This is a genomic window from Streptomyces sp. NPDC006510, from assembly GCF_040611955.1.
Lineage (GTDB): Bacteria > Actinomycetota > Actinomycetes > Streptomycetales > Streptomycetaceae > Streptomyces.
The window spans coordinates 18583-72777 of record NZ_JBEXPH010000014.1 but is presented as its reverse complement, the minus strand read 5'-3'; the positions used below and the strand labels follow the sequence as shown (position 1 = coordinate 72777).

The window sequence follows — 54195 nt, the reverse complement described above, 5'->3', positions numbered from 1 at the left end:
TCTTGTCGTAGCGGGTCGCAATGCCTCGCCATGCCTTCATCCTGTTGATCGCCCGCTCGACGGTGTTCCGTTCCTTGTAGAGCTCGGTGTCGTGACTGACGGGCCTGCCGCCCCCACTGCCCTTCTTCTTCCGGTTGGCGGCCTGGTCCTTCTTCTCCGGAATGACCGCCTTGATACGGCGTTTGCGCAAGTGGGCACGGTTGCCGCGAGACGAGTAGGCCTTGTCTCCGGCGACCGCGTCCGGCCGGGTACGGGGACGGCCGACAGGCCCGCGCACCCGCACCTTCTTCAGGACGGGGATGAACTGTGGGCTGTTGCCGGCCTCAGCAATGGGCTTCACCGACGCGGGGCGCGGGCCTGCCCGGTCGGGGGCAGGCTCTCCTGGCGGTTCTGGGAATGCCCGGCGGCTGAGTGCGCGCATCGCGGCGGTCTGCCGCTCCACCGCCCGGTCGATGGCCGTGTCTACCCGTGGTGCCGGTGTGGCGGCGCGGTGCGCCTTGATGGCACGGCGGTACCCGTCCGACGGGGTGCGGCGCTCCACCAGCGCGGCGAGTGCGGTCGGCTGTGGGGCCGGGGCGGCGGCCTCCGTGGCGGGGCCGGCCTTCATGAGCGCGGGCGCCAGGACGTGCAGGGCGCGGACGTTCGCGTTCGGCACTCGCTCGTTGGCCGCCGCGATCAGTTTCGGCGCGCTCCAGCGCAGCTTCGTGCCGCAGGCCGGGGCGTCGGGGACGACATCCAGGCGGCCGGTGTCCGCGTCGAACGCCACGGCCTGGGCGCGCCCGGCGAGTTCGGGCGCGGCTGCGGCGAGGATGGTGTCGAAGTGGGCGAGGACGCTTCCGCCGGCGGTCGGGGCAACCATGCCGCGCTCGGTCATCATCCGGCTGATCGCGCTGCCGAGTCCGAGCGGCTCGCGCCCGTCGCGCCGTACGGCGGCGCCGGTGCGCCGCTTCGGCTTCTTGCTGGTGGTGCCGTTCTTCTTGGCCGCTTCCCGGGCCGCGACCAGGGCCTGGCGCGCGAGGTCGACGCCGCTCAGCTCGGTACTCACGCGATCACCGCCCCGGCCGTGTCGTCGTCCAGCGGGCGCGCGGCGAGCTCGGGCAGCCGGTCCGTCCACGGCGCGGCCGTGGCCGTCTCGGGGCGGGCGGCCTGCTCGTGTAGCTGCTCCAGTCGCTTCGCGAGCAGGTGTTCGGCGGTGCGCTCCCGTGCAGCCTCCGCTTCCCTGGTCGCGGCGGCAACGGCGTCCGCACCGGTCGGGTTGTGCTGGAACCAGCGGCGGCCCTGCTCGGTCTTGTACGCCCGCCGGGCCTCCGCCTCGGCTTCCGAGGTCCGGCCGAGCCGTCCCAGCGCGCTGGTGCGGTACTCCGGCAGTGCCTGCTCGACAACTTGGAGCGCGGTGAAGGCGAGCGCGGACGCCGCGGCGACCGGCTCTGCCTCCAGGTCGCCTGGCTCCATCAGCCCCAGGAACTGGTGGGTGGCGGCCTCGACGGCGGTGGTCAGGTGTGCTCGTACGTCGGCGGCGACGGCGGTGACGGCGGCCGGGTCGGTCAGGTCGGCGACCCAGGTGGCCGCGATCATCCCGGCCTCCACGATCAGGGTCTCGGTTCGGCGCCGGTAGCCGCACGCCTCGCACAGCCCGGCCGACCACTGCTGCCCACAGTCCTCGCATGGGAGGACCTGGCGGGCCGTGTCGGCGGCGGCCGCCGCCTGGCGTTCGCGTTGTGCCTGTTTCTGGGCAGCGGCACGGGCCTCGTCCCGGCGGGCCCGCTCGGCCGCAGCCTGCTCGCGGCGCCACACGAAGTCCTCCGCATCGATCGCGGCGAGCTCGCGGAGCCGGTCCTCGATGACCCGGCTGCGCTCGGTGTCGGCGAGGCCAGGCTGGTCGCGGTCGACCTCCGCGGCAACCTGGGCACGACGGGCCCGCCGGGTGTGGATCACGTTGCCGCAGTTCTCACACCCGGTCCCGGTGTCCAGCCGGATCCCGTCATCGCACCGACGGTCCGAGCACGCCTGACGCTGCACCAGGCCCCGCCCAATCAGCCACCCGTACGGGCCGGTGACCATGGCCTCGCCGCCGGTCTCCGCCAGCCGGTCGGCCAGCCGGTCGGCCAGCAACCGCGGCGCGGCACCCGGCAGCGCCAGCAAGCCCTCCAGGCGGGCCAGCTCTGTCTTCGCGGCCGCCTCCACCTGGTCTTGCTGCCAGCCACTCAGCCGCTCCCAGAGCCAGGCCACCGGCCCCAGGGCCACCCGCAGACGAAGATCAGCCGGAAGGCCCACCCTCCGCTGCTGCTGCGCCTTTCCACCACCCACGGCCTTCGGCCGGCCACCGGCACCAGCCCCGGCAGCACGCTGCCCCACCTGTTCATCGACCCGGGACTCCTTGGGCTGTTCCCCGCGAAGCGGGCCGCCCTCAGCCACCGGCGACGCCGAACCGGCAGCGGCGTCCTCGCTGTCGACGGCCTGGTCCTCGCGCATGCACGCGCGCTCCGGCCGACGGCCTCCACCCCCGCGGCCTTCGCCGGAAAAGCCACCAGAGGGCTGCGGGGGAACTACGGGAGTAACCACGGGAGAGTGATCAGTGTGAAGGGTTGCCGTAACGCCGGGGCCTCCAGTTTCCGCTCCCACGCCCCCCTCCGCCTCGCTGACGTGCGATTCCTCTTCAACCCAAGGGGCCTCATCAGCCCCTGCCGTAACAACGGGGCCTGAAAACTCGGGCTTCGCGGTCTTCGCATGCCCCTTCCGGGCATCGCCGGTGACACCCTTGGGTGCGTGCGCGGCGGCCACCGCCGGCACCAACAGCCGCGACCGGTGCCCGAGACCAGACGCCGTCCGCACCCGCGGCCGCCGCACCAGACCCCGGACCTCCAGCCGCTCCAGCACCTGCTCCGCGGCCGAGGCTGAACAGCCCAGCAGTCGGGCCAGGGTCGCCGCCGGCCGACCGCGCCGCGTGTCCACCACGCCGCCGCACAGACCCACCCGGCCTGTCTCCCGCGCCTCCAGTACCAGCAGCAGCAGCGCCAGCCGGTCCGTCGCCGCACCACGGCCCGTACGGCCCGCGATCAGCCCGGCCGCAGTCACCCGACCGTCCCGATGCGTCCAGCCCGGTGCCATCACGGCCTCCAACAGCCGGAGCAGCGTTGCCAGCTCGCTCTTCTTCAGGTGCAGCGGGTGCCCGACCACCCCATGGGCTTCCCACATAGGCAGCAGTCGGCACCGCAGGGCATCGTCCTGCCCGAACTCGCCCGGCTCCGTTTCCACTTCGACCATCCCGGACCGGCGCAGGCCCGGCACGACCGAGCTGGCGGTGCGAGACTTCGACAGGCCGATCCACCGGCCCAGCTCACCCGTGCGGATCACCACCTCACCCGTCTCCGAAGGCGTCCTCGACGCCAGCACGATCACAGCCAGCCGGACCGAGTCCAGCTCGCCCTCCAGACCGCCCGCGCCCAGCAACGCACGCACCGCGCCACCCAGCCGGGCCTGGGCATCCGAGCCCAGCGCCAACGGATGACCCGGACCACGCACCGGCGCCGGAACAGGACCAAGAGACGTCCTGACAGAGCGAGGCCCCGGCAGAAATCCACCAGCGGCCTCCGCCGCCACGGCACTCACCGGACCCCCACGAAGACGGGGGCAACCATGCTCATCACTGCCATGCGCCCGGTATATGCGCTAAAGCGGACACCCCCGCCGAGAGCGCCAGCTGCTCCCGCCCAGTGGGCAGGAACCTTCAAACGGGCCCCGCCACACGGGAAACCGTCCTTGCGAGCCCTGACTCGCGCCGGTGCCAACCGCAGCCGACGCTGCGGACCGTCGTCGACGGAGATGTCGATGACCTCGGTCAGCGGGCGCATGAGCGGGACCGCCGGGGCGGCAGGAGCAGAAGTGGTTGTCACGCCTGCTACAGGTGCCGGCGAGGGCGTTGGTGTGACACTCCAACCGGAAGAATCTTCGTGATTAATGCCGCGAACAGGGCGAAGACGGTGCGCGAATCCCGTCACATGGGAAGCATCAGAGGCTCGAACCGGTGTGAATCGGACACAGTCAAGCTGACAAGGGACACCACTCTCAGGCACTATGAGAAACGACCTGCTCTCCATATAGCTGGATCGGCCAGAGCCCTCGGGCCCGGCCAAACCGGATGTGTGGATGTGTCGGGTAGCCCCCTCCGTGAGGAGCGGGCTCAGTACGAAGGCCCAGAAGCGATCTCCCTTCGTTTCGTTGGTGGACTTGGTGCTGGTGTTTCGAAGCTCTTGGCGGGGCCTCGAAACGGTGAAGCCACTTCGGTGGTGAAGCGGTACTTCGGTACTGCGACCGCGAAGCCCCTTGGCGGGGGCCCGCGGGTACTGCATTGGCCCTGATAAGGGGCCGGATACAGAGAGCGGCTTGATAAGCCGCGGCTCAGGACCGGCGGGAACCGGGATCTGAGCAGCCGACGCGGGTGGTTAATCCGGTCGGTAGACGGGCCGCGCGAGGCCAGCGGATTGGTAGTCCGCTTCTCGGCGCGCGCGGCCAGAGGCCGTTAGGTCATGCCCGACCCCCTTCGAGTGAGAGTGGAGTCGGCGCATGTCCAAAGCCAGCCCGACGGGGTGATCGCGAGAGGGAACATCGTCCGACGCGGGAACTCTGCATCCCGCGATCACCTCCCATCAGGTGTCGCCTGAACGGCGAGTTCCGTTGAAGGCCCCGGGATTCTGCACGATCCTGGGGCTTTCGCCGTTTTCGATTTCCCACAGCCTAGCCCCAGGACCGGACGGAACCGTCGGTAGAAGCTCCGTAGCTTGCGCGTTCAGACTGGTGCTCAAGCTTCGTGCCCTTCCGTGAGGTCGACGTCAGGCCAGCCGGATTCGGATCGCGCGGGCCGTTGGGCTACCCATCCCGAGCCGCCGACTTCTGGGTCGTTTACTGTGCGTACGTGCCGGAAGCCCTGGTCGAGGTAGTACGCCTGGAGCTGCGGGTTCGTGGTCCACGCGTCAAGGCGGAGCCAGCGCGCGCCCGCTAGCGCTGCACGATTCCCGGCCCAGTCCAGGATCCGGCCTCCCAGGCCAGTCCCCGCGTGCGCGCGATCGACTGTCAGCTTGTGCACGTACAAGGCTTCATCGAGCCGCTCCTCGTGAGTCCAGAGCAGGTCGTCGGCCTCGCGGTCCAGGGTCACGGTTGCTGCGGCGTCGGCGGCCACGTGCTCCTTGAAGAGGTAGACCTCGCCGCGGGCAATGCTCGCGGCTATCTGCTCGGGCGGGAAGGAAAGCGACCACTGGTCGATTCCCTTCGGCCGCAGCCAATCCGCCGTGTCCGTCCGGAACTTGATGAGTCTTGTCAGGTCGCCCGGCTCGGCGCGTACGACGATCATGCGCTCGACTCCTCGGACGGCTCCTGGGACACGGGGCGGGTCCGCTCGTAGACGATCACGTGCCTGTCGCTCGGGAGGATATTGATGGTGACCTGGATCGGCTGACCATCACGGTCGTGAGCCGTTGAAATCAGCTCGGCGACTGGCAGCGGGTTCTTGGCGTCGAGCCCGAGCCGCTCAACCTCGCGCGGTCCCGGCATCCGGGTGTAGATCTCGTCGAGCGCCTCGACCAGTTCGTGCCCCAGTTCCGCAAGGACCTGGTTGGTCCCGCGTGCGACGCTGCCTTCGGTCATCCACTCGCTGCCCTCGACCAGGGATGCCCGTACGTACGAGTCGTCGGTGTAGAACGGCTCCCCATCCACGTACGAGGTGCGACGGCGCAGCGCCACCAACTCGCCGTCGGTCAGCTGGAGGCGGCGACGCACGGGCTCATCCGGCAACAGTGTCTGCATCTCGATCGTCTGCGACCCGTCGCGGCCTTCGGCATCAAGGAGGCTCCGGAAGACATCGACGTGCGGCAGCTTCTTACGAAATTCTGCCTGCGGACGATAGACCAGTGGCTGCCAGGCGCGAACGTAGACGCCGGATCCCTGTCGGGACCGAACCAGGCCGGTGGACTTCAGCTTGATGATCGCCTGCCGGATGGTCTCGCCAGTTACGCCGTAGCGGGCCGTGAGCTCGCGAGTGGGAGGGAGCCGGTCTCCGGGCTTGAGCTGCCCGGAGTCAATTTGTGCGCGCAGGTCGTCAGCGATCTGCTGAGCGCCTACGCGACGTCGATCTTGAGCAGTCATGCTGAGAGAGTACACGATTTCACTAGTGAAATCTTCTCCCTCTGGTTGTCCTCATCGACTTCCCTGCGTCAGCCCGGTCAGTACTGATGCAAAACACCCGTCGTAGACCACGTGCGGCTCATCGGCCCCGGGGGCGGCGAAACGGTTCGCGTGGCGCTCCAGGTCGTCCCGACTGAAGTACATCGCGTTCGGGTCGTCGAAGGTTGACTCGTTGCGCTGCTTGATCCGATTCCATAGGGCGTCGACCTTCCCGGGAAGGTGCACCAGCGTCACGACGGCCCCTGCGTCCTGGCCGATACGGGTCCACTCTTGGCGCTCGTCGCCGGTCCAGAGCCCGTGGTCCAGGACCACGTCCCGGCCGGCGCCCAGCGCGGCACGCAGCTCGACGGCGATCTCGGCCAGGATGGGGCGTTCCCGAACCTTGTACTGCCCACGCGGGAAGTCCCGCCCGTAATGGCCGTGCTTCCGCCAGACCCTCTCATCGGGGCACAGGCGCAGGAAGCCTTGTTGCTCCAGCTTGTGGGCCAGCGTTGTCTTCCCCGCGCCGGGGAGGCCGGCCATCAGGACGAGCTTGGCCGAACCGGTTCGGCCCGCCAACGTCCGCGTGATTCTGATCATTTCGACCTTGTGATCCGGGGCCAAGGTGCCAAGGCGCTCTGTCTGCAGGAGAGCGCCGAGGCGATGCTCCAGCACATGGGTGAGGGTGTCGTCGAGGGGCAGGGGGATCATTCGCTGACCTCTTCCTTGGTCCACCGGCGGCCGGGGCCGCCGACGTCGACGCCGTACTCGATCGTCAAGCCGCTGGTGTCGATGATCCGGACCGTCAGGACGATGACTGCGGCCTGAGTGTCCTCGGGGATTTCAAGAAGCCCGGCATCGGTGGCTGTGGTGGTCCTGGCCCACATGGAGCTGTGCCGACGGGCAACCGGGCGGCCGGTGTGGCGCGTGATCAGATCGATCGACGTGCCGCCACTTAGCCGGCGCCCCATGGCGAGTTCGGGCAGTCCCTCGGCAAGTCCCGCTGGAATCCAGGATGTTGAGTGGCTAACGACGCTGCCGTCGTGCTCGTCGCGATAGGTCCGGCTGCGCCGTAGCACCAATCCGCCAGGCTCAATCTCCAGAGCCTCGGCCACGTCTTCGGGCGCAGCGATGAAGCCTGCCATATGCGAGTCGGAACGTTCCCCGGCCCTCCACGACGACCCGGTGATCTTGCTGCGCTGCTCGCGTTCGGCGGCGGTCGCCAAGGTGGTGCGTTCCCGCACGACTGTGCCGTGGCCCCGGGATGCGATCACGAGGCCATCAGCCTCCAACGCCTTATACGCGGCGTGGACTGTTGATTTCGAGCCCTTCCCCGCGCTGACCAAGTCTTCGATCTTAGGCAAACGATCCCCGGGCGTGTACGCGCCACTAGTGATCTTCGCAGCGATCTCGTCGGCAAGGGCTTTCCACTTGGGCGGCGGCATCCGGCGACCTCCTTCTCGGCATCCAGTGAATCACAATCCTGGGATTAGGGAACAGAACCCATCAATCCCGGGAATGTGACACCGGATGCGCTTGACCGAATGTCGCAATCCTGGGAATGTGGCGACGTTGTGTGAGCGGTACTCGCGAAGCGTGACGGCGTAATCGCGTGATGACGGTGTGATTTCGCTAGTGAAGTGGTTGACGGGGTGCGGGGACTGGCGTACGGTCTTGCTCGTCGCAGATTTCACTAGCGAAATCCGCTGCTGTGTCACCTGCTCACCGCACCACCGCAGGAGCCCTTGCCCCGATGGGGGAGGGCCGGGGTTGATAGCTCGACCAAATCCCCCGGATCGGTCCTCTGACCGAGCGCTCCCGTGCACATCGCATCGCATCGCTGATGCGTTGTCCGTCCTCCAGGACTGCCGGCCTCAGCCGTACGCCTGGTGGTCGGAGAGCCCACCGCGACGCACCTCTTCTCCCCCAATACGAGGAGCTCCTGATGACCACTCCCCTTGCACAGCCCGAGGCCCGCAAGCGCCGCCGTAAGACCCGCACACGGAACGTCAGCAGCCTTCAGCCGATCGTCGCCTCCGACCTCAAGGTCACCCACATCGACCTGACACCGGGTAAAGAAAGCCTCGTCTGCCCGTCCTGCGAGCGATGGACGCCGATCACCGGGATGCTCGGCACGCCGAAGCTCGTGCCGCACTCCACGAAGCGCTACCGCAACACCGAATCGCCCCGCTGCCAGCAGGGCACCAACCGCCGCGTCAACATCGACGTCGACGTCAACGACTGGCGCACCGACCTGGCCGAGGCGGCCCCGACCACCGCGTCCCGCCGCGCGACCAAGGTGCTCCCCAAGCCCAAGTCGACGATGGCACCGGCCCCTGTGCACCAACTCGCAGTCACCCGCGAGCAGCAGGTCGTCCCCGCCGGGGCCCTGCTGTTGCCGCTGCTGGACCGGGCCCGCCGTACGGTCATCGCGCACCGCGCCACGTGCGCGACGTGCGGGGCCGGCGGCCGATGCGGCACGGCCCGCGAGCTCGAGCTCTGGCTCCGTGAATTCGAGGCCACCGCCGTGCTCTCCCGCGAGCAGCAGGCGCTCCGCGACCGCCGCGCCGCCGAGCAGCAGCGTGCGGCGCAGCAGGATCATGTCCGCACCCATCGGCGATCGTTGCGGAAGGTGCTCCCGCGCGTGCACCGGGCCGACATGCAGCGTGTCCACGACGCCCTGGAGGCGCAGCTCAAGCAGCTGAGCCCGAAGCTGACCCCGTGGGAGCGCGCCGATCTGGAGAGTGCAATCACGCTGCTCGAGCACCAGCTGCAGCAGGTCAAGAAGCAGGTCAACCGGTAGCCCCGGCCGCCTGCTCAAACAGCCCGACGATCCGAACCCCCAAGCCTCCTGGCCTGGGGGTTCAACTCTGCCCGCACGCACTGATGGAAGGACCCACCGTGACGCTCACCCGGTTCTCCCCTACTGCCGCCCGCCTCGCCCGCCGCGCCGTGCTCCAGGCCGCCGTCGACACCAGCGCCCGCTGCGGCGACCAGCGGTACCGCGACCTGTTCGACCGCAACCCCCTTTCGTCGCCCGCGACTTGGTCGGTGCAGCAAGCGGCCGCCCGGCAGATCTGTACCGGGTGCCCGGTCCGGGCGGCGTGCGAGGAGCTCGCGCTGCGGGATGGCATCGGCGACCGGTCGAGCAGCAATCTGGTCCGCGGCGGCCGCACCGGCCAGGAGCTCGCCATCATCCGTGAGATCCGCCAGCCCGGCCGCCTTGCCGCCGCTGCCGCGGCCGACTGGCAGCACCTTCTGGCGCTCACCGCCGCGGCCCGAGCCGACCAGGCCCGCGACCGCACCATCGACACGACCTGGTCCACGGCGGCCTGACCCCGTCCTGTGCTGCACGTCGTCCCCAGCCCTTCGGGGCTGGTGTCGGCGTGGGGCCACAGGACCCCACCGCGCACCGCCCCCGAAAAAAGGGGCGAGCCCCCGACACGGCGCTCCACACGCCATATGTGCCAGGGGCCAGCACGGATCCCACAGGGCTCAAGGAGCTGATCCGCATGACCATTATGGCAACTCGCCCGCGCGCCGGGTGGTACGAGGACGAAGAACAGAAAGACAACGACCTCGGCCCCATGCCCGACGAGACCGAGCAGTACCACCGCCTCGTCCGCCAGCTGGTGGCCGACGGCGACCACCGCGCCCAGGCCGCCGGCCGCCGCGCCCGCTGCACGCTCGCCGAGATGGCCCCCGGGTACGACCGCCAGCCAGTACTGCTCCTCACTCCCCAGATCACCATGCGAGGAGCGGACGACGCATGCGTCTTGTGCGGCCGCTGGAACTGCAACGGCACGTGCTACGCCCCGCCTCCCACCTCCGCCGTCCAGCGCACCAGCGTGATGGGAGTGGCTCGATGACCGACACCCCCTGCATCCCGTGCAGCGGGACCGGTCAGAAGATGGTGACCGTCAACCACGTCGGCGCGGACGGCACTGTCTATCAGGGTGTCGAGATGCAGCCCTGTACCCCTTGCGGCGGGACCGGACAGAGGCAGGGCTGACCCCTGCACCTGCACATACGCGCGGCCCGGATCGCACAGCACCTCGCGGTCCGGGCCATCACCCTCTACGGCCTGGCCCACCCCGCCACCCTCGCCCTGCTCGCGGCCGCCACCACGGCGGCCGCCAGAGCGTGGGACGCCGGCCACCGCGTTGTCGACACCCACCCCGCACCGGCCCGAAAGGCTCCACCCCGCATGCCCCCCAACCACCAGGTCAACGGCCATGGCTGACGACCTGCACACCCGCTACCAGCGCGCACTCGACGCCTGGTGTACCCACAGCGAGACCTGCGAGCCCTGCCGGCCCGAGCAGCACTGTCCGGCCGGGGCCCCGCTGTACCGGCGGCTCGCCGATCTCCAGGATGCCTACCTCCAGCAGTTGCGCTCGCGGTGACCCGCACTTCTCTCCCCGGCTGGCCGCCCCACGGGCGGCCGGCTCTTCGTGGAGCCCTGCGCCCGGGCACAAGCCCGACCCGATCCGAAGGAGACAAATGACCGTCAGCTCTTCCGTAGCCAGGGTGGCCGCGCCGGTTACGTACCGGTGCGACGACTACGTCCTCTACCGCGACCCCGAGAAGTTCTGGCTCGGCAAGGCGGGCCACACGGTGGTCTGCCGGGTCGAAGGCGTCGTCCCCTACTCCAGCGGCGAGATCCGCTACACGCTGGCCCGCCTGGACAGCACCGGCGGGCTGATCAAGCAGGCCCGCGCCCCGTACATGCGGCTGCTGCCGCCGGCCGACGCGATGCACGACATCGACACCGCCCCGCTCGACACCGACGCGGGCGCGGCCGACATGGCCCCGGCCGCCGTCGCGTGGCTCACCGCACAGACCGCGACCGCCTCCCGGCGCCCGGAACTTCCCCGCAACAAGGAGCAGTGATGGATCACACGCAGATGCAGGTAGACCGGTCCCTGTCTTGGGGCCAGGGGTTGATCCTGGGGGCCGCGGCAGTCCCCATGCTCATCGTCGGCGGTGTCGGCGCCTTTGGTACCTACACCAACATCAAGACGCAGTTTCCTGAGGATGCGACCGCGCTCGGTGTCGTCGCCGCCGGGGAGGGCGCCACTCTCGTCCTGGCGCTCGTCATGGTGGGGCTGACGTTGCTGGGCCAGTCCTCGCCGGCCGTCGTACGCCTGGGGCTGTGGGCGTTGCCCGCGGTCGCCTCGGGTACCGGCGCGGTCGTCGCCGAGACCACGACGGAGGCGGTTGTCTACGCGATCACGCCGATGGCGATGTGCGCGGCCGCGGAGGGCGCCGGGCTCCTGGCCCGCCGGGTCGTGATCTACCGCACCCGCGTCGACATGGAGGCCCAGCGCCGCAACGCCCGGACGATGCAGAAACTCGCGGTGCAGAGGGCACTGGCCGCGAACCACCCGGAGGAGAAGGCCCGCAGGAAGGCGGACCTCAAGTCCTGGCGGCTGGCCCGCCGGGTCGGTGTCGGTGACGACGGTCTCGGGACCGGCCTGGTGACCGTCCAGCGGGACCGCATGACACAGGGCGCGGACACCGCGCTTGCCGCCATGTTCGCCCCGGCCGTCACACCGGCCCTTGCCGCGTCCGTCACGCCTGCCCTCGAACCGGGGGCACCGGCCGCCCTGTTCGTCACGCCGTCCGTGACGGACGGGCCTGTCCGTCACGCCACCGGCACGGTCCCGGCCGGTCCCGTCACGGACACAGTCGCGCAGGTCAACGCGGAAACGGGCAGTGATCCGTCACGCTCCGCCGAAACCGTCACGGGTCCGGTCCGTGACAGCGTCACGGCCACCGTCACGGACCGTGTGACGGAATCCGACACGGACGGGCCCGGCGAAACCGGCACGGACCAGAGCGGCACAGTCGCGAAGTGGACCGTGACGCTGGAGGACGTCGCTGCCGTCGCGGGTGTCCCGACTCCCGTCACGGGCGAGCGCCTGACCGACGCGCAGCTCGCGGTCGTGCTGCGCCACCTGCGCTACCGGGAGGACCCGCCTCTGTCCTACCGCCAGGCCGTGGGCGCGTTCCGGGCCGCCGGATATGTCGGCAGCGAGGAACGGATCCGCAGGATCTGGGGCGAGCTTATGTCGGGCGAGGAGACGGACACACCGGCCACAGAACCAGACTCCGACCCGGCATCGGACCACGAGAGCGCGGACGAGGAGGACGAGGAAGAGGCTGGCCCCCGGCCCTGACCCACATCTCCGGCACCACCAGTGATGGCCAGCCCGGCGCCCCGCCGGACTGGCCGTCGCTGCGACTGCCGGAATCAGTACCACGCAGTCGGCGGACGGCAGCAGACCCGGCGAGCGACCCCGGCGAGCGGAACCACCAATCCGCAGACCCGGACGAGCAGACCCGGCGAGTACCCCCGGCGGAGCCCCGCCCGAAGCCGCTCCCGGCCCGCTTTCCACGGCCCGGCCAGGAGCGGCCCCTTTTCACCCCCAACACCGTCAGGAGTGTCATCACCATGGCGTTTTTCGGTCTGATCGGCAACGACAAGGACCTCGCACAGCAGTACGGCGGCGAGTCCGCGAGCGAGAAGGCGGCCCGCAAGCGCCGCGAGACACACCACCGCAACGCCAGGGCGGCGGACCGGCAGGGCCAGGCATGGGAGGCGTCCGAGCGCTCCCGCCAGGACCGCGGCGGCTGGTGGCGCACCCGCTGACCAGCCCGCACCGCACCGCCTGACCCACTCGCACATCACCCCGGAGGGGCCGGACCGACAACTCGGTCTGGCCCCTCCACCCCTATCTTCTGGAGCCCGTCCGTGCTGCTCGCCTGCCTGCACATCCGCCGTCCCCGCCGCCTTCGTCACCTGCGGCGCCTAGCCGCCCCGGCAACCACTGTCACCCGTTTCCCCGGCCGCCTCGGGCCCGCCGCGAAGCCCGCCACCGTGCTGCCCCTGCCCGACGGGTTCCAGCCCGCCCCCGCCACGGCCCCCACCGCCCCGGCGGCGACCGTTCCGGACCTGGACGAACTGACGGTGCGTGCCTGGCTGCAGGACCGGGTGGCCTCGGGTCGGGCGGCGTCGTGACGGACACGACCGCCAGGCCCGCCGACGCGTGGCCGGGGGCCGCCAACGGCGGCTGCTGCGCGGCCTGCCCGATCCGGCAGGGCTGCGCTCTCGCGGCCGAGACGTACGTCGTGTGCCCGATCACCGGCACCACCACCCCGCCCCCCGCTCCGCCGGGCCGTGTCCCCGACCAGCACCTCGGCGCAGACCTCTTTGCCGAGAAGACCACCGACACGGCCTACACCGCCACAGCCACCGAGGTTGACGGGGCGGGTTTTGAGCAGGGCGGGCGTACGGGACCGGACTGGACGGACGTCGCCGGGCGCGCCGCTGAGGGTGTGGCCGCTGCTGCTCTGGGGGTCGGCTGGATCGACATCGCGACGGGCCTGATCGAGCGGTTCAACCGTGAGGACGCGGACGGTAATCCGGTCGACTGGGGGCGTCTGCAGCTCAAGCGCAACGGCCTCGCGATCCTCGCGGTCACCGTGCCCCCGTTGGGCGACCGCACGGCCGCCCAGTGGGTCGCCCACGTCCTTGACACCAACACGCTGACCGACGCGATGTTCGGGCCCGTGGGTGTCGCCTTCGGCGTCATCGCCCCGGTCCTCGTGGGCCAGGTCGTCCCCGGCCCCTTCGGTGCGATCTGCAGGGTCCTGGTGAAGACGGCCGCCTTCGTCGGCGGGACCGTCTGGCTGGCCGCCCGGAAATTTCTGTCCTCGGGCCTGAGCTGGATCATCACCCGCCCCGTCATCTGGGCCATCCCCTGCGGCCTGATCGTCCTCACCGGCCGCTACTTCCTCCGCCTCTTCACTGGAGCCTGATCATGAACATCTTCGACAACCCGGTCGCCAACGGGAGCTTCGGCACCATCGCTTTCGGCGCGATCGCCATCGTCCTGATCGTCGCCGGATTCAAGTTCAACGTCCTCAGGGACAAGAAGACCGTGTTCCTCGTGGCCCTCGCGGTCCTGGCCGTCACCGTGAACTCCGCCGGCCTGCTCGGCGGCGGCGCCGGAGCCATGCGGGTGGGCATGAACATCGCGGGCGAGCAGGCCATCGAGGGCCTCGCCGGAGCCCAGACCCCGGCCAACCCGCCCACCACCCACGTCACCCCCGTCAACGCGTTCGGGGCGCTGCTGGGCATCTGCATCCTGGTCTGGTTCCTCGTGAAGTCCTACGCCGCCAAATGGAAGCCGAAGGACTGGCGGGAAATGGCCGGCGGCACGCTGATCGGTATCTCCGCGGGCAGCGGCGTCGGCTTCCTCGGAATCGCCCTCAACTCCGCCGTTCTGATCAGCAACAACGTCGGTTTCTGGGTCTTCGGCGGATAGGCGCCGGGCCGTGACGGTCCCCCACACCCCCGCCACCGCGGGCGTGCGGCGGGCCACCCCAGCCCGAACCCGAACTCACCCCCCAGCGCCCCAGCCACTCCCGGACCGGCCCCACCAGAGGCCCGGTCCCTCTTCGCGCTGCTCCGAACGACCCCCGCATGGAGGAGAAATGAGCACCACCCACCCCAACCACAGCCAGATGGAGCCGTACGAAGGCGAATACGTCTGGGCCGAAATCGTCGACGACGAAGACCCCGGCCCCCGCCGGCACCACGACCACGACCGGGAGCAGGCCCAGCAGCACGGAAACGCCGCTGGAGGCGCTGCGAGCACCAGGCGCAGCATCGCCTGCTACGCCGCTGTCGCGGCCCGGTACGTGGCCGGGCAGACCGGTCCTGGCCTGCGTCACGGGTGGGCCGCCACCGTCCACTGGACGACCCTGGGTTCCATGTCGGACGAGGAGATCCGCCGGCGCCTGGTCAAGGTGCATCTCGACGTCTACACCGCCCAGCGCGAGGACACGACCGCCGACATAAAGCGGCTGAACAAGCGGGCCCAGAAACTGGCCCGTGAGGCCGTCGACTTCGGCCTCACCCCCCAGGAGGCGGCCCGGCTGAAGAACACGCACGCCGAGCTCAAGCTGAAGGCCCGCGCGGGTACCGCGCTGGGGCGGATCCCGTTCCAGACCAAGCTGCTGCAGCCCACACCCGAACAGATCCGCCGCTACCGCACCGTGCGCAGCCTGGGCCGGTTCGCCGGAGTCATCGTCCCCACGAGTGCCGCGACCCTCGCCCTGGTCCTTGCCGCACCCGCCGCCGGCCTTGTGGCCCTGCCGGTCCTGGCCGGGGCTGCCTGGTGGCTCGGCCACCACCCCCTCGCCCTCACCGAACGCGCCCTTCCCGCCGACCTCGTCGGACCACCCGAACTCGAACCCGTTGCCAGCAGCGCCCAGAACAGCTCCGACGCAACCACCGAACCCGGACCCGAGACCGAGGACCTGACGTCATTCCCGGTCCGCGACGTCACGACCGTGGACCAGGCCGAAGAAGCGCTGCGCCGCGCGATCCTTCACGAAGGCGGCGACATCGAGGCCGTCACCGACGGTACGAAGGAGCCGTGGGGCTGGTCCGCACGCGTCTCCTTCAAGACCGGAAGCCCTGACGACCTCAACGAGTCCCAGACCTACCGGAACCTGATCACCCTGCTGAAGCTCCGCCGCAACGGCTTGTTGATCGAGTCGGATCCGGAGCACGGTGACAGTTGCACGGTCCGGATGATCCTGACCGATCCGTTCACTCCCGAGCTGGTCGGTCCGGTCCCCTACCGGGCGCCGCTGTCCGCGTCGATCACCGACATGTTCGACTTCGGTGTCGCCATGGACGCGACCCCGCTCACGTTCTCGCTGGCCGGACTGATGCTGCTCATGGTCGCCGACTCCGGCGGCGGCAAGAGCGGCGTCATGCTCGCCGCCGCCGAGGCCGTCACCTCCACCCGCGACGCCGTCGTCCTCAACCTCGACCCCGTCGGCACCGGGGTCGGCGACCTCGGCCCGGCCATCACCCTGACCGCGTGCATGGACGACGACCTCATCATCGCCATCTTGGAATTCCTCCTGGCCTGGTGCTCCGCCCGGGCCCGGCAGCGCGCCGCCTACGGCTGGGGCAACAAATGGAAGGTCAGCCCCGAACACCCCGCGATCTGCGCGTTCGTCGACGAATGGCCCCAGCTCTCCCCCACCGCCAAGGCCCTGCTGATCAAGCTGCTGCTCCTGGGCCGCAAGGAAGCGATCTGGGTCTACGGCGGCAGCCAGTTCGGCACGAAGGACTACCTCGGAGAGGCCATCGGCCCCAAGCTCGCCGCCAAGCTCCTGGGCGCCTGCCGACGGGTCGACGTCACCGAACTCCTCGGTGCCGGAGCCGTCGCCGAGGGGTACCGGGCAGACCTGCTTCGCGCGGCCACCCACACCGCCCGCAATGACGCCGGCCAGATCTACGGCGTCGGCCTGCCCGGCATGCCCAACCGCCCGATCCGCTACCAGGTCCGCGAAATCGACGCCGAACAGGCCGCCCTGCTCGGCGCCGAACGTGCCGCCGCCGGACTGCCCGACCTCACCCACACCCTCACCGAAGCCGGACTCCTCGACGCCTGGAACGAACTCCGCGATGCCTGCAACGCACCCGCCGGAACGGGCACCGAGACCCGGCCCGAGGCACCCGGAATCCTCCGAACCCTGCGCGAAGTATTCGTTCGCGAGGGCGAATCGGAGTACTTGACCATCGGCCAGATCCACGACCACCTCCGCAAGGACGACCCCGAGCGGTGGGGGCAGTGGGACGACCGCGAGGACCGCATCCGTCTCGGAATGGTCGCCCGGACCCTGCAGAAGGAACTCGCCGACGCAGACGTCGAGCTGGAATCCACCCGGCTGTCCGACGTGAAGGGCAAGCCCACCGTCTACCTCCTGGAGGACATCGAGGCGGCCTTCACCGCATTCGACTGAGCCCGCTCAAGACGTTGTCCCGACCTTGTCCGCCGGTTGTCCGCTGGTTGTCCGCGGACAAGGTCGGGACAACCACCGGACAACCTCCAAGACAACTTCTGACCTGCGAAGACAAGTCAGACAACCAAATCTGCACCACCCCCCTCCCCAGGCCCTGCACCCCCTCCCAGCCCCTTTCAAGGGAGGGGGTGCAGGGCCTGCGTCAGCAGAAGGAAACATGTTGCGCCGCTTCCTCTACCGCTGCCCCGTCTGCCGCACCACCAGCCCCGTCCGCTTCAGCCCGCCGGAGATCGGCGCGGAGGGCGAGCACCACCGCCAGGCGCTCCACGGTGGCCACTATCCCGATGGGGAGACGACCGGCGAGGTCGACCGGCGCGGACGCTGGTACACCGACCTCGGCAGACTCGCCGCCCTCCACGCCCGCCTCGCTGACACGTTCGCGGACCTTCGCGATCCGAAAGGCTCCGGTGGTCGGCTCTGGGCCGACGCGCTGGCCTGGCTCACCCTCAGCACCACCGCGCTCGGCGCACTGTGGGCCACCACCGCAGCCCTCCACCCCTGACCCCGCACACACAGCAAAAGGGCGGCCAGGTGCTCCACGCACCCGGCCGCCCCGACATCCCCACTACGAGGTCGGCGGCCTCACGGGATCTCGACCTCAAGCTCCTTGATCTTCCCGGTGGTCGATACCTCGGCGGTGACGCACTCGTCGTCCCCCACCCCCGCGTCCCCGGCGGCCTTCACGAATTCCCTCAGCTCCTCAAACGTCAGGTTCTTCGACTCACCCGTAACTCTCAGCGTGCGCGGCATACCGACCATGCTCCCCGACCGGCCGACCCCACCGCACCGCTATGCAGAAACCGAGCCCTGCCCGCCCACCCTCGAACGAACGGAACCGACACCATGTCCGACCCGCTCTGGATCGGCACCTATCACGGACGCCACGACGGCACCCAGGCCACCGTTACCGCCACCCGAGACGACCTCCGCCCCGAGCCCTACGCCTGGACGTGCACCTGCGGAACCGCCCAGACCTTCCCCACCACCTACGGCCTGGACCGCAGCGCCTGGCGGCATACCCACCCCACATTGCTGGACCGGCTGAGGCACCGGACTGCCCACTACCGCCGCTGATCCGGTCGCTCCGCCTGGCCACCGGCACCGCCGCCCGCACCCGGGCGGCGGTGCCGGTGACCGGGCAGGCTGACCGGCCTGAGCTCCACCGGCGCCCGCCGCCCCACACTCGGGGGCGGCGGGCGCTTCCACGTCCACGCCACCGACACGGAAGGGTTCATCGTGCTCATCCCCCGTCCTCGCCGCAGGACCGGCCGCCCGTGCCCCACCATCCCCGGCCCCCGCTACCCGCTGCCCCAACGTCGTCTTCCCGGTCCCTGGAGCAGGTGATGGCACGGGCGCGCCGGAAGTGCCGCCGCGAGATCAAGCGCGTGCCCCGCACTGACGCGACCCTGCCGGAGCACGACCGCGGCAAGGCTTGTCCCCCCGGGCTGCTCACCCGGCGGCAACTGCGGGAGAAGGGGCTGAGCCCCGGCGGACACGGGCCGGTCGCGGTACTGCGCTGCGAGTACTGCGCCTACCGGCCCGACCAGTCGTGCAACCACCCGACCAGGGGCTGGCTCTACCGCGAGGACCTCGCCCGGCCGAAGCGAATCCCGACACTCGCTCAGGAGTGGGCCCTGGACCGCGCGATGGCCGCGCGGCAGACCTGCCCCGAGTGCAGACGCCGCTATGTCTTCTGCCTCCCCCTGCGCACCTTGGGCTGCTGCAACGCATGCAACACCGGGTGCGAGCCCACCCCCGGCACCTACTTCGAACCTCCGGCCAAGCACCTGCTGGCCGCCTAACCCGAGAGGACCCCAGCCCATGACCACCGACACCACCGACGAGACGATCCGCTACACCGCCGACGTCGTCCTGCTCGCTGCTGGCCACGTCCTGCTGATCGAGCGGGGCTGGGCTCCCTACAAGGGCTGCTGGGCCCTGCCAGGAGGTCATGTGGACGGCGGGGAGACCAGCCTGGCTGCCGCCGCGCGCGAGCTGGAGGAGGAGGCCGGCATCGCCGTCCCGGGCGCCGACCTCCGGCAGGTGGGCGCCTTCGATGCCCCCGGCCGTGACCCTCGCGGCCGGTACGTCAGCGTCGCCTACACGGCCACTTTGCCCACGCCCGTCCCGCCGACGGCCGGAGACGACGCCACCGCCGCCCGCTGGTGGCCCTTGAGCGCGCTCCCCGACCTCGCGTTCGACCACGCCGACATCCTCGCCGCCGCAGCCCGCTGACGTGACCGCCCGCCACCTGCGTGCTGCCCTGCTGCTCGCCGCCGCCGTCCCGCTCACCGCGGCGACGGCCGCCGCCGTGCTCAAGGCCGGCCACCTCACGCTGTACGCCGACCGGCACCGCATCGAGATCACCGCGGCCTGGGACGAGTCGCCGTTCTGAGCACCACCGCCCCCGGCCGGAGACCGACCGGGGGCGAAAGCGCATCACGGGGCGTCCGCAGCATCGGCAAGAGGCCGGCCGCCCCGCACCCCACCCCGAATCCGAGATGAGGAGCACACCCAGCATGACCGATCGCCTCCGCGCCATCGAGGGCCTCGCCCTGGCTGCCGCCCTGACCGCCGTCTTCGACGGCATCCACGCACTGGCCGACCAGTTCGTGCAGCGGGAGCACGACGCGATGACCAAGGGGATGCACGGCTCGCACCTGGTCTACAAGAACGACGGCTCCCCGGTGGAAGAGAACCCCTGGCGGCACGGCAAGGAAGGCCGCACCTGCACCGCCAGCGCCTACGGCCGCCGCTCGGTGAGCCGACACGTCGCGTCCTACTCGGCTGTGCAGCTCGCTTCCACCCTCGCCGTCACTCGCACCATCGGGTACCGCGTCCCCGCCAGCGCCCTGCTGACCGGCGCCGCGATCAACGCGATCACCCACGGAATCCTGGACAGGCGCGAACCGCTGCTCTGGCTCGCGGAGAAGGCCGGCAAGTCCGGCTACATCAAGCACGCCACCGTGGTCCGCAAGGCCGGCGGCGAGGGCACCGAGTACCCCAAGGCCGTCCAGGACGTCTCCGGTCCCGGGACCGCGCTGATGGAGTTGGACCAGGCGGCGCACCGCGCGATCGGCGTGGCCGCCGCCCTGGTCACCGCCTGGATCACGCTGCGCAAGGGCGACCGCCGGTGACCCCCGCCGCCCGTACCCGGCTGGAGCGCGTCCGCGCTTCGGCCGGGATCGTGAAGCTCGCCGTCCAGCAGATCGAGGACGAACTGGGCGGTCCGATCGACGCCGAGTTCCTCGCCGAGACGCTGCGCGAGCTGTTCGACGAGGCCGACCCCAAGGGCGGCGTCCTCGGCTCGCTCAACCAGCTGCTCACGATGGCATCGAGGGCCGCCGCGCTCACCCCGCTGGACAGCGAGGACTCCGAGTCCGCCGCCTGCGCGATCGACGAGGCCGCGGCCTTCACCCTCGACTCCGCCGGGATGCGCCTGCACCTGGCCACCTCCACCCTTCACCCGCAAGGAGAATGCCCGTGAAGACCACCTTCGACAGCACCATGCAGCCGCTCGACACGACCATCCCCGACCCGGCCCTGATCGTCCTCATCGGCGCGGCGGGGAGCGGCAAGAGCACCTGGGCGAGCACCTGGCCGTCCACGCAGGTCCTGGAGCTCGACCAGTTCAGGGCGATGGTCTCGGACGAGGCCGGGGACCAGTCGGCCACCTTGTCCGCGGTCAACGTGATGCACACCGTGCTGGAGGCCCGCCTCGCCCGGAAGCGCACGACGGTGATCGACGCCACTTCCCTGATGATTGGCCGTGTTCAAGCGTCAGGGGAGGCGTCAGTTGCATGAGTGGTGCGTGATGTGGGTGCCCGGTCCGGGGCAGTGGGGATCGCTACCGACTGAGGGTGTCCTGGGGGTACAGGACCTGCCGGCCGAGGTTGCCCGGATCGGTCTGCGGCCGGGCGATCCGGTGTTCGTGGCGCCGGACGGAACGGTGGACCAGGGGCTGCTGGATTTTGTCCGGTCCGTCGAATTCCGGGATCTGGAGCGGGAGACCAAGCGGAATTACGCGACGGATATCCGGCCGTTGTTGACTTTTCTGTCCTCGCGCGGAGTTCTATGGAGGCAGGCGAGGCGGCAGGACTTGGCGGACTACCGGCACTGGAGATGCAGGGCTCCGCAGAACCCGCGCCGGATCAGCGGGACGAAGTGGAACCGGGAGGCTGCCGCATTCACCAAGCTGTTCCGGTGGGCGAAGGTGTCCCCGCTGCCGGTGGACATCGTGCGGCGAGGGGACCGGGCGGCGGACTCGGTGAGCTCGCGGGTGCTGTGGCTGACGCCGCGGACCTGGGGCTTGTGGTCGGACATCGGGCTGCGCGGTCACAGTCGTACAGGAGTGCCGGCGCCGGGGTGGGAGTCGCGGACGGAGCTGCGCAACACCAGCTTCGTGCAACTGCTGCTCAGCTCCGGCCTGCGCCGGCAGGAGGGCGGTTCGCTGCTCACCTTCGAACTTCCCAGCCAGCGCTTGCGGTTCGGCCGCTACTGCCACGGCCGCGTCGCCGCGGCGGTCACCCGGTCGAAGCAGAGCCGGGTCTTCTATGTGTCGGCGGACGCGGTCGGCCAGGCCGAGGCGTACGTCGAGTCGGAGCGCGCGTGGGCGGTCCAGCGCGCCCAGGCGGAAGGCCGCTATGAGCGGCTGCCCATGATGTGGCTGGTCACGAAGGTGACGCGGGGCTTGAGACCCAAGGTCGAGTGGGTCGACTCGGACGGCGTCGTCGGCGAGCAAGAACTCAGCCGCCTGGGATGGCGCGAGCGGCAGTGGCTGTTCCTGGAGGGCCCGGAAGGGCCGGAGCCGGCATGGTTGTGGCTGAGCGAGCAGGGCCTGCCGATGGCTCCGGACCGGTGGAACGGCGTGTTCAGGGCAGCGAACCTGCGCTGCGAGGAGGTCCTACTCACCGCGGAAGAACGGGAGATCGAACGGGACTTCCGGCTGGCGGAGGTACACGGCAAGAGTCCGTACGCGACCCCGCACGCCGCCCGCCACTCGATGGCCCTCTACATGCTGGTCCTGCTGAATCAGCTGGTGGAGGCCCGCTATGGGCTCTCAGCCGCGGACCGGCGGGACTTCGCCATGCTGTTCGGCGATCCGTGGTGGCTGGTGAAGACCCTCCTCGGCCACGCGGACGTGGAGGTGACGAAACGGCACTACCTCGCGCCGGTCGCGCACCTGCAACTGGAGTCGATCCTGGCCGCGGCCGAACCCGCCGGCGAGGAGGAACAGCAGGTCGAGGACCTGGACGGTGTGTTCACCCGGCTCGCCCGGGAGTCGGACGGCATCCAGGACATCGACGCCGTCCTTGAGGTAGCCCGGTGACCGGGCGGGGACGGCGGGCCGTCCTGCCGCCAGCCGATCACCGCACCGAGCCGCCGCTGGCTCCCGACGGGCTCGTGGTGACAGTCGTCAACAAGGCCGGATACGAGATGACGTTCGACTTCACCGAACTACCCGTCGCCGAGTCGATGCAGCGGTCGCTGGCCACAGTCTTCGCGATCCGGTCTGCGGGCTGGAATAGTCACGAGACCGCGCGGGCTTCCTGGATCACGGTGAAGATGTTCGCGCGGTTCGTCGCCGAGCTGGAGCATCCCCCCCAGGACCTGGGGGACCTGACGTCCGCCATGCTCAAGCGCTGGCGCGCGAGGCATATCGGCACCAACAGTGGCAAGAACGTGCTGCGTCAGGTTCGGCCGCTGCTGCGGGCCGACCCGCGACTGACGGGCGGGCCGGTGGGGGAGGAACTGGCCCGGCGCATCCCGAAGACCGTGCCGATCAAGCAGTCGTATGGGAAGGAGGAGCGGGAGCGGGTCCTGCGGGTGGCCCAGCGGCAGTTTCGGACTGCTCTGCTGCGGATCCGCGAGAACACCCTCCTGTTGGAGAGGTGGCGGGCCGGTGACCTGGAGGAAGGCAGCCGCGACTGGCGCCTGGGCGAGGTGCTCGATCACCTCGCGCAGACCGGCTACGTCCCGCATGCGGTCATGCCGAGCGGGGAGTTCGTGAAGGACCGTGCGCTGCTGGGCGGCACCAGCCCGGAGAACACCTGGGGCAGGCTCTTCCTGTCTCGCTCAGAACTCACCGCGCTGGGTGTGCTGCTGACCGACCGGTTCGGCTGGAACCTGTCCGTCTACGACCGGCTGCCGGCCCCGACCACGGCCCCGTCCGCCGGGTCGACGGCCACGGTGACCTATCAGGTTCAGATCGAAAAGCGCAGGCAGGGCGGGGGCCGGTGGTTCTCCACCGAGAACATCACCGACTCCGGGGCCGACTCCTCCGGCAGGCTGATCACTCAGGCGTTGGAAGCCACCGCACATGGACGGGCGCTGGTTCATCGTCTCGCGCCCGACAACAACCTGTTGATGGTTGCGCGGATGCACTACCCCAAGCGCAGGCACCAGCGCACGGAACGACCGCGCCCGGTGGGCCCCTGCGCCTTCGGTATCGGCAACGGTGACGCCCAGCTTTGGTGGACCACGCATGACCTGGGCGGATCCCCGTTCCAGAGGGCGCGCAGGACGACGGTGACACGGGAAGGCCGTCCCCTTCAGCACAGCCAGGGCGCCCATCAGAGCATCTACGTGCTGCCTGATGAGCATGTTCAGCACGCTTCACGGAGCGTCTTCGAAGCCGGTGCCCGCGAGGCTCTCGAACAGGCCCAGGCCGTGGTGTTCGCCGGCGGTATCACCGGTGCCCCGGCTCCCGGCCACGAGCAGACCGTGACCGCGGACTGCGCGGATGAGACGGCAAGCCCCTGGTCCGACGCGAAGGGCGGCTGCGGCGCGGACTTCCTGCTCTGCCTGGCCTGCCCCAACGCCCGGGTCCACCCCGGCCATCACCCTCGGCTCGCCCACCTGCACCAGGAGCTGCACAGCCTTCGGTCCGTCCTGCCCGACCGTTCCTGGAGCGAGCGCTGGAGCCGGCACGCCCTCCGCCTTGAGGACCTGCGCGACAAGGTCGGGCCGGCGACCTGGACCGCGGCACTCGCCCGCGTGAACGACGAGGACCACACCCTGGTCCGCCTCCTGGTGAAGGGAGAACTCACCCCATGACCGCAGTCGGCACCGTTGCCGAGATAGACACCTACGTACTGGCCATGCCCGCCCCGGCCAGCCCCGTGGTCCTGCCCCATTGGATCAGCCCCAGCAACACGCACCCGAACTCCCGCTACCAGGATGCCATCTGGTCCATGGCCCCGCTGATCGACAATCCCGGCACCAACCTGGTCAACCTCCACTGGAAGAACTGCCCAGAACTCTTGCGCGACCAGGTGAAACTTGCGACCTGGACGATGCTCAACGGCCGGCTGAGGCCCACCTACCTCCAAACCCGAGGAGTCCAGGCCCGGTCCCGATCGGGGGCCCCAGACATGCTGGCGACCTGCCTGGAGTGGATGCGGCTCGCCCGCTGGCTGCACGAGCGTCAGATCACAAGCCTGGGTGCTTGCACCGAGACGGAATGGCGGGCCTACGCGCGCGAGCGCCTGCACCAGGTGTCCCGCGACACCGCGGCGATCATCTGCGTCCGGCTGGCGAACCTGTGGGCGTTCGACCAGCTCAGCGCACGACCATCGGGCATCACCCGGCCCCCGTGGGAAACCGAGGGAGTCGACGACTTCCTCCCCGCAACCGGGACAGCCGCCGGCGGGGAGAACGCGACGGAACCGCTGGACCCGCAGGTTCTCGGCCCCCTGCTGATCTGGGCCATCCGGTTTGTTGACGACTTCGCCGACGACATTCTTGCGGCCTGGGCCGAACGCCGCCGCCTGATCGCCGTCGCCACCGCCACGAAGGCCTCACCGGCCGGATGGGCCGCGCTGGAAGAGTGGCTACTGCCCATGGCGCGGGCTGGGCACCCGCTGCCGACCAGCGCAGAGAGGCGCGAGACTCAGGTGGCCACCACCTACATCGCCGCTCTCACCGGCTCCAACCGAGGCCAGGTGTCGAGGTTCGTCAAGCAGCACGGCCTCGCAGAGATCGCCGCAGCACGACCAGGGCCCTGCCCGTTGCAGGTGCCGGTCGCTGGGCAGATCAACGGCAAGCCCTGGCGCGAGCACGTGGACTTCAACGAGGCCGCCGAGCTCATGCGGCACCTGGGTACGGCCACGACGATCATCCTGCTCTACCTGACCGGGATGCGCCCACAGGAAGTACAGGGGCTGCGCTCCGGCTGCTGCCCCGACCCCGAACCCGCCGCCGACGGCACCAAGGGAAGGCACCTGATCCACAGCCACCACTACAAGAACGTCACCGACGACGACGGCAACCACATCTCCGCAGGTGCAGTCCGCCAAGTGCCCTGGGCCGCGATCACACCGGTGGTCCACGCCATCCGCGTGCTGGAACGCATCGTCCCCGAGGGCGAACTCCTCCTCAGCGCCGCCCACCACGCATTCCGCTCCAGCCACAGGTCCACGGGCGCGCTGAGACAGGACACCCTGACTTCGCGCATCGAGTCCTTCGTGAACTGGGCGAACCACGAGGCCGAAGCTCAGGGCCTCCCCGGCGAGACCATCCCCGACGATCCCCACGGCGCGATCGGACTGAGCCGGTTCAGAAGGTCCCTGGCCTGGCATATCGCCCGGCGCCCCGGAGGATTGATCGCGCTCGCCATTCAGTACGGCCACATGCGCACCGTCCTCGACGCCCGCACCTCCAGCGGCTACGGCTCCCGCGGCCGCCGCGGCATCCACACCATCCTCGACGTCGAAACGGCCCTCGCCGCCGCCGACACCGCAGCCCGACTACGCGACCGCGTCGCCGCCGGAGAGAACGTCTCCGGGCCCGCCGCCCGCCGGGCCCTGACCGCCGCCGCCCACACCCCCCGCTTCGAGGGCCGCATCGTTCCCCGCACCTTCGCCAGGAAAGCCAGCGCCTTCCTCGCCCGCGACGGCATCGTGCTCTACGACAACCCCGACGCGTTCCTGATCTGCGCCTTCAAGCACGACAACGCGCTCTGCGAACCAGAACCCGGCGCGACCGCCCCACGGCAGTACGACTGCCGACCCGGCTGCGGCAACACCGTCCGCACCGACACCCACGCCCGACAACTCCGCGAACGAGCCGACGAACTCGATCAGTTCGCCGCCCATGCCCCCGGACCGGTCAGCAAACGTCTGCGGGCTAACGCCAACCGTCTCCGCGAGACCGCCGACACCCACTGCGCCACCGCTCACTCCGCCGAGGCCCTCACATGAACCAACAGCACCACGACGAACGCACCCGCATCCGCGAGGCCATGGACCGACTCCTGGCCGGACAGGCCACCGCCTCCAACGGCAGCCTCACCGTCGTCGCCCTCGCCGCCGAAGCCGGCGTCCACCGCATGGCCCTCATGAAGAGGCACGCGGATCTGAAGAACGAGTTCTACGAGCGCGTCCGCACAGAAACCCGACAGATCCCGGAAACCGAAAGACGGCTCCGCGATACGGTCACCAAGCTCAAGAAGACCATCGCCAACCAGAAGGCCGAGATCGAAGAGTTGCGTCAGCAGGTGGCGAGGCTTGCCCTCGCCAGCGCCGTACTCACTCAAAGGAGCGAGAGTCGCGAAGACGGCGCACCCGCCGCAGACAACGTCGTTCCCTTCCGCTCACCAACAACCTGACAGGTCTCGCATCGCAGGGCCTGATCCGAGCTCAACCGGAACCTGCCCTGAGTCCTCATCCGGGGCGGGGCGGGAGAGAAAGCAGGCGGACCACCTGTTCACGGGCTGCCAGGCCAGTCGAGTTCAGACAGAGAACGAAGCCGCCTCGTTCAGGCGTTCCGCGACGCGCGCGATGGTCCCCGCGTTGTCCTCGAACAAGTGCGCCTGCATGCCCGCCTCCCGGGCCGCCTCGACGTAGACCGAGACGTCATCGATGAAGAGACAGCCTTGTGGGAGCACTCCCAGTTGGTTACAGGTCACCTCGAAGGCACGTGGGTCGGGCTTGCACACCCCGATCCCGTGAGAGTAGACGATCTGATCGACCACTTTGTCGGAGTGGTACGCAACACCTCCCGCGCAGCGGGGGAACCTCAGACTGAGAGGTCGTGGCGTTACATGGTCTGCCCCCAGGTACAGCCGGGACAACGCATGTGTGCGGTCGAACGGGCTTCAGATGGTAGCTGCGGCAGGTCCGCCACACCCAGCGAGTAGCTCTTCAATAGCGGAGCGGATCGACTCGTCCTCGACAAAACCCCGCCAACCGCCGCTGCTACGCAGCCGCTGATCACGAGACAGCACGTTGAGCAGGACTGAGACAGCGGGTTGGCCGGCACGGCCCATCTTGGTCAGATAGCGCACGGTGGGGAGCATGGCCGGGAGATAAGAGCCCTTGGCCAGACCCTGCAGGACAGCGGTCAGCACCGGGGCGGTGGTGTCGGCATCGCCCGTTATGGCCCAGAGGGCGTGCGCCGCTTCGATACGTGTCCAGGGGTCGTTGTCGGTGGTCAGCGTCCGGAGTTGCTTCGCGTAGCGGGCGGCATGCGGGCCGAGGTCGGCGAGAACGCGCACGACGGGCCGCGGAGTGAGCGCCCCGATAGCAACTCCCTTGAGTGCTTCCAAGGCTGGTCCGGGCTCGCCGCCTACCTGCCAGTAGGCCCAGGCTGCAAGCACCGCGTACGCTCCGCCGGTGTTCGATCGGGCCAGCAGGGCATCCTGTGCCCGGTTCGTCGCCATTCCGATCCCCGCCAGCGCCTGCGCTGCCGCGGCCCAGGTCCGGTCGTCCTCCATGAGGCCAAGCAGTTGCGGAACGACTGCCTTTGCAACTGGGCCCCAGTCCGCGAGGACCTGGCAGAGCCGGTTGAGCTCGCGGGCGTCCGTCACGGCTTCGAGCTGTGCACCGATGACGGGCACGAGCGGCTCAGCATGGTTGAGAAGCTGGCCCAGGACCTCATGGAGTCCCGGAAGGACGGCGACGTGCCAGCGAGCGGACACAGAATAGTAACCGGAACCCCAAGCGAAGCCCGACCGCGTACCGGCAATTGCCTCGATCAGGGCCGGTATGCAGCGTGGATCGTTCATCCGGGCTAGCGCCCACAACGCGGCCTCTGCGACGGTCTCCCCTGTTGCACGAGAGGCTGTGTCGCCGAGCAGGACGGCAACCTCGTCGGCGTGGGCCGCAGCGGCCGGACCGAGGCAGGCCAGTAGCTCGGCCGCTCGGAATCGGACCTCGGGAGCGGGATCGTCCAACCGTGCACAGACCGCGGGAAGGAGCGCAGCGCTGGCCGAGCGCCATTGCGCCAGCAGCCCGCCCGCCTGGCACAGTGCGCCGATTCGCTGGTCGACGTCGGGATGGTCCTTCAGAAGGCCGAGGATGAAGGTAGTGGACGGCTCGGCGAACAGTGCCGCAGTCCACTGGTGGACGCCCATGACGCCGGTTTCGACAGTTGTGGTGTGGCGCCACAACCCGACGCTCGGGTCACGGACTGCTTCCAGCAGCAAGTCGATCCGTCGTGTGGGAAGGCTCGGGTCGGCCGCGGCGAGCGCGTGCGCTGCAGCCAGACGGGTCTGTGTTTGCGGGGAGTCAAGGAGTCCGCGTAGCAAGTTCAGGACCTTGGCGGCCTGCGGGCCGGCGGGCTCGCGTCGGGCCGCCCGGCCGAGCGCGAGGACCAGATCGAGGCAGGTCGCCGGATCGGTCTCCACTTGCCAGCACTGCACAAGTGCCGGCAGTACCAGTTCAGCGCGGCTCTCGCACACACCGAGTACGTGAGCTGCGTCCCGCCGGATCTTGGGGGTGGGATCGGTGAGCAGGGCGAGAACGTCCGGCAGAATCTGCTCCCATGCCGGCCGCCAGCTGGGATCCAGAGACGTCTCGGATACCTGCCCGGCCTCGGCGGCCAGCCTCCACACCAATTCGAGCATCACGCGACGACACGAGAGCAAAGCATCCGGGCTTGCCGCCAGTCGTACCAGAAAGGGCAACGCGACCGGGGCCGCTGAACAGATCCAGCCGCCCTGGTGGAAAAGGCGGTTGAGAAGCTTGAAGGCCGCGTCATCGGCGTCCTCCTGGTCCGGTCCTGCGCATCGGCGCAATAGGGCAGGCACGTCCTCGGCGGATCCGTAGTTGTGTTCCAAAGCCCCCCAGTCAACCGCGTCCAATTCCTTGCACATGTTCGCGACTTTAGCGCTGGGCGCGCAGACGACGAGACCTTGGGTCGTCGGGCAGCCCTACGACACCACATCGCGTCAGCGGGCCCGGCGTCCCATGACTGAACACAAGAACTTGACAGGGAACGCGACGAATACCGAGGAACGGGTGAGGGCCGGCCTTGTGCAGATGGCCCGGAACTACGGCGTGCCCACCGTCGCGTTCCTGGTCTCCACCCCGGCCTCGGTCTGTGTGGAGCGCCAGGCCGACCGGAGCCCGGACCGCGCGGTGCCCGAGGGCGTCGTACGCCGCCAGCACGCCGAAGCCGTCGCCGCCTTCCCCCAGCTGCGCAACGAGGGCTTCGACCACGTCGTCTTCGCCGACGACATCCACCGCCTGGAGCCGCTGCTCAAGCGCGCTAGCGACACCCGCCGCCGCGAACTCGGCTGGGACGGCGGTGACGGCCTGGGCGGCCTGCTTCTGGTCCGCCGTACGTTCGGTTCCGAGGTACTGCCGCTGTGGCACTGGCGCGACGGTTCGACACTCGCTGGCGGCGACCGCGTCGGCGAGATCCGCCTCGGGCCCGACCGCCTGGTCCTCGCCCTGCGCACCGACGTCGACGGCGAGGGCGACGTGGGCTTCGACCTGCTGGTCGGCTGCCCGCACGACGACGAGTGCGACGCCCCGGCGTGGCAGCCGGTCTTCTCGGTCACCGACCTGTGGAAGGCGCACACCAGCGACACCGGACTGCACCCGGATGCCGTCTGCTCCGTCCACGGCGACCCCGACGACCCCGACGACGTCGACCAGGACGACGACCCCGAGGGCCGCGCGGACCTGGAAGAGCAGTTCGCGGCCGCGGTCCGCGAGTGAGCCGCGCTGCCGACGGTCCGCACCTGCACCCGCTCACCCCGGCCGATCTCCCGGCCGGGGACGAGTGGGCGCACGGGTGCCCGGACTGCCATCTCCCGATCCAGGGCGGAAGCGCCGGCCTCGCCGCGCACCGCCGCATCGTCCACACCAGCGCGGGCGACCCGCGCCGCCAGATCAACATCCAGTTATGAGCGGCCCCGGCCGCTCTCACCCCTTCACGGAGGCCCGCATGGCCCGCAAGCCCGTCACCTGGTACATCGCCACCCCCGCCGACGGCATCATCGGGATGTCCCGCGAGGCCGGAACCCCGGTGAACCTCTCCGTCAACGTCGGCAAGGTCATCGAGCACCCCAACCCCTGCCGCAACAAGTGGTACGACGAGAGCCGCTTCTCCTACTTCCGCATGGTCAAGCGGGTCGGCGAGGCGCTGGAGGACACCGGTATCTGGCCCGTCACCTGGCCGGTGCGGCTGTGGGTCGTGGAGCCGCTCGGTGAGACCGGCAACTGGAGCCAGCGCTACTACCCCTACCGGCTGCTCTCCCACCAGATCCGCGTCCTCGAGGAGACCGACGCCCACATCGCGCTCGGGCCCGCCGGCCGCGATGTCCTGAACGTCGTCCAGCAGGAGATCCCCGCGCGCGCCGTGCGCTGGGCCGCGGACTGGGACGCCGACCCCGAGGGCATGCGAGACCGGAAGTGGAACTGGGAGCAGTGCGGCGGCCCCACCTGCGGCAGCGGCCGATGGGCGGACTCCCTCGCCATGGCGGTCTCGCGCAACCGCCGCGAGTCGGCCGCCCAGACCTGGATCGAGCACCTCGCGCGCAACGCCGTCGACCAGGCGCTCGCCGACACCGACGCCAGCATGATGGCCCGCTGCTACGCCTACGGCCGCGCCACCGGCTGCGCGGTCGCCGCCCAGCACCAGGCCCGCTTCGAGCCGTACGTCCTGGACGCGCTGCGCGGCGTCGGCCTCGACACCCCCGCCCCGGCCGTAGCCGCCTGATCTGCACGAACAGAAAAGGCATCCTTGAAAGATGCCAAACAATTGAAACGCATCCTTAGAGGATGCATTATTGATGGTGCGGGGGCCGCCCGCCCCTGCACTCTCCGACCAAGGAGCCTGCCTTGACCACCTCCCAGACCTTCACCGCCACCGCCGCTGGCGCTGTGTGGACCGACGTCATCAGCCACGTCGGCACGGTCAACGTCACCATCGACCCGACCCTCAAGCACGCGGTCATCACGGTGAGCACGGGCGACGACGACGGCCCCCTCGCCGACGCGGTGCGCGGTGCCACGAAGCAGGAGAGCACCTACCAGAGCCTCAACTGCCTCACCGTCCGCGTCCCCAAGGTCAAGGGCAACACCATGACGATGGGCAACTCCACGTTCAGCTTCAACGGCGGCAACATGGTCGTCGGGCAGAACTTCGGCGTCGTCACTGGCTCCGTGACCGGCATGACCATCAGCGACGGCGACGTCATCATCGGCGGCCGCAAGGTCGTCTCGAACGGCCGCGTCGTCGCGGAGCAGGGCACCGTCGTCTCCGGCGGCGGGATGGGCACCATCACCGCCGACGTGAAGCTGCCCAGTGACCAGTCCTCGGTCCGGCTGGAGACCACCAGCGCCGACATCACCGTCCACGGCGACCTCCAGGTCCTGGACCTCCACTCGGTCTCCGGCGACATCCAGGCCCGCGGCGTGCACACCCTGCGTGGCAACACCACCAGCGGCGACTTCGAGGTGGACCGGGTCGACGCCCGCGTCGACGTCAACTCCGTCTCCGGCGACATCGAGATCGGCGCGTACAACGGCACCGAGTTCCGCGCCAACACCGTCTCCGGCGACGTCCGCGTCAGCGCGACCCCGGCCGCCACCGGCTCGATCGACGCCACCACGGTCTCCGGCGACGTCACCACGCGCGGCACGGGCCACCTGCGCGAGCGCGTGGGCACCGTCTCCGGCAACCACCGCCGCCGGTGACCTCGCCCCGGGGTGGCCGCCACAGTCGCCAAACTTCACCGGCCACCCCGGGCCTCCCAACCCGCTCCAACAGGAGCAGGGGGCAGACACATCGTCCCTCAACTCCCCAGGAGCCCGACATGACCCCGCGCCCCGACGACCAGGCCCGCACCGAGCTGCGCGACCTGGTCGCCAAGGCCAGCCAGCGCCGCGACGACGGCCACGAGCGCATCGAAACCGAGTTCTGGCAGGAGATCGACAGCCTGCAGAAGCGGTACCACGGCGCGCAGCAGGACATCGCCGACGCCCTGAACGTCAAGCGCAACCAAGTCTTGAGGCAGACCAAGCGCTACCGGTCCGCCGACCAACCCGCCACCAACGACTGAACCTCCGGGAGCCGTTCCGGCCCCGCACTGCCGGGCCGGGACGGCCTCACCGTCTGCGCCCCACGGCGACATGACGGGCTTCCCCGCCGCCCTGACCCCCAAGGCAGGACGGCGCGGTGGCCCCTCACACACCAGGCACGGAAGGAGATGGGCGTCATGCCGAACCACAGGTTCTTCGAGGTAGACGTCCCGATACACAACGCGGCCAACCCGGACCTGCGGGGGCTGCACGTCTTCACCGGCGAGGCGGACTCCCCCACCACGGCCCTGCGCCGTGCCCACGAGGTGTACGACGCAGCGCTCGCCGCGCACACGGCCGGACTCGAGATCCCCGGCAAACAGCCGGACAGCTGGGGAGCGCGCGGGCTCCGGCCCGGCTGGCAGATGGAGTGGCCCGCCGCGAAGGCCGGCCCCTGGCACAACCCCGTCAGCACGCAGTAGCTCCGCCCCGGGACAGCCGCCCTGCTTGACCGGCCGACGACTGCCCCGGGCCCATCCATCCCGTACGAGACCAGACGGAGAACCCAAGTATGTCCTCCCTCCTGCGCCTTCAGGCCCGGATCGGGCAGCGCACCCTCTTACTGACGACCGCCGCTCTCCCCTTGACCGGCTGGACCGTCCACGCCCTGACGCTCCACCGGCGCCTGGCCGACGCCCGCAAGGACCAGCTCTCGGGCCTGCCCAAGAGGCCCGAGCTCCTCGCGCACAGCGAGCGGCACCTGCGCACCCGGCACCGCGACGCCCTGCACGTCCTGATGCTGGACGGAGTCGGCTTCAAGGCCGTCAACGACACCTACGGGCACGCAGCCGGTGACGCTGTCATCCAGACCATCGGCCGACGCCTCGCCCGCTGGAGCGCGAGCCGCCAGGCGCTCGCGGCCCGGCTGGGCGGCGACGAATTCGCCGTCTCCGTCGTGCTCCCGCCGGCGACCGCGCTCACCGAGATCGCCGGACTGCGCGAGCAGCTGCAACAGCCCCTCCAGCACGAGCAGCACACGCTGCGCCTGGACGTCTCCATCGGCATCGCCCGCGCCGCCGACCTGCCCGGCGAGAGCAGCAGCCGGATCCTGCGCGGCGCGGACGCCGCCATGTACAAGGTCAAGGAAGGGCGGGAGGCGTTCCCGTACTTCGCGACGCGGGCCGACGCCCACGTGGAAACCGTCAACGGGCGGCGCGTCGGCCGCCGTGGGACGCACCTTCTGGCGCGTGCCGCGTGAGCGCCGCCGAACTCGAGGGCGGCGACTGGATCCGCGGCATCACCATCCGCCAGCCCTGGGCGACCTGCATCCTCGCCGGGAAGCGCACGGAGAACAGGCCGGCCAACTGGCCCTGGCGCGGCTGGGTCCTCCTGCACGCAGGGAAGGCGAAGCCGGAGCCCGCCGTGCTGCGCGACCCGCTGGTGGCCACCGCCATCCGCGGCCGCGAGCTCCACCGCGGCGCGGTCATCGGCATCGCCCGGCTTGCCGACTGCCACCTGGACCAGGGGCCCGAGCGCTGTCCCAGCCCCTGGGCGCAGCGCGACGTTCACCACCTGGTCCTCGCAGATGTCCACGAACTGCCGCTGCCCGTCCCCGCCACGGGCGCGCTCCCGGCTTGGAAGCCAACACAGGGCCTCGTGGACCAAGTCCTCCAGCAGCTGCCCCATCTGCGGCCATGACCCGCAAGAGCAGCAAGAAGCCGCTGTGGGGGCCGGGCCTCATCCCGGTCCCCGGCGGCTTGCTGGACTGGCGCGACAACCAGCACTTCGACCGCTGGCAGGACCGCCCCTGCGCGCTGTGTGAGCAGCCCACGCCGATGCGCTCCCACTACGGGGAGCCCGCCCACAAGGCGTGCGCCGAACGTTGGATCGCCGCGAACCCCACCGAGGCCCGCCTCGGCCGGTTCGCCTCCGATGTCCAGCCCAAGCGCCGGCGCGACGACGACCACGCCTGACTCCCTCCGCATGGAGGCTCCCGTGAACAGCACCCCGCACCACGACGTCGACCACGCCCTGGCCTACCCCGAACCGCCGGCCTCGCCGCTCTGGCACCGCCACATCGGCGCGACGGCCCGGCCCCTCACCCCCGCGCAGCAGAAACGCAACGCCGAGCTCCTGATGCTCGCGCAGCGCACCCCCCGCCCCCGCATCCCGGCCGGGCGGGCCCACCTCACCCCTGAGCAGGAGTCCACCCGATGAAGCGACCTTCCTTCCGCCGCTGCGGCAACGCCGATGCCCTCTCCCCCGAGGACCAGGCCGTTGTCGACCAGTTCCGCGCGATGCTCACCGCGCTGCGCAACCCGACGCCCTGGACACCCGGCCACTCCCAGGACATCGCCGTGCGCATCGGCCCGTTCATCGAACGCGCCCATACCCGGCCCGGCGACGACCACGGCCCCGACACGATCGCCGTCGCCCTGGTCCACCCCGACACCCCGCACGCCGCCGCCTACCTCCACGGCCGCCAGCTCGGCTACACCAACCGCGGCTGGCTGCGCTGCGAGACCACCGCGATCCTCGGCACCTGGCAGCCCGGATACGCGTTGCTCACCCACGCCGCAGCCGGCCTGCCCCTGCCCGACGACATCGGCATGGAGCTCGCCCACTACGCCCTCTACATCGAGGCACGCAAACGCGACGACAGCCTCGACGGCTACACCCTGCTGCGCCTCGGCCCGTACACCCAGACCCGCCACGCTCAGCAGGACCACGACCGGATCACTGCCGCGCTGGACGGGCGGGAGACCACCCTCGTGCCCGGCTACCGCGTCGGCGTGCGGTACGCGCCGTTCGACGTCGGCGACCACCAGCTGTTCGCCGACCCGTACGAGGCCGACGCCGTGGCGCACCTGGCCGCCGCCGTCGAAGGGGTGAGTGCGTGACCGCCCCGGCCCTGTACGAGATCGAGACCAGCGAGGGCGACGACGGCACCTTGCACCCCGTCGAACAGCTCTGGACCCCCTGCGCCGACGATGCCGCCGTCGGCACTCCTGCGACCTGGGCACCCTGACGCCCGTTCCACCCGAAGCCCTGCCTCCGGCCCGTGCCGGAGGCAGGGCTTTTTCCGTTTCTGGACTCGGAGCCGTCAACTCCGCACCGTCTGGCGTTCGATGGACCAAGCGCCCAGCCGCGCGAAGCCACGGCCTGGGTGGCTTGCACGGGTGATAACTCAGTAATCACGCCCTCCAGGCTCCGCAATCGACATGCCTGTGTGAGGTCGGTTCCAAGGACCGCCCCATGGAGTTAGTAAGCTCGCCTCATGGTCACTCAGAATCCCTCCGGAGACAGGGAGAAGGTTGTCTCCAAGCTGCCGCTGTGGCTGCGTCGTGATCTGAAGGTCCGCGCCGCTCAGGCCGGCGTGGACATTCAAGACGCGGTATCCCAAGGCATTGAGGCGTGGCGGGCTTCCCACGAGAAGCTGCCTTCCGTTGACACTGCCGGCGGGGTCGCCTGGTCCAGTTGGCTTCCGCTGGGCCAGTGGTCAGAGCTGAAGGCGGCGTGCGCGGACCGAAAGATCCCTCTCGTACAGGGACTTGCTCAGTCCATCGAGCTCTGGCTCCATGAGCACTCTGCGCCCGCCCCGACGCCCTACGTCCGGCGTCTCGTGCTGTGCAACCAGAAGGGCGGCGTCGGTAAGACTGCTGTCGCCGCAGGGATCGCTGGTGCCTGTGCTGAAGACTCAGCGCTCCAAGTTCCAGTCGCAGCGGAAGCAGTTGCCATGCAGGCCGACGACAAGGTCGCAGACAGCGATCTCCCCGGCGAAGCCGAGGAGCTTCTGCAGAAAGACGAGATTCATCCGGGCCTGGGACTGCGCGTTCTGCTCGTGGACTACGACCCCCAGGGGCACCTGACCAAGCAGCTCGGAGTGCCGGCCATCGGCATCGACGAACCGAGCTTGGCCAAGTACATGGCTGGCACCGTACGGACCGGATCGGTCCGGGACCTCATCGTCAAGGTGGAAGACGACCGCTTCGCCGGACGACTGGACATCCTCCCCGCCTGCGCCGATGCGTTCCTCCTCGACATAATGATTTCCACGGACCGCAACCGTCAGGCCACCCTTGAGCGCGCCCTGGAGCCTCTGGAAGCCGACTACGACGTCATCGTCATTGACTGCCCGCCCAGTCTTGGGGTCGGCATGGACGCAGCGATCTACTACGGACGCCGTCGCGACGACGAGGCTCCCGGCAATTCGGGAGTCCTCATCCCCGTACAGGCTGAGGACTCCTCCGCCGATGCCTTCAACCTGCTGATGGAACAGATCGAATCCGGGCAGGAGGACTGGCGAATCCAGGTCGACCACCTAGGCCTCGTCGTCAACCTCTACGACGCACGCGACGGATACGTCATCACGTCCTCACTCGAAGCGTGGAAAGGCCTCAAAGAGCCGCAGGTCGTCGGCGTCCTAGGGCGTCTCAAGGATCAGCGTGAGGCAGTCAGGAACAAGCGAGCTCTCGTGTCCTACGCGCCTACCTCGCAGCAGGCCAAGGTCATTCGTCGCATCGCCAGGGAGATCGTGTGAACAGCCGCTCAAGCGCAGCAGACCGGGTCGGCGCCCCCGCATTCGGCGCCCCACGCAGCAGCCGAGGGCGAATGATCGCCACTGTCGCTGGCGACCCGATGCCGCCACTGGAAGCCTCGATCGTCCCCACAGCGGATGTCAGTTTCAACCCCGACAACCCACGCGAAGCACTCGGTGACGTCAGCGACCTCGCAGAGAGCTTCAGCGAGGTTGGCCAGATCGTCGCCATCACTATCGCGACCGTGGACGCCTACCTGGCAAGCCGCCCCGACCGGCAGACCGACCTCGATGCCGGGGCGAAGTACGTCGTTATCGATGGCAACCGACGGCTGAAGGCCGCACGTGAAATCGACCTTCCCACCATAAAGGTCATGCTTGGCGACGAGTTCGCCAGCACGGACGAGAGTCTGCTCGAAGCCGCGTTCATCGCCAACGCCAAGCGCAAGGACCTGAGCGAACTCGAAGAAGCGCAGGCCCTCCAACGACTCGTGAAGTTCTACGGGTCCCAGCACCAGGCCGCGAAGCGTCTCAGTATGAGCCAGCCCCTGATCAGCCAGAAGCTGTCTCTACTCACCCTCACGCCGGAACTTCAGGCAGATCTGGAAGCTGGCCGACGTAACGTCTCCCATCTCCGGAACATGGCCAAGGTGCCCCCGGAGCAGCAGCAGCACGAAGCAGACCGTCGCGCGCAAGCTGACGCTGAGAAGAAGCGGCGGCGCTCCTCCAAGCTGCCAGCCCCGGCAACGGCAGGTGATAACTCAGTTATCACCCCGCAGCCCGGCCCGACGACTGATAACTCAGTTATCACCCCGGAAGCATCGACCCCTGCGCGAGCTGCTTCCTCGCCCCTTCCCTGGACGAACCCTCAGGCTCTAGACCGGATCTTGCGGGACCGAATGACAACAGAAGATCGACTCACCCTGGCCAACCTCCTGACTCAGTGATCACAACACCCAGGGGAGCGCTCGACTCACATGCTGAACTCCGATCTGACGGAAACCCGAAGGCGGAGTGATCTCCGGGGTTGATGACGAAGGCCGGCCCCAGACCCCCGGGGCCGGCCTTCCGCATTCCCGAAGCCGTCAGGGCCCGGTGAGGATGTCGTGGGTGCCGATGCGGCGCCAGATGACGTGCGGGGCGGCGGGTAGCGCAGACCCGCGTGGCACCGAGAGGGAGGATGGGCAGGACACTGGCGGCAGGGGAGGGGCGCGGATGGACGCGGAGCTGTATGAGGTGCGGGCTGCCGGCAGGGCGGTCTATGTCGACTTCAGTGCGGCGCATTCCTCGCGGATGCCGGTGGCCTGCAGTGTGTGTGATGCCCGTACCGGGCTGACTCTGGCTGCGCGTGGCGAGGACGCGTGGATCACCTGCCCGGCCGGGCACACGACGCGGGACTGGCGCCTGACAGGTGAGGCCGTCTCCGAAGTCGCCGCGACGGCCGCCGAAGCCGGTGTCGACGAGGTGCCGGCCGATGCCGAGATCTGGGTCCGGGTCCGGGCCACGACGGGAAGCCACGAGGACATCGCCTGATGGAGAGCTTCTTCGCACGGGTGGGGCGGGTCTGGCCGGCGGGCCGCCGGGATCTGCACTGGCACATCCTGCCGACCTCGGCCGAGGCCGGGGCGATTGCCGCGCCGTACAAAGGACTTGCTGCCCCGCGGGGGCTGGCGAGCGTGCCGGTGGACGGGATGCACTGCACGCTCATGCACGCCGTCGGACTGGGCGTCGACGACGTCGACATGGACGCGCTCCTCAAGGAGATCGGGGACTACGCGCGGACGGTGGAGCCGTTCGCGTTGACGTTCGACCGTCCGGCCGTGGGCGCGGTCGCCGTGGAGATCAGCGGATGGCCGGGGCGTGTGTTCACCGAGATCGTGGACGCCGTCACCCAGGCGACGGCCCGCAGCACCGACGCCGCGTTCAAGGCGTCACCGAGCCGCTACCCCCACATGTCTCTCGCCTACACCTCGGACGGTGCCGAGGACGTCGACGCGGTCACCCTCAAGGCGGGGCTGGCGGACATCGAGCAGCCGCTGTCCGGGGCGGTGCTCGCGGACCGGATCCATCTTGTCGAGCAGTGGCACGACGGCAGACACATCATGTGGGAGCCGGTCGCCACAGTGCCTCTCGCGGGGGTGACGGTATGACCGACGACGGTTTCCCCGGGTTCCGCCCGATGCACGGTGATGCGGTCCAGGTCACCACCGGCACCGCCGCGGTGACCGTCACCGGGAGCATTACGTCCCAGGGCGTCCTGCGCGACGGCCGCGGCTTCGTGGAGCTCACCCTGCCCGACGGCGACCCGCAGCAGCGGCGTGACCTGGAGCGGGCCCAGTCCTACCAGTACAAGCTGTACCGCGACGAGGTGCTGCTCTACTCGTCTCCGAGCCTGACGCTCAGTGAGACCCGCCGGACGAAGGATGGGACGCTGGTAGTGGCCGGATCACCCTGACCACCCGTCACCGGGGCGCCGGATGTCGGCGTACACGCGCGCCCGCACCCCCGGCAGGCCGGGTTTGCTGCGTACGGGAGTGATGCCGGAGGTGGCCCACCGCTGTTCCAGCGCGGCCATTACGGCGCGGGCGGTTTCCTCGTCGGCGGCAGTGATGTCGAGGACCACAAGGCCGGGCTCGGTGATGTGCTGGGCGTCGATCTTCATGCCGCCTGCGACGCGGCGATCGCCCGGCCGGGTTCGCTGGCGACGCGCACGTCATCCGTACGAGCGACGTGAGGCCCTGTCCGGCGCGGCGGCGGTTGACGGACACCACCTGCCCTGCGCCCGGTGGCGGGAGGGGCGCCGTCGCAGACATTGGCCGGGATCGCCCGGGGTCAGGGGACGTCGCCGGCCCAGTCCCACCGGCCGGGCTCGCCGAGGCGGGCTTCGTATTCGGCGCGGCCGCCGGCCCCGAACGTGCCGTCATTCGTGATCAGCATGGCCCCGGTGGCCCGTTCCGCAGGTGTCCAGGAGGTGACGTCGACGAGCTGGCCGTCCAGGGCGCCGCCGACGAGCTCGACGTTACTTGTGGCCGGGCTGCTCGTAGGGGTGGTCGGCCTGTCCAGCACCAGTTCCGTCGCCCACCAGCTCGGCCGCCTCGAAGACCGCGGACTGATCAGCCGCACCAGCCACCGCTGGCGCTCCTGCCGCCTGAGCACCTGACCCGTTCACGGGCTGGTGAGGATGTCGTGGGCGCCGATGCGGCGCCAGATGATGTGTGCGCCGCGTTTCCGTTCCGGCCCGTACGACCAGGTGGCACGCCCTGCAGGTCCGGTGCCCATGGACCACGTGAGCTCGTAGATGCCGGGTGCCCGCTGGACGCGCTTGACGCGGAGGCCGGCACGGAATCGTCCTCCGGTGCGCAGGTCCTCGACGAAGGCCGCCACAGTCTGGCGGAAGCGCCGTCGCTGTTCTGGGGTGAGGCGGTTCAAGTCGGTGGTGAAGCGGGGCAGGGCCTCATAAGTCGGCACGTCGGTCCTCCAGGCAGCACGAAGCCCCCGGGGTTGCCGGGGGCGGTGGGTGTCTCTCTCGGGTTGAAGGGAGTCGGTGACGTGGTGCTGGGTGGTGCGTCTTTGGCCGTTCGGTGGGGGAGAGATACGTAGGTATGCGCTTGTTTGGCGATGGAGTCGTCTGCTGCTGGCGGTTGTTGGGGTGTGTGAGACGCGTGTGACTGAGGGCCGCGCAGCATTTGCATGGCCCCAGACGCTGTTCGCCAGGCGGGCGCGATGCTGCCGCAGACGCCCGCCCGGCGGGATCGGCCATGAAGTTCTGGTGAACCCTCCCGTCGCACGGGATCGGGTCTTCTCTGCAGGTCAGAGCCGGTGTTCGCTGCCGGGATGATCAGTGTCGCGAAGGTTCAGAAGCGAAACGCCTGGCGTTACTACGTACGCGGAATCGCCTTCGGGGACGGGCGCCGTCCGGTCCGTCAGCCGATGAAGGACGCCCAGGAGAAGGCAGGGCTCCCGCCCGGGGTGTGGATGGGGCGCGGCCTGCCCGCGCTCGGGCTCACCGCTGGACAGACAGTGAGTGAGCGGCAGATGGAGCTGGTCTTCGGGATGCTCCGGCACCCGGACGCCGACCGCATGGAGCGCGAACTCCTGGACGACGGCGCCGACCCGGAGACGGCGCGGCCAGCCACTGTCCTCGGGCAGCCGATCGAAGAGATCGAGAAACGCAAGCAGACCCCGCTGCTCGCCCTCGACCTTGTCCTCCGGCCGCAGGCATCCCTGAACGTGCTGTGGGCGCTGGGAGACGACCACACGCGCCGGGTCATCGAGCGGGCACACGAGCGGGCCATCGCGACCGTGCTGCGCTATCTGGAGGATGAGGTAGCGGAGACCCGGTGGTCGTCCGGTCGCAAGCGCGCCAAGGCACCGGCCCTGGTGGTCGCGAAGTGGAGGCACTTCGACAACAGAGACGGATTTCCCCTACTGCATGACCACTGTCTGATCGCCAACCGGGTACAGCGCCCGGACGGCTCCTGGTACGCGCTCGACACTCGCCGTCTCCTTCAGCATGTCGTCGCGGCCGGGACGCTCTATACCCTCAGGATGACGACCGAGGTGTGCGAGGAGCTCGGGCTGGCGACCGTGCCGCGCGAGGTGACGCCGGGCCTGCGCCCTGTCATGGAGATAGCCGGCATGGACCAGGACCTCATCGACTGGTCGGCCACCCGCCGGAAGCAGATCGACGCGGTCCTGGAAGGCATCACCGACAAGTACGTCAAGAAGCACAAGCGCCTGCCCGACGAACGCGCCCGCCACGGACTCGGGTGGTGGGCGGCGCAGGACACCCGCCAGGAGAAGAAGACCCCCAAGCTGCTGGAGCAGCTGCGCGCGGGGTGGCGCACCTCCGCGGTCCTGCGCTTCGGCAAGGCGATGGTCGACGGACTGCTGGAGCGGTGCCGGGCGGCCGGTGCGGTGATCCAGGCCCGGGTGGGCCCGCTGGTGGACACCGCGCTCGCCGCCGTCGACGTCGCCGCGGTCGCCTTCACCGTGCGCCGTGTCTTCGCCCGCCGCCACGTCCTGGCCGAAGCTCGCCGGCACCTCATGGAGACCCTGCGCGGCCGCGCCTTCCCGCCCGGCCTGGACGACTACATCGCCGACGCGGCCCTGTCCCGGCACTCCCGTCAGCTCACCGTGCCCCAGAAGGGCCGCCGGGCCCCGGCCCCCGACCAGCTCACCTACACCGCCGACTTCGCCTGGCCGCACCGGTGGTGGATCGCCGGGACCGATGGCAAGCCGCCGCGGGAGTCGAGCAGGTACGAACGGGCCCGGGTCGCCAGCCTCGCCCTGCAGAACGCGATCCGTGACGCCCGCATCCTTCCCACCGCACGGAACGAAGCGCCGGCCGCGACCGCGTCGGCCACCGCGCACACCAGCGACCACGACCACAACCACGACCAGGCGGCGGCCGCGCCGCACGTCGTCGACCACCCGGACCGGGACACTGCGCTCACTCCGGCGCAGCGGGCTGCCGCTGTTCAAGTCCATCAGCAGGCCGCGATGCCCGAGGAGTACCTGGAGGGCCGCACGACCGATCCCGCGACGTGGCTGCACACACCGAAGAACCTCGCCCGGCTGGCCGCCTTCACCCAGGCCGCCGAAGCCCGCAGCCGCATCGTCGCGGACGGACCGCAGCCGAAGCAGCCGGCCAAGGATGCGGCCGATCCCGCCCGCCAGCAGCACCACACCGCACAGCCCGATCAGAGCAAGGGAGCGGGCCGGGACCACTGACGGATGCCAACCGGCCAGCGCGTGGCCGATCTGCGACTTCACCCACGAGCCGTTGCCGAAGCCGCCGCCCGTCCGGCGCCGCTCCCGCTCACGGCAGTACCCCGGTGGCCGGCCGAACCTGTGGCGCACCGCGCGGGGCCGCCGCCGGGGATGAGCCAGCACGGTGGACTTCACCGTGTTCCCGGTGGGGCCGGACGGGAGTGGAGTCCACTCGGAGAGTGGAGACCACGGAGGTGCGCATCGGGTGGACTCCACTCCGGTGCTCAACATCCGGTGGGGGAGTGCAGGACATCCCGGCATCCGGCGCGCGGCGCGGTTCATCGCGCACATCGGTGCTGTGACGGTGCGGTTCATCAGGCGCACCGGACGATGCGCACGGGAGTGGCCGCCACTCCCGCCCGCTCCACCCGGTGCGCGTACAGAGGGTGACCGCGCATCGGATGCGGTGCACTCGATGCACCCCCCTTGACCAGGTGTGCCGCCGGATTCCACCCAGCCCATTGAGTGGAAAGCAACCCTTGTCCAGCCATGAGTTTCCGCGAAATCTTCGACGTTTTCCCTTGACCGCGTCCGCTACCCCTTCGGAGGCGGCACGCACCGAGCCCCCGATGCACGGTGGCGGAGGGGAGATCTCTCCCTCACAGCGCACCGCGCACCGTCACTGTGTGTAGAGCCGGTGCGTGGCGCGGACGATGCTGTGCACCCCCGCATCGCGGTGCGTTCCACAGGGTGGAGTGCACGACACCGTCCGCACCGAGTGGGGAGTGGAGGCCATCGTGTTGCGCACCGGGTGCGGGTGGAGTCCACTCGGTGCGTTCCACCGGGTGGGGAAGTGCGTTACATCGTGCGTAACTCAACGCACCGGTCCGCCCCCGCGCGCCGCTGCCCCGGACATCCGGTGCGCGTGGCGCGCGTCGCCCGCCGGACGTCGGCCTCCCGCTCGGCTCGGGCCCGGCCGCCCCGTTCCGGGCGCTGGCTCGGTGCATCGATGCGGTGGGGGACAGGGCGCTACACGCGCGGGCGGCGGAGGTTCTCCTTGGCCGACAGCAGGCCGAGAGCGGCGTGCTCCTGGTGGTGGGCGTGCCAGCGCTCCGCCAGGGTCCGGTCGGTGAACAGGGCCAGTCCCCGCGCCGTCTCAGAGGTCAGGTCGACGGCGTCGAAGCCGCCGGCGGCCTGGACGAACTCCATCGCGATGTCGTGGAAGCGCGGGCCGCGGAAGTAGGAGACGTGCGTGTCGTCGGGAGCCAGAGGCTGGCCGCTCTCGTCGGACACGAGCGTGTGGGACGCCTTGCGGGACTCGTAGTAGGTGTTGACCTGCGGCTGGATCTCGGTGCGCATCGCGGCCAGCACGCGCTGGCGGTGCGTGGGTGCGTCCAGGCACTTCTGGTACGAGAAGGCGACCTTGCGGCCGTCAACCAGGACCGCCTCCGGGCCCTTGTGGTGACCGCGCGGGGTGGGGATGATCCGGAAACGGTCGACCCCCGGGCCGACCTTGTCCGCCGCGTCGGGGTGCATGTCCAGCAGGTCCCGCAGCAGCAGGTCGTCGTCCTCCTGGTCGACGACCTGCCCGAGGCCGTAGCGACCCAGGATCGCCTGTACCGCCTCCTGGCGGGCCTTCTTCGTCGTGTAGCGGCGCAAGCCGATCCAGACCTCGGGCACCTTCAGCTCCTCTGCCAGGCGGTGATGGGAGCGCTCACGCTAGAGCAGATCGCCTGGTCCGGGAGGGGCTTCGCCCTTGCTGTCAGCCCGCCGGGGGACAGGGAGCCGGTCGTGATGCCGCTCACGGACAAATCGGGAGGACAAGGGGCGGTCAAGGGGCGTAACGGGCATAGGTAGCGGGCGGCGGTCAGACCGCGGTCAAGGGGTGGCTTCGCACGGTGGCCCCGGCCCGCGTGCACATCGGCGTGCGGGCCGGACGCTCACCGTCCCGGCCGGCAGACCGGAGAAATGCGAGGACACCGTGCCCGCCGACTTCACGCCCGACCCCGCCCACGAGCGGCGCGAAAACCCTGAACCGACCTCCGTGGACGACGTCGACCAGGTCCCGCCGGCCCCCTCCACGGGCCCCTCCATTGCCCCCTCCACGGCCTCTTCGCCCGCCAGGCGCGTATCCGCAGGTCAGCCCCGCCAGAACAGGGCTCCCGGCACGTTCGACAACCCTTCTAAGTCTTCGAAGCAGACATGGAAGCCAACCCACACCAGGAAGAAGGAAGCGCTGAAGGCTCTCGGGATCTTCCAGAGAGCTACTGCTGAACACCTGTGGCGCATGCTGCGGCCCGGAGACCGGCACGACCGGTGCACGAGGGACACCCTCAACGCGCTCAAGGAGGACGGCAAAGTCCGAGTGGAGACGCGACTGGAGTCGAACCAACAACTGTGGGTGCTCACCGAGCGAGGACGCAAGGAAGCCAAGCAGCTGCTGCCGGGGAACGTACGGGTCTCCGCACTGCGCAAGCTCGAATACGACGACGACGGTGAGCCGGTCACCGGCGAGGGCTTCGACGAACACGCAGCCGCCGTCACGATGACCGCCGCAGTCCTCACCGGGGCCGGCTTCGGCACACCGCTGTCCTGGCAGACCGAGATCGGCCACAAGCTCCCCTACGGCTACACCCAGTACGCCGACCTCACGATGCGCGCCCCGGACGCCGGCGTGCCCGCAATGCTCCTGGAGGTCGACCGCGTGAACGAGCCCGTCGACGTCCTGGTGGACAAGGTGCGCCGCTACACCGAGTGGTTCGAGCTCCTGGCACCGAAGGCCGACAAGGTCAAGGCGCAGGCGGCCCACCACCACGGTGCGGCGGTGCACGACTTCCGGCTGTGGTCGCGGATCTACCAGGCGACCGGCCGGGAGGGCTACGTGCCGGTGGCGTTCGTGTTCACGGGCAAGACGAAGGCACAGCGGGCCAGCAGGATGAGGCGACTGGAGCAGGCCGCCCGTTCCTACTTCGCCGGCACCAAGTACGCGGGCGGTGGCATCACGGCCGTCGACTACCACCAGGCGGTGCCCGTGGTCGTCACCGAGCTGGAGCGGATCACCGCCGACCCGGCCGGGGCCGCCGGAAAGGTGTGGCGGCGGCTCGGCAGGGATGAGTGGCAGACACTGGGCGAGGCCCTGGACAACCCCGATGGCGACCGCCTGTACGCGGTGCAGTGGGAGCAGGCTCGGCGACGGAAGGCTGAGCGGGAGGCCGCCGAGCGGGAGGCGCGCCGTCCGGTGTGCACCAACTGTGGGGCGAAGTTCACCGACGAACGCTGGCAGTACCTGCTCGGCCGGGGAAGGTCCTGGGGCGACCGTACCGACGAGCTGTGCGGGCCGTGCCAGGACGAGCACTTCGCCTACCTCGAAGCCGAACAGGATGCCCGCCGCCGGAGGGAGGAGGCCGCTGCCCGCGCGGCGGCCGAGCCCCCGGAGACCAGGAGCCGCGGCGTGTTCGGGATCCGGCGGCGCCGGTAGCGGCGGGCGGCGGGCAAGCCCAAGGGGAGCCTGGGCAAGCCGCCCTCGGACGGCGGCTTGCCCACCGTCCCCAAGGCGCGCTGAGGTGGTGGCGATCCCGGCCGGATGCCCCTGTCGGGACCGGTGAGGGAGGGCGCGATGCAACGCTTCGAGACGGGCCAGACGGGCGTACGGCGCGACGTGCACCGCTCCGGCCGGGTGTGGGGCGAGCACGCGCTGCGCGTCGTCGCCGACACGAGCGAGGCCCTGGTGGCCGCCTGCGCGCCGGGAGCCGAGACCCGCTGGCCAGCCATGTACGTCAGGGCCCGCGCCGACGGCGACCGGTCGGTGCGCACGGAGGCGTTCGACGCGATGGCGACCGGCACGTGGGAGCTCACGGACGCGGTGTGGCAGGAGACCGAGCTGCTGCTGTGGGAGCCGCCGGCCGCGTGGTTCAGCGTCAACGCCTTCTACACGAGCGCCGGGCTGCGCGACTGGTACGTGAACTTCGAGCACCCCACGCGGCGTACGACGGCAGGGTTCGACACCTTCGACCTCGCCGTGGACCTGGTCGTCGCCCCCCCCGACCTGTCCCGCTGGAAGTGGAAGGACGAAGACGAGTACGCGCACGTGCGGCGGCTCGGCATCGTGACCGACACCGAGCACCAGGCCGTGGACGCCGCCCGAGACGAGGTGCTGGCGATGCTCACCGAGCGCACCGGGGTCTTCGCGAACGGGGAGCGGTGGGCGGCCTGGCGCTGGGAGCCGGTGTGGCCTACGCCGCGCCTGCCCCGGCCCCGAGCGGCTGCGAACAGGGTTGCACCGGAGGGAGGCTGAACCGTTGTCTGGACGGTTGCATGCGGCGGGGGACCGAAGGTGTTGCCGGAGGTGGGAGCCGGTCAAATCGGACACCGTCTGTTGTTCCTGGTCAGCGCGGGTGGGCAAGCCTCCCCGCGACGAGGACACCTCTTTCCCACGCGAGAGCCGTGGGAAAGAGGGCCTCTCCACCGCTGGGGCCGGCGCCGGACCCGCTGCTGCCTGCGGCCCGCGTCATGGGTGGCGGCCTGCCTGGATTGCTGAACGAGCCTGGCCGCACCGCTCAGCGCGCGTTATGCGGGCGGCACGCTCATCCGGTCGAGGAAGTCGCCGAAGGTCTCATCGAAATCCCTCTTCGACGCCAGAGCTTCGGCCACAGCATGCCAGCGGTCGGGGTCGGTCCCGCACAGGCGCATCAGAGCGTCGGCCACCACGGGATGCTCGTAGTAGCTGAGTACGGTGGGGGCAGTCAGTTGACGGACCAGGGTGTCGGTGCGGTGCCGAGATCTGAGGATCGCGTACTCGATCTGGTGGTTGTACACGCCGTGGTCGCCCTTGACGGCGTCGAGCCACGTCTGCATGACGGCTTCGGGGTCCGCACAGGAGTCGAGCTCTTCGTCGGTGAGGACGCGAGGCACTTCAGGCTGGGTGGGGCTGGCCTTGTGCCGAGCGGCCGCTTCCTTGAGCCAGGCCGGAACCTCATCGTCATAGGTCGTCAGCCATCGCACCTCGACCGGGTTGAGCTGGTCGAGCACATCGAGCACCAGGCGTCGGTCGAGATTCGGGTTGCCCGCCAGCGCAGCGAGCGCACCGACCCTGCGGTCGCTGCTCAGGACGAGCTTCGGCGATGGAGGCTCACCCCCGTCGTACTGGGAAGGCCGTTCAACCGCGCTCGGTTCGGGAAGCGCGGCGACCAGCTCCCACATCTTCACCAGGTCCTTCGCACTGCCGCTGGTCCACGCCAGATCACGGGCCAGGGACGTCACCTCATACTCGGCAAGGCGCCGCAGATTCGTGGCGTGCAGCAGCCGGCCCCGCTTCACGCAGGAGGCGGCGACCTCCTCCAGCTGCGCCGAGGCCAGCTTCCGTAGTCGGGGATGGCGGACCACACTTCGGGCGATGTGGCGAAGCCGCTCTCGCTGGCTCTTGGCGGGCTTCGTGAGTTCCGCCCACTCCGGCAGAACAAGCGCCGGCGCACATGCGGCCAGGACATCATCGGTGAGCTTCTCGGTATCGACGCAGTCCAGGAGCGCGTGCTGGACCGTGAGGCCGTGCGTCGCATCGTTCAGGAGCTCGGGCCACTTCTCCGGGCACCGCTCCAGCACCATGGCCAGCGTTCCGTGAGACGGCCACGACGCCGACCTCTCAAAGAGGTCCGGCTCCGGCTCACTGCCTGAGGTGAAAGCCTTCAGTTCTGCTGTGACCAGCACCAGATGGCGCTGCAGGACCGCATCGAACAGCCACGGCGGGATCTCCGCCAGGCGGCCCGGATTGTCGTGGGTGGGGCGCTCTGCGGACAGCAGGACACCGAGCAGCATGTCCGAGGCGGCGGACCCGATGACTTCCGTCACCACATCCCGGTGAGCGTCGTTCTGGGCCAGCGCGGCGAGAAGCTCGCTGTTGACCTGGTGGTAGCGAAGGACTGCGGGAACATCCCGCCCGCCCACGAGCCCCTGCCGGATCAGCTCAGAGGTCCGGAAGCCGGCCGCCTGGATCAGCCGATCCCGCAGCTCCTGCTCCCTGACCCGGACGAGCAGAGACGGCAGAGCCTCCATGAACACATCTGCCTGCCATCCCTCCGCGAAGCCGTCCTTGGCCAGCAGACCGTCGACGACGGCCGGGAACGCTGCCCCCGGTAAATCGTCCCGCTGCGCCAGCCGTGCCCACATCCGGTAGTCATTACGGTTCACCGCCATGCGTACCCTCCCTGCCCCGAGCGCTGCCGAGTCAGAACGCTATGACGACCGTCATCTGCTGCGGGCCGTATTGGAAAAGCTCACGCCCGTTGATGGCCGTACCCAAAGCCCTGGTCAGCCGTGATCACTCGTGGCAGGCTCGTGTCCTTCCAGGCGAGGGGAGCATCCTGATGAAGGGTTTCGCTGAGACGGGGGGCGAGCTGTGCCCGGACTGCAAGGCCGGTCCCGGTCCTGAGAATGCCTGCGTCGGGGTGGGCATGCCGATTCAGATGTGGCACACGCCGGACTGCCCGCAGTGGACCATCATGCAGATCAACTTCGAGGCTGGCTCCCGCCGCATCAAGGAACAAGACGCCTGGGCCAAGGGTGTCTTCCCGGCCGCCCATGAACGACTGAAGCAGGCGGCGGCCGCGATGCCGCCGGACACGCCTGCTCAGCCGTTCATCGACGCGCTGACCGAGCTCGTCCAGGCGCAGGCCGACACCACCGGCTTCGTCGTCCTCCACAAGTGGGCGGAAATCCTGGAGCGGCACTTCCCGCCCCGACTGCCCGACCCTGACGATGTGGGCGAGTAGCCCGGCCCTTGGTGGCTGCCCCTCACCGCAGGGCGGACTGCATGCCCAGATCCCGGTTCGAGTGCGGGGCGCAAGTGGAGCGGAGCCCTGGCACCGTGCGCAGCGACCGGCGGCCCATGGCCCGCTTCCTACTTCACCGGGGCCGGATCGGGGCTCCTGTCGATCAGGGCCGCGACCGCGGCGGGCAGGGCCGGCAGGAGCGCGCACAGCAGCGTGATCAGGGCGGTGTGCCAGATCCACCACGAGACGGTCTGCGGGTGCACGGCGGGGATCATGCCCCAGTGAACGCCGTAGAAGACGATGCCGTACGCGGTCAGGGCAGGGGTGTCGATCACGAGGTGCCGATCCGTTCGGAACGGCAGAAAGCCCGACCAGACGACGACCACGCCCAAGAGAAGGACAGTCACCGGTACGGAGGCGCCGCGCATCCCCTGATCCCGCTCCAGCCAGTCGTGCAGCTGGGTGCCCGTAACACCCAGTGTGGCCAACAGGCCGAAAATGCCTAACACCGCGAGCGCGAAAGCGGCGTGAGGGTCGATGCGCTCCAGCAGTTTCATCCAGCGTTCGTCCCAGTCCAGCTTCTGCCCGGGCTCGTCGGTCTCCCCCAGCTCGGTGGCGACGTCGGTCATGGTCTGCTCCCCTCCAGGCGGGCACGGGCGGCCGCGCCCGAGCGGACCGTACGGGCAGCGGGAGGCAGGCGTCCGAGAAACCGGAGCGCATGATCCTTACGGGTGAGTAGAGGGTCGGACGCAGTGTCAGGAGTCGGAGATCTGATCGAAGCCACGCAACAGCGGTGTCAGTTCCTGAGCACACCCGCACAGCGTGCACAGCCGCGTTCCCGGGTTCTCCGCGACGTTCAACGCGCGCTCCGCATCGAGCAGCGGCGCGCCCTGCGGTGCCTCATCGCAGTCCGGCGCGTGCAGGACACCCCAGGCCGGGCCCCGGCCCTCACGCACCTTCGCCAGCACCCAGCCCGAAGGGCGGCGCTCCCCGAGGACCTCACGGACCACCGAGGTGGGCGCCGGTTCCAGGTGCTCGGTGGCGACCTGGTCGTAGTCGACGCCGTCGACCGGCCGTACATGGTCGGGCGCCCTCACCCACACCCGGTACTCCGCCGCCTCCACCCCGCCGTTCTCAAGACCCCGGTACGACGGCAGCCCCACGAGGTACACCCAGCCCGTCTCGGTCTGGCGCCGCCTCCACAGCCGTGCCACGACCTCCTGCTCCGGGTGCCCGAGCAGCGGGTCGGCGGGCAGCACGACCCGCACCGGCACCGGCCTGGCTGCGTCGTCGGAGGGTGTGGTCACGACCCCACGGTAAGCAGCGCCGCTGCCAGCTGACGGACGTCACCGCTCGGGCAGCTTGAGGCGAAGACGGTCCATCGCCTTCTTCACGTTCCCGAGCTGGTCGCCCAGCACCCGCATTCGCCAGTCCAGGCGCTCCATCCGGGCGGCGGCTGCCAGCGACGCGAACGTCTGCGCCATCTGTGCCGCGCCCGCGTCGCCCGCGATCGCCTTCTTGACGTACCGGGCGGCCATCGCCTCGTACTGCTTCGCGCGCTCCACCGCGGCTTTGTACTCGGGCGCGTCGTCTTCGGTCGCTCGGGAACCAGCGCAGCAGGGCCGCGACGCTGTCCCCGGAGCGGGTGGAGCTGCTGTCCGCGATCGGGATGCGGTGGTCGTGATGGGCGTCGTCGTCACCGCGGTCGTCGCGCTCGCGGCCAGCTATCTGCTCGGTCGGCTGCGTCCGTGGCGGCGCCTGGGTGACTGGGCGGCCGATCAGGTTCGCTTCACCGGGGCATGGGTGCGGGGCGGCGCCGGGCGGCAGGCCGTCGTCGTCCTGGCCCACGTCGTCACCGCGCCGCGCACCAGCAGGCGCGTGATGCGCGCCCCGGTCACCGAGACGCGGGCGCCGGCGCCCGTACGCGATCCGGACTGGGTCGCCCACCGCACCCACCACGACAAGGGAGGCACCGCGTGAGCACCGAGCAGCCGGGCGCCGACGCGTACTCGGGGGCGTGGTCAGCGCCCACGCCTGGATCTCCGAAAGCATCGTCCCGGGTAGTGGGCGTTAGCGGTGGTCATGCCGACCCGCCGGGTTCGGTCCAGGTACTCCGCGCAGCGGACGTTCAGGCGGATGTGCGTTGCGACGCATCGCGTGGTGTGAGGAGACTTGCTGCGGCGATACCGCTGGTGAGGAGGAATAGGGAAGTGCCGGCTGCGATGGCGGAGGATGCTTCGTGTAGGGGCCAGGTCCATGGGTAGGGACGGCCGCCGGGGCCGAGTCCGATGAGTGCGCAGAGCACCGGCACAAGAGCGACGGCCAGTGGGCCGTACAGGTGGCCGACGAAATATTGAACGATGAGGCCGGTGCCGAGGTATCCGACGAAGTTTCTTGCTGCGGCGAGGGCCATGGATGAGTCCGCGGCGTAGGCGGCGCCGACCCCGATAGCTGCGGCCAGCAGCGCGGTTGATGCCAACATGCCCGCTTGGTAGCTGGCCACGGGGCGGACCGCGGTGGTGTCGTAGACGCGGGGGACTCTGTTGAGGGCGTGCAGGGTAAGCGCCGCCGTGACAGCGGGGAGCACAAGGGCTACGGGGATTCCTGCGCTCATTCCGGCGAGCAGCGAGGGGATCGGTACAACGGAGCCGCCGAGGAGCGGCACCAAGAGCATGGTGGCGGTGAGGACGGTTGCTGCGAGGGGTGTGCTGTGTGCGCGGTGCCACCAGTTCACGATGCGGCTGCCTTGGTGTAGGAGGCGGGATCGAGGTCAGGCAGCACGGCGCAGTCGTGTACGGACCGCATGTTCCGTTCGTACCAGGTCTTTTGAGCCTGCGTGGGCAGGGCTCGGATCTGCTCGGCGAGAGTGATGGCTTCGTGGGGCCAGCGCTGGGCGAGGTCGTCCTTGGGGACGCCACCGGTGAGGGAAAGCCAGGCGTATATGGCGACCACGGCCTCGTCGCCGGGGTACGCGGCGCCTTGACGGAGGGCGCACGGGGGCGATTGGTCGGGCAGAGGGCTGGTCGCGATGTTCGAGGCGACGTTGGCCCGGTCGGGGCGGGGGTTCCCGAACTCGACTTGCCGGTCAGGGGCTACGCCGACGGCTGCCAGTTCATTGGTGGTTTCCTCGGCCCAGCGGGTGATCTCTTCACGCTGGGTGTTCTGTTCCGGCCACAGGCAGATCTGCGGATTCTGACCGGAGCACGTTCGCAGCGCGGCGTCGCGGGTCTGCGTGCCGCTGAAGTCGAGGGGGACGGCCAGGATGAGCGCCACGGCGGTGGCGGCGGTGAACGCGGTGAAAGACAGCAGCGGGCGCCAGAGGCGATGGTGCAGCGCTGAGCTGAGCACGATGGCCGTCACGATAGCCAGGGAGAACATGACGGTGGCTGCCATGCTGCGGACAGAGGGCTCCTGATCGAGGCCGCAGCACTCGGTGACACCCTGCCCGTTGAGGTGGCGTAGCCAGGGCAGACCGCCGATGGCAGCCGGCCAGAATCCCCATAGGTACCCGAAGAGCAGCATGGTGGTGGCGCCGAGGAGTTTCGGCATGCGGGCGCCGACGAACCAGCCCAGGGCGATGTGAGACAGGATCACGCTGTAGGAGACGGTGAGAATCGCCGGGTTCGGGAAGCCGGACGGGAGCGCCACGGAGGTCATGACGACCGCAAAGGGGGCGACGATCGCGATCAGACCGAGTACGGCGACTGGGCCCAGGTGCAGTGTTGCGATGCTGAGCATTCCGCGGGCCGGGGCGAGTGCGCGGATTCCGCCTTGTTTGATCCGGGCCGCTTCCCAGGCTGCTCCCGCCCCGCACGCGGCGCTGATGAAGCCGATGACAATGGTGGTCTGGGAACTGATCGACGGCCAGTAGGCGAGCGTGGAGTCGGTGTTCTGGGCGCTGAACCACACGAGAACCGGAACCAGAACCACAGCGGCCCATACGGCTGGGCCGGAACGCAGGAGTGTCGCGGTGCGCATAGCTCAGACCTCCCCACGGACCAGGCCGCGGTAGGCGCTTTCCGCACGCCGCTCGTACGGGGTATCGGCGGGGGCTGCGGCGAAGAATTCGGGCACCGATCCTCGGAAGACCGGCTGGCCGCGGTCGAAGACGACAACGGTGTCGTAGATGTCAGCGAGATCTTCGGTCTGGTGCGTGGAGACGACGAAGTGCACCGACCCGCTCAGTTCCGCGAGCAGGTCACGAAAGACACCCCGCTGGACGGGGTCGAGGCCGGCCGTCGGTTCGTCCAGGAGGACAACCTCGGCCTGGTGCACGAGTGTCTGCGCGATGCCCAAGCGGCGCAGTTGCCCCCCGGAAAGTTCGTGGCTTTTGCGCCCGCCCAGTTCTGTCAGGCGGACCCTTTCAAGCGCGTTGGCTGACCGGTCCCAAGCGTCGCGTTTCGACAAGCCTTTCAGCCAGCCCACGTAGGCGGCCTGTTCACGGACCGTCAGAGCGGGGATCGCCTTGACCTCCTGCGGCAGCCACCCCACCCGCTGCCGGTAAGCCCGGCGGTCCCGTCGCCGAACGCTGTCCGCACGTCCCAGCGTGACGCGCCCCGAGATGGGCGCGAGCGCCGATGCACCGAGCGAAAGCAGCGTCGACTTCCCGGCCCCGTTCGGGCCGAGCAGGACCGTGCACCCTTCCGGGAAATCCATCGTGAGGCAGTCGAGCACGGGGGTGTCGGCCCGGTAGGCGAACGAACAGTCCGTGAAACGCAGTGGCACGCAAACTCCAGGTGAGTGGTTGCTATCGAACCAGACGGTGTCGTGGGGGGGGGGGGGGGGGGGGGGGGGGGGCCGCGCCAAGACACTACAGCAACTCATCAACAAACCGAGGCAAGCACGAGGACAGAGTGAAGAAGATCGCGGCGCAGACCAGAGG

64 protein-coding genes and 2 pseudogenes (1 of these 66 only partly in view) are annotated in these 54195 nt (G+C 69.7%); 46 read left to right on the top strand and 20 right to left on the bottom strand.

The window, feature by feature from the left end:
- The 6 genes and pseudogenes from ABZY11_RS07460 to ABZY11_RS07435 all read right to left on the bottom strand — a co-directional run.
- Positions 1-325, bottom strand: a pseudogene (locus ABZY11_RS07460) (transposase) (its annotated part extends 80 nt beyond the left edge of the window); the annotation flags it as partial.
- A gap of 716 nt (positions 326-1041) precedes the next feature.
- Entirely contained in the window at positions 1042-3501 is a 2460-nt protein-coding gene (locus ABZY11_RS07455) for a hypothetical protein (RefSeq protein ID WP_356478208.1), read from the bottom strand.
- 1297 nt (positions 3502-4798) lie between these two features.
- Positions 4799-5347 carry a GNAT family N-acetyltransferase gene (locus ABZY11_RS07450; protein ID WP_356478207.1) on the bottom strand — a complete coding sequence of 183 codons (549 nt, stop codon included), beginning with the start codon at positions 5345-5347 and terminating at the stop codon, positions 4799-4801.
- Positions 5344-6138, bottom strand: coding sequence for a GntR family transcriptional regulator (locus ABZY11_RS07445; RefSeq protein WP_356478206.1), 795 nt, complete (start codon positions 6136-6138; stop codon positions 5344-5346). The genes ABZY11_RS07450 and ABZY11_RS07445 overlap by 4 nt, the downstream gene beginning before the upstream one ends.
- 51 nt (positions 6139-6189) lie before the next feature.
- Entirely contained in the window at positions 6190-6867 is a 678-nt protein-coding gene (locus tag ABZY11_RS07440) for an AAA family ATPase (RefSeq protein WP_356478205.1), read from the bottom strand.
- Positions 6864-7601, bottom strand: coding sequence for a GntR family transcriptional regulator (locus tag ABZY11_RS07435; RefSeq protein WP_356478204.1), 738 nt, complete (start codon positions 7599-7601; stop codon positions 6864-6866). Before ABZY11_RS07435 ends, ABZY11_RS07440 begins: the two co-directional genes overlap by 4 nt.
- 500 nt (positions 7602-8101) lie before the next feature.
- Here ABZY11_RS07435 and ABZY11_RS07430 point away from each other — a divergent pair, with 500 nt between their 5' ends.
- From ABZY11_RS07430 to ABZY11_RS07375, 12 genes are all read left to right on the top strand, one after another.
- Positions 8102-8959 carry a hypothetical protein gene (locus ABZY11_RS07430; RefSeq protein WP_356478203.1) on the top strand — a complete coding sequence of 286 codons (858 nt, stop codon included), beginning with the start codon at positions 8102-8104 and terminating at the stop codon, positions 8957-8959.
- A 98-nt stretch (positions 8960-9057) separates the two neighbouring features.
- The gene (locus tag ABZY11_RS07425) at positions 9058-9492 is read left to right on the top strand and encodes a WhiB family transcriptional regulator (RefSeq protein WP_356478202.1); all 435 of its coding nucleotides are present in this window, start codon (positions 9058-9060) and stop codon (positions 9490-9492) included.
- A 176-nt stretch (positions 9493-9668) separates the two neighbouring features.
- On the top strand, positions 9669-10025 hold the full coding sequence (locus ABZY11_RS07420; protein ID WP_356478201.1) for a hypothetical protein: 357 nt from the start codon (positions 9669-9671) through the stop codon (positions 10023-10025).
- A 366-nt stretch (positions 10026-10391) separates the two neighbouring features.
- Positions 10392-10562, top strand: coding sequence for a hypothetical protein (locus ABZY11_RS07415; protein ID WP_356478200.1), 171 nt, complete (start codon positions 10392-10394; stop codon positions 10560-10562).
- A 97-nt stretch (positions 10563-10659) separates the two neighbouring features.
- The gene (locus ABZY11_RS07410; protein ID WP_356478199.1) at positions 10660-11049 is read left to right on the top strand and encodes a hypothetical protein; all 390 of its coding nucleotides are present in this window, start codon (positions 10660-10662) and stop codon (positions 11047-11049) included.
- On the top strand, positions 11049-12338 hold the full coding sequence (locus tag ABZY11_RS07405) for a hypothetical protein (RefSeq protein ID WP_356478198.1): 1290 nt from the start codon (positions 11049-11051) through the stop codon (positions 12336-12338). Before ABZY11_RS07410 ends, ABZY11_RS07405 begins: the two co-directional genes overlap by 1 nt.
- 275 nt (positions 12339-12613) lie before the next feature.
- Complete coding sequence (locus tag ABZY11_RS07400; protein ID WP_356478197.1) at positions 12614-12811, top strand: hypothetical protein; 198 nt, start codon at positions 12614-12616, stop codon at positions 12809-12811.
- Positions 12812-12913: 102 nt separating this feature from the next.
- Positions 12914-13180 (top strand): hypothetical protein, encoded by a 267-nt coding sequence (locus ABZY11_RS07395; RefSeq protein WP_356478196.1) that lies wholly within the window; start codon positions 12914-12916, stop codon positions 13178-13180.
- Positions 13177-13980: a hypothetical protein gene (locus ABZY11_RS07390; RefSeq protein ID WP_356478195.1), complete on the top strand. Its 804-nt coding sequence runs from the start codon at positions 13177-13179 to the stop codon at positions 13978-13980. Before ABZY11_RS07395 ends, ABZY11_RS07390 begins: the two co-directional genes overlap by 4 nt.
- 2 nt (positions 13981-13982) lie before the next feature.
- Positions 13983-14489, top strand: a complete 507-nt coding sequence (locus ABZY11_RS07385; protein ID WP_356478194.1) for a hypothetical protein — start codon at positions 13983-13985, stop codon at positions 14487-14489.
- A gap of 169 nt (positions 14490-14658) precedes the next feature.
- Positions 14659-16989 carry a hypothetical protein gene (locus tag ABZY11_RS07380; protein ID WP_356478193.1) on the top strand — a complete coding sequence of 777 codons (2331 nt, stop codon included), beginning with the start codon at positions 14659-14661 and terminating at the stop codon, positions 16987-16989.
- Between the two features lie 217 nt (positions 16990-17206).
- On the top strand, positions 17207-17551 hold the full coding sequence (locus ABZY11_RS07375) for a hypothetical protein (protein WP_356478192.1): 345 nt from the start codon (positions 17207-17209) through the stop codon (positions 17549-17551).
- An 80-nt stretch (positions 17552-17631) separates the two neighbouring features.
- Here the strand turns inward: ABZY11_RS07375 and ABZY11_RS07370 are convergent, their stop codons facing one another.
- Entirely contained in the window at positions 17632-17799 is a 168-nt protein-coding gene (locus tag ABZY11_RS07370) for a hypothetical protein (RefSeq protein WP_356478191.1), read from the bottom strand.
- A 93-nt stretch (positions 17800-17892) separates the two neighbouring features.
- Here ABZY11_RS07370 and ABZY11_RS07365 point away from each other — a divergent pair, with 93 nt between their 5' ends.
- The 11 genes from ABZY11_RS07365 (at position 17893) to ABZY11_RS07315 (ending at position 26656) form a co-directional block, all read left to right on the top strand.
- Positions 17893-18123 (top strand): hypothetical protein, encoded by a 231-nt coding sequence (locus ABZY11_RS07365; protein ID WP_356478190.1) that lies wholly within the window; start codon positions 17893-17895, stop codon positions 18121-18123.
- 269 nt (positions 18124-18392) lie between these two features.
- On the top strand, positions 18393-18851 hold the full coding sequence (locus ABZY11_RS07360) for an RRQRL motif-containing zinc-binding protein (protein ID WP_356478189.1): 459 nt from the start codon (positions 18393-18395) through the stop codon (positions 18849-18851).
- Between the two features lie 19 nt (positions 18852-18870).
- On the top strand, positions 18871-19284 hold the full coding sequence (locus ABZY11_RS07355) for an NUDIX hydrolase (protein ID WP_356478188.1): 414 nt from the start codon (positions 18871-18873) through the stop codon (positions 19282-19284).
- Position 19285: 1 nt separating this feature from the next.
- Positions 19286-19444 carry a hypothetical protein gene (locus ABZY11_RS07350; RefSeq protein ID WP_356478187.1) on the top strand — a complete coding sequence of 53 codons (159 nt, stop codon included), beginning with the start codon at positions 19286-19288 and terminating at the stop codon, positions 19442-19444.
- 124 nt (positions 19445-19568) lie between these two features.
- Entirely contained in the window at positions 19569-20186 is a 618-nt protein-coding gene (locus ABZY11_RS07345) for a hypothetical protein (protein WP_356478186.1), read from the top strand.
- Positions 20183-20536 carry a hypothetical protein gene (locus ABZY11_RS07340; RefSeq protein ID WP_356478185.1) on the top strand — a complete coding sequence of 118 codons (354 nt, stop codon included), beginning with the start codon at positions 20183-20185 and terminating at the stop codon, positions 20534-20536. The genes ABZY11_RS07345 and ABZY11_RS07340 overlap by 4 nt, the downstream gene beginning before the upstream one ends.
- Entirely contained in the window at positions 20533-20853 is a 321-nt protein-coding gene (locus ABZY11_RS07335; protein ID WP_356478184.1) for an ATP-binding protein, read from the top strand. Before ABZY11_RS07340 ends, ABZY11_RS07335 begins: the two co-directional genes overlap by 4 nt.
- A 10-nt stretch (positions 20854-20863) precedes the next feature.
- Positions 20864-22378, top strand: coding sequence for a site-specific integrase (locus ABZY11_RS07330; protein ID WP_356478218.1), 1515 nt, complete (start codon positions 20864-20866; stop codon positions 22376-22378).
- Positions 22375-24105 (top strand): hypothetical protein, encoded by a 1731-nt coding sequence (locus ABZY11_RS07325; RefSeq protein ID WP_356478183.1) that lies wholly within the window; start codon positions 22375-22377, stop codon positions 24103-24105. Before ABZY11_RS07330 ends, ABZY11_RS07325 begins: the two co-directional genes overlap by 4 nt.
- Positions 24102-26249 carry an integrase gene (locus ABZY11_RS07320; protein WP_356478182.1) on the top strand — a complete coding sequence of 716 codons (2148 nt, stop codon included), beginning with the start codon at positions 24102-24104 and terminating at the stop codon, positions 26247-26249. The genes ABZY11_RS07325 and ABZY11_RS07320 overlap by 4 nt, the downstream gene beginning before the upstream one ends.
- Positions 26246-26656, top strand: a complete 411-nt coding sequence (locus ABZY11_RS07315) for a hypothetical protein (protein WP_356478181.1) — start codon at positions 26246-26248, stop codon at positions 26654-26656. The genes ABZY11_RS07320 and ABZY11_RS07315 overlap by 4 nt, the downstream gene beginning before the upstream one ends.
- A 123-nt stretch (positions 26657-26779) precedes the next feature.
- On the opposite strand, the gene ABZY11_RS07310 is transcribed toward ABZY11_RS07315, so the two are convergent.
- Together ABZY11_RS07310 and ABZY11_RS07305 are read right to left on the bottom strand one after the other, a co-directional pair.
- Positions 26780-27022, bottom strand: a complete 243-nt coding sequence (locus ABZY11_RS07310; protein ID WP_356478180.1) for an HAD-IA family hydrolase — start codon at positions 27020-27022, stop codon at positions 26780-26782.
- Positions 27023-27145: 123 nt separating this feature from the next.
- Entirely contained in the window at positions 27146-29143 is a 1998-nt protein-coding gene (locus ABZY11_RS07305) for a hypothetical protein (protein WP_356478179.1), read from the bottom strand.
- Between ABZY11_RS07305 and ABZY11_RS07300 the strand changes: the two genes are divergently transcribed.
- From ABZY11_RS07300 to ABZY11_RS07220, 17 genes are all read left to right on the top strand, one after another.
- Positions 29142-29993 carry an AAA family ATPase gene (locus tag ABZY11_RS07300; RefSeq protein WP_356478178.1) on the top strand — a complete coding sequence of 284 codons (852 nt, stop codon included), beginning with the start codon at positions 29142-29144 and terminating at the stop codon, positions 29991-29993. The two genes, ABZY11_RS07305 and ABZY11_RS07300, sit on opposite strands and share 2 nt — an antisense overlap.
- The gene (locus ABZY11_RS07295) at positions 29990-30184 is read left to right on the top strand and encodes a hypothetical protein (RefSeq protein WP_356478177.1); all 195 of its coding nucleotides are present in this window, start codon (positions 29990-29992) and stop codon (positions 30182-30184) included. Before ABZY11_RS07300 ends, ABZY11_RS07295 begins: the two co-directional genes overlap by 4 nt.
- Before the next feature lie 38 nt (positions 30185-30222).
- Entirely contained in the window at positions 30223-30996 is a 774-nt protein-coding gene (locus ABZY11_RS07290) for a hypothetical protein (RefSeq protein WP_356478176.1), read from the top strand.
- Between the two features lie 122 nt (positions 30997-31118).
- The gene (locus ABZY11_RS07285) at positions 31119-31976 is read left to right on the top strand and encodes a DUF4097 family beta strand repeat-containing protein (RefSeq protein WP_356478175.1); all 858 of its coding nucleotides are present in this window, start codon (positions 31119-31121) and stop codon (positions 31974-31976) included.
- 119 nt (positions 31977-32095) lie between these two features.
- Entirely contained in the window at positions 32096-32341 is a 246-nt protein-coding gene (locus tag ABZY11_RS07280; RefSeq protein ID WP_356478174.1) for a hypothetical protein, read from the top strand.
- Positions 32342-32497: 156 nt separating this feature from the next.
- The gene (locus tag ABZY11_RS07275) at positions 32498-32782 is read left to right on the top strand and encodes a hypothetical protein (protein WP_356478173.1); all 285 of its coding nucleotides are present in this window, start codon (positions 32498-32500) and stop codon (positions 32780-32782) included.
- 89 nt (positions 32783-32871) lie between these two features.
- On the top strand, positions 32872-33558 hold the full coding sequence (locus ABZY11_RS07270) for a GGDEF domain-containing protein (protein WP_356478172.1): 687 nt from the start codon (positions 32872-32874) through the stop codon (positions 33556-33558).
- Positions 33555-33998 carry a hypothetical protein gene (locus ABZY11_RS07265; protein ID WP_356478171.1) on the top strand — a complete coding sequence of 148 codons (444 nt, stop codon included), beginning with the start codon at positions 33555-33557 and terminating at the stop codon, positions 33996-33998. Before ABZY11_RS07270 ends, ABZY11_RS07265 begins: the two co-directional genes overlap by 4 nt.
- Positions 33995-34273 carry a hypothetical protein gene (locus tag ABZY11_RS07260; RefSeq protein WP_356478170.1) on the top strand — a complete coding sequence of 93 codons (279 nt, stop codon included), beginning with the start codon at positions 33995-33997 and terminating at the stop codon, positions 34271-34273. The genes ABZY11_RS07265 and ABZY11_RS07260 overlap by 4 nt, the downstream gene beginning before the upstream one ends.
- Before the next feature lie 22 nt (positions 34274-34295).
- The gene (locus tag ABZY11_RS07255) at positions 34296-34517 is read left to right on the top strand and encodes a hypothetical protein (RefSeq protein ID WP_356478169.1); all 222 of its coding nucleotides are present in this window, start codon (positions 34296-34298) and stop codon (positions 34515-34517) included.
- A complete protein-coding gene (locus ABZY11_RS07250) occupies positions 34514-35200 on the top strand; it encodes a hypothetical protein (RefSeq protein ID WP_356478168.1) in 687 nt (228 codons plus the stop codon). The genes ABZY11_RS07255 and ABZY11_RS07250 overlap by 4 nt, the downstream gene beginning before the upstream one ends.
- Positions 35197-35328, top strand: a complete 132-nt coding sequence (locus ABZY11_RS07245; RefSeq protein WP_356478167.1) for a hypothetical protein — start codon at positions 35197-35199, stop codon at positions 35326-35328. The genes ABZY11_RS07250 and ABZY11_RS07245 overlap by 4 nt, the downstream gene beginning before the upstream one ends.
- Before the next feature lie 249 nt (positions 35329-35577).
- The gene (locus ABZY11_RS07240; RefSeq protein WP_356478166.1) at positions 35578-36840 is read left to right on the top strand and encodes a ParA family protein; all 1263 of its coding nucleotides are present in this window, start codon (positions 35578-35580) and stop codon (positions 36838-36840) included.
- Positions 36841-36911: 71 nt separating this feature from the next.
- Complete coding sequence (locus tag ABZY11_RS07235; RefSeq protein WP_356478165.1) at positions 36912-37784, top strand: ParB/RepB/Spo0J family partition protein; 873 nt, start codon at positions 36912-36914, stop codon at positions 37782-37784.
- Between the two features lie 268 nt (positions 37785-38052).
- Complete coding sequence (locus ABZY11_RS07230; protein ID WP_356478164.1) at positions 38053-38370, top strand: hypothetical protein; 318 nt, start codon at positions 38053-38055, stop codon at positions 38368-38370.
- Complete coding sequence (locus tag ABZY11_RS07225; protein ID WP_356478163.1) at positions 38370-38987, top strand: hypothetical protein; 618 nt, start codon at positions 38370-38372, stop codon at positions 38985-38987. The genes ABZY11_RS07230 and ABZY11_RS07225 overlap by 1 nt, the downstream gene beginning before the upstream one ends.
- Positions 38984-39292 (top strand): hypothetical protein, encoded by a 309-nt coding sequence (locus ABZY11_RS07220; RefSeq protein ID WP_356478162.1) that lies wholly within the window; start codon positions 38984-38986, stop codon positions 39290-39292. Before ABZY11_RS07225 ends, ABZY11_RS07220 begins: the two co-directional genes overlap by 4 nt.
- Here ABZY11_RS07220 and ABZY11_RS07215 read toward each other — a convergent pair.
- Both ABZY11_RS07215 and ABZY11_RS07210 read right to left on the bottom strand, forming a co-directional pair.
- The gene (locus tag ABZY11_RS07215) at positions 39284-39499 is read right to left on the bottom strand and encodes a DUF6207 family protein (RefSeq protein WP_356478161.1); all 216 of its coding nucleotides are present in this window, start codon (positions 39497-39499) and stop codon (positions 39284-39286) included. The genes ABZY11_RS07220 and ABZY11_RS07215 overlap by 9 nt on opposite strands.
- Before the next feature lie 170 nt (positions 39500-39669).
- A complete protein-coding gene (locus ABZY11_RS07210; protein ID WP_356478160.1) occupies positions 39670-39903 on the bottom strand; it encodes a hypothetical protein in 234 nt (77 codons plus the stop codon).
- On the opposite strand from ABZY11_RS07210, the pseudogene ABZY11_RS07205 reads away from it, so the two are divergent.
- Positions 39887-39979 (top strand): annotated as a pseudogene (locus ABZY11_RS07205) (hypothetical protein); the annotation flags it as partial. The gene ABZY11_RS07210 and the pseudogene ABZY11_RS07205 sit on opposite strands and share 17 nt — an antisense overlap.
- A gap of 23 nt (positions 39980-40002) precedes the next feature.
- On the opposite strand, the gene ABZY11_RS07200 reads toward ABZY11_RS07205, so the two are convergent.
- Complete coding sequence (locus tag ABZY11_RS07200) at positions 40003-40305, bottom strand: hypothetical protein (protein ID WP_356478159.1); 303 nt, start codon at positions 40303-40305, stop codon at positions 40003-40005.
- 366 nt (positions 40306-40671) lie between these two features.
- Here ABZY11_RS07200 and mobF point away from each other — a divergent pair, with 366 nt between their 5' ends.
- A complete protein-coding gene (gene mobF, locus ABZY11_RS07195) occupies positions 40672-42570 on the top strand; it encodes a MobF family relaxase (protein WP_356478158.1) in 1899 nt (632 codons plus the stop codon).
- Between the two features lie 1008 nt (positions 42571-43578).
- Here the strand turns inward: mobF and ABZY11_RS07190 are convergent.
- Entirely contained in the window at positions 43579-44229 is a 651-nt protein-coding gene (locus ABZY11_RS07190; RefSeq protein ID WP_356478157.1) for a DUF3223 domain-containing protein, read from the bottom strand.
- A 205-nt stretch (positions 44230-44434) separates the two neighbouring features.
- Here ABZY11_RS07190 and ABZY11_RS07185 point away from each other — a divergent pair, with 205 nt between their 5' ends.
- Together ABZY11_RS07185 and ABZY11_RS07180 are read left to right on the top strand one after the other, a co-directional pair.
- Positions 44435-46027, top strand: a complete 1593-nt coding sequence (locus ABZY11_RS07185; protein ID WP_356478156.1) for a replication-relaxation family protein — start codon at positions 44435-44437, stop codon at positions 46025-46027.
- Positions 46028-46165: 138 nt separating this feature from the next.
- Positions 46166-46843, top strand: a complete 678-nt coding sequence (locus ABZY11_RS07180) for a DUF402 domain-containing protein (protein WP_356478155.1) — start codon at positions 46166-46168, stop codon at positions 46841-46843.
- A 272-nt stretch (positions 46844-47115) separates the two neighbouring features.
- Here the strand turns inward: ABZY11_RS07180 and ABZY11_RS07175 are convergent, their stop codons facing one another.
- Complete coding sequence (locus ABZY11_RS07175; protein ID WP_356478154.1) at positions 47116-48738, bottom strand: hypothetical protein; 1623 nt, start codon at positions 48736-48738, stop codon at positions 47116-47118.
- Positions 48739-48995: 257 nt separating this feature from the next.
- On the opposite strand from ABZY11_RS07175, the gene ABZY11_RS07170 reads away from it, so the two are divergent.
- A complete protein-coding gene (locus ABZY11_RS07170; RefSeq protein WP_356478153.1) occupies positions 48996-49313 on the top strand; it encodes a hypothetical protein in 318 nt (105 codons plus the stop codon).
- A 128-nt stretch (positions 49314-49441) separates the two neighbouring features.
- Here the strand turns inward: ABZY11_RS07170 and ABZY11_RS07165 are convergent, their stop codons facing one another.
- The 3 genes from ABZY11_RS07165 to ABZY11_RS07155 form a co-directional block, all read right to left on the bottom strand.
- Entirely contained in the window at positions 49442-49942 is a 501-nt protein-coding gene (locus ABZY11_RS07165; protein WP_356478152.1) for a hypothetical protein, read from the bottom strand.
- A gap of 126 nt (positions 49943-50068) precedes the next feature.
- Positions 50069-50587 (bottom strand): DUF6233 domain-containing protein, encoded by a 519-nt coding sequence (locus ABZY11_RS07160; protein ID WP_356478217.1) that lies wholly within the window; start codon positions 50585-50587, stop codon positions 50069-50071.
- A 72-nt stretch (positions 50588-50659) separates the two neighbouring features.
- On the bottom strand, positions 50660-50878 hold the full coding sequence (locus ABZY11_RS07155; protein ID WP_356478151.1) for a hypothetical protein: 219 nt from the start codon (positions 50876-50878) through the stop codon (positions 50660-50662).
- Positions 50879-50996: 118 nt separating this feature from the next.
- On the opposite strand from ABZY11_RS07155, the gene ABZY11_RS07150 reads away from it, so the two are divergent.
- Positions 50997-51293 (top strand): hypothetical protein, encoded by a 297-nt coding sequence (locus ABZY11_RS07150; RefSeq protein ID WP_356478150.1) that lies wholly within the window; start codon positions 50997-50999, stop codon positions 51291-51293.
- A 148-nt stretch (positions 51294-51441) separates the two neighbouring features.
- On the opposite strand, the gene ABZY11_RS07145 is transcribed toward ABZY11_RS07150, so the two are convergent.
- From ABZY11_RS07145 to ABZY11_RS07135, 3 genes are read right to left on the bottom strand one after another with little or no spacing between them, the layout of a single operon-like run.
- Positions 51442-52047, bottom strand: a complete 606-nt coding sequence (locus ABZY11_RS07145; protein WP_356478149.1) for a hypothetical protein — start codon at positions 52045-52047, stop codon at positions 51442-51444.
- Positions 52044-53291, bottom strand: coding sequence for a hypothetical protein (locus ABZY11_RS07140; RefSeq protein WP_356478148.1), 1248 nt, complete (start codon positions 53289-53291; stop codon positions 52044-52046). Before ABZY11_RS07140 ends, ABZY11_RS07145 begins: the two co-directional genes overlap by 4 nt.
- A 3-nt stretch (positions 53292-53294) precedes the next feature.
- Complete coding sequence (locus tag ABZY11_RS07135; RefSeq protein WP_356478147.1) at positions 53295-54038, bottom strand: ATP-binding cassette domain-containing protein; 744 nt, start codon at positions 54036-54038, stop codon at positions 53295-53297.
- Positions 54039-54195: the final 157 nt, after the last annotated feature.

Excerpts from the sequence above, each read along its gene's own strand:
- ABZY11_RS07450 (WP_356478207.1), bottom strand. The coding sequence starts at position 5,347 with ATGATCGTCGTACGCGCCGAGCCGGGCGACCTGACAAGACTCATCAAG.
- ABZY11_RS07445 (WP_356478206.1), bottom strand. The coding sequence starts at position 6,138 with ATGACTGCTCAAGATCGACGTCGCGTAGGCGCTCAGCAGATCGCTGAC.
- ABZY11_RS07440 (WP_356478205.1), bottom strand. The coding sequence starts at position 6,867 with ATGATCCCCCTGCCCCTCGACGACACCCTCACCCATGTGCTGGAGCAT.
- ABZY11_RS07435 (WP_356478204.1), bottom strand. The coding sequence starts at position 7,601 with ATGCCGCCGCCCAAGTGGAAAGCCCTTGCCGACGAGATCGCTGCGAAG.
- ABZY11_RS07430 (WP_356478203.1), top strand. The coding sequence starts at position 8,102 with ATGACCACTCCCCTTGCACAGCCCGAGGCCCGCAAGCGCCGCCGTAAG.
- ABZY11_RS07420 (WP_356478201.1), top strand. The coding sequence starts at position 9,669 with ATGACCATTATGGCAACTCGCCCGCGCGCCGGGTGGTACGAGGACGAA.
- ABZY11_RS07415 (WP_356478200.1), top strand. The coding sequence starts at position 10,392 with ATGGCTGACGACCTGCACACCCGCTACCAGCGCGCACTCGACGCCTGG.
- ABZY11_RS07410 (WP_356478199.1), top strand. The coding sequence starts at position 10,660 with ATGACCGTCAGCTCTTCCGTAGCCAGGGTGGCCGCGCCGGTTACGTAC.
- ABZY11_RS07405 (WP_356478198.1), top strand. The coding sequence starts at position 11,049 with ATGGATCACACGCAGATGCAGGTAGACCGGTCCCTGTCTTGGGGCCAG.
- ABZY11_RS07400 (WP_356478197.1), top strand. The coding sequence starts at position 12,614 with ATGGCGTTTTTCGGTCTGATCGGCAACGACAAGGACCTCGCACAGCAG.
- ABZY11_RS07385 (WP_356478194.1), top strand. The coding sequence starts at position 13,983 with ATGAACATCTTCGACAACCCGGTCGCCAACGGGAGCTTCGGCACCATC.
- ABZY11_RS07380 (WP_356478193.1), top strand. The coding sequence starts at position 14,659 with ATGAGCACCACCCACCCCAACCACAGCCAGATGGAGCCGTACGAAGGC.
- ABZY11_RS07375 (WP_356478192.1), top strand. The coding sequence starts at position 17,207 with ATGTTGCGCCGCTTCCTCTACCGCTGCCCCGTCTGCCGCACCACCAGC.
- ABZY11_RS07370 (WP_356478191.1), bottom strand. The coding sequence starts at position 17,799 with ATGCCGCGCACGCTGAGAGTTACGGGTGAGTCGAAGAACCTGACGTTT.
- ABZY11_RS07365 (WP_356478190.1), top strand. The coding sequence starts at position 17,893 with ATGTCCGACCCGCTCTGGATCGGCACCTATCACGGACGCCACGACGGC.
- ABZY11_RS07360 (WP_356478189.1), top strand. The coding sequence starts at position 18,393 with ATGGCACGGGCGCGCCGGAAGTGCCGCCGCGAGATCAAGCGCGTGCCC.
- ABZY11_RS07355 (WP_356478188.1), top strand. The coding sequence starts at position 18,871 with ATGACCACCGACACCACCGACGAGACGATCCGCTACACCGCCGACGTC.
- ABZY11_RS07345 (WP_356478186.1), top strand. The coding sequence starts at position 19,569 with ATGACCGATCGCCTCCGCGCCATCGAGGGCCTCGCCCTGGCTGCCGCC.
- ABZY11_RS07330 (WP_356478218.1), top strand. The coding sequence starts at position 20,864 with ATGTGGGTGCCCGGTCCGGGGCAGTGGGGATCGCTACCGACTGAGGGT.
- ABZY11_RS07320 (WP_356478182.1), top strand. The coding sequence starts at position 24,102 with ATGACCGCAGTCGGCACCGTTGCCGAGATAGACACCTACGTACTGGCC.
- ABZY11_RS07315 (WP_356478181.1), top strand. The coding sequence starts at position 26,246 with ATGAACCAACAGCACCACGACGAACGCACCCGCATCCGCGAGGCCATG.
- ABZY11_RS07300 (WP_356478178.1), top strand. The coding sequence starts at position 29,142 with ATGTTCGCGACTTTAGCGCTGGGCGCGCAGACGACGAGACCTTGGGTC.
- ABZY11_RS07305 (WP_356478179.1), bottom strand. The coding sequence starts at position 29,143 with ATGTGCAAGGAATTGGACGCGGTTGACTGGGGGGCTTTGGAACACAAC.
- ABZY11_RS07290 (WP_356478176.1), top strand. The coding sequence starts at position 30,223 with ATGGCCCGCAAGCCCGTCACCTGGTACATCGCCACCCCCGCCGACGGC.
- ABZY11_RS07280 (WP_356478174.1), top strand. The coding sequence starts at position 32,096 with ATGACCCCGCGCCCCGACGACCAGGCCCGCACCGAGCTGCGCGACCTG.
- ABZY11_RS07275 (WP_356478173.1), top strand. The coding sequence starts at position 32,498 with ATGCCGAACCACAGGTTCTTCGAGGTAGACGTCCCGATACACAACGCG.
- ABZY11_RS07270 (WP_356478172.1), top strand. The coding sequence starts at position 32,872 with ATGTCCTCCCTCCTGCGCCTTCAGGCCCGGATCGGGCAGCGCACCCTC.
- ABZY11_RS07260 (WP_356478170.1), top strand. The coding sequence starts at position 33,995 with ATGACCCGCAAGAGCAGCAAGAAGCCGCTGTGGGGGCCGGGCCTCATC.
- ABZY11_RS07250 (WP_356478168.1), top strand. The coding sequence starts at position 34,514 with ATGAAGCGACCTTCCTTCCGCCGCTGCGGCAACGCCGATGCCCTCTCC.
- ABZY11_RS07240 (WP_356478166.1), top strand. The coding sequence starts at position 35,578 with ATGGTCACTCAGAATCCCTCCGGAGACAGGGAGAAGGTTGTCTCCAAG.
- ABZY11_RS07235 (WP_356478165.1), top strand. The coding sequence starts at position 36,912 with ATGATCGCCACTGTCGCTGGCGACCCGATGCCGCCACTGGAAGCCTCG.
- ABZY11_RS07230 (WP_356478164.1), top strand. The coding sequence starts at position 38,053 with ATGGACGCGGAGCTGTATGAGGTGCGGGCTGCCGGCAGGGCGGTCTAT.
- ABZY11_RS07225 (WP_356478163.1), top strand. The coding sequence starts at position 38,370 with ATGGAGAGCTTCTTCGCACGGGTGGGGCGGGTCTGGCCGGCGGGCCGC.
- ABZY11_RS07220 (WP_356478162.1), top strand. The coding sequence starts at position 38,984 with ATGACCGACGACGGTTTCCCCGGGTTCCGCCCGATGCACGGTGATGCG.
- ABZY11_RS07215 (WP_356478161.1), bottom strand. The coding sequence starts at position 39,499 with ATGAAGATCGACGCCCAGCACATCACCGAGCCCGGCCTTGTGGTCCTC.
- mobF (WP_356478158.1), top strand. The coding sequence starts at position 40,672 with ATGATCAGTGTCGCGAAGGTTCAGAAGCGAAACGCCTGGCGTTACTAC.
- ABZY11_RS07180 (WP_356478155.1), top strand. The coding sequence starts at position 46,166 with ATGCAACGCTTCGAGACGGGCCAGACGGGCGTACGGCGCGACGTGCAC.
- ABZY11_RS07175 (WP_356478154.1), bottom strand. The coding sequence starts at position 48,738 with ATGGCGGTGAACCGTAATGACTACCGGATGTGGGCACGGCTGGCGCAG.
- ABZY11_RS07170 (WP_356478153.1), top strand. The coding sequence starts at position 48,996 with ATGCCGATTCAGATGTGGCACACGCCGGACTGCCCGCAGTGGACCATC.
- ABZY11_RS07165 (WP_356478152.1), bottom strand. The coding sequence starts at position 49,942 with ATGACCGACGTCGCCACCGAGCTGGGGGAGACCGACGAGCCCGGGCAG.
- ABZY11_RS07150 (WP_356478150.1), top strand. The coding sequence starts at position 50,997 with ATGGGCGTCGTCGTCACCGCGGTCGTCGCGCTCGCGGCCAGCTATCTG.
- ABZY11_RS07140 (WP_356478148.1), bottom strand. The coding sequence starts at position 53,291 with ATGCGCACCGCGACACTCCTGCGTTCCGGCCCAGCCGTATGGGCCGCT.